The sequence below is a fragment of the Mariniflexile sp. AS56 genome, from assembly GCF_030552475.1.
Classification (GTDB): domain Bacteria; phylum Bacteroidota; class Bacteroidia; order Flavobacteriales; family Flavobacteriaceae; genus Mariniflexile.
In genome coordinates, this window is sequence record NZ_JAUPED010000016.1 from 1 (window position 1) to 57,671 (window position 57,671).

The window sequence follows — 57,671 nt, forward strand, 5'->3', positions numbered from 1 at the left end:
CTTTTTCTCATAATACTGTTTAAAATTAATAATTATTTTACACTTTTAAACAGTTCGGTTATAGGGGAAGCTTACAGAAGAAATAAAGACTTTAGAGAATTTAAAAGGTTTAACAAAAGCTCAAGAGTATGCTTTATATGCATGGTTACTTAGTTTTTATTTTGCAGGAATTCGTATAAGTGATGTATTACAATTAAAGTGGGCAGATTTTTATGACGAGCGTTTACATTACCGTATGGCTAAGAATAACAAATTAGTTTCATTGAAGATCCCTGATAAAGTTACTAAAATTCTCGGTAAATTAGAAAGAGAAGAACATTCTGTTTATTTATTCAAGGAGCTAGAAGGTGTTAATTTAAATGATAAGAAACGCATAAGGACAAGAATAAAAACAGCGACAAGAAACTTCAATAGGAGATTAGAGCTTGTTGCAGAAAAAGCAGGAATAGATAAAAAAATGTCCATGCACATTGCTCGCCATAGTTTTGGAAACATTTCTGGTGATAAAATTCCTATTCAAATGCTTCAAAAACTATATCGGCATTCTTCGGTTACTACAACTATGCTTTATCAAGCTAATTTTATGCGAAGAGATGCTGATGAGGCTCTTGATATGGTTGTTGATTTCTAAGGATATTTAAAAAAAACTTATTGGTTCGAGAGAATGAGGAACTAACCAAAATCTAATTTTTGTAGTGTTAGTAGGGGTAATAAAGGGGGGTGGTTTTGTACGCACCGAATTAAGCACCGCGTGATGAGCTGTTGTACATCACCATCGCTACGTTTTGTTAGTTCTTAGTTTAGTTTTATTTGAGTGGATATTAAAAGAACATGATTAAAACACTTTTTAGTATTATTGATTTAACCAAATAATATGTGTTATTTATTTAGTTTAAATTGTGTTTTTATTTTACCAATAATTTAAATTTTATCGCAATTTTGTATGTTCTTATTAAGAAAATGTATAATTGATGTTATCAAAATATAAATTATTATATTCGATTTTAATTAATAGTATTTTCAATTTTATTGAATCGTGGAGTCAAAAAAACATCTATTTTTAGTTATTATTTGCTTATTTGTAGGAATTGCTTTTGGGCAAAACGGAGGAAGTAATTCTAAACCATTAAAATTTAAGAAGCTTTCTTTAAAAGAAGGTTTGTCTCAAAGTTCTGTACTTTGTGTATCTTTTTGTTCTTCTGTCAATTTTGGGATTCCTCTACCTGGAAAACTGTTCTTTCCATAATCTTGTGATTCTCGTCTCCAGCGGTGCAATACCGAGTAAGGAATATCCAGTTCCTCACAAACTTGCTTGACATGACCTCGGGCATAGCTTAGTTCTACAGCCTTTTGCTTAAATGATGTACTGTAATTTCTGTCTTGTTTCTTCATGATTCAAAGTTAATTTATGTAACTCTAAATCTCGCAATCTAATGTCCAGTCTAATGTAGTAATTCCACTATTCCATTTGCACCTACAAGAGTTAATCAATGGATTAAAAAGAATAGAGCAACAACTTAATTGAATAAAGAAACGTGAAACTACTTACCTATAATACCTTTGTTTCAACTTAAAATCTATACCATATTATGAAAAAAATCATTATTCTTTTAACAATCCTTTTTACAGTTACTTTAACAGCAAACGCACAAGAAGGTTACCCACAGCACGTAGTAAAACATGCTACTAAATATGTAGAATTCGTCGCAAGCAATATTAAGGTCACACCTGAAGAAAAAACAAAACTTTTAGAATTAAAACTAGAACAAAGCAGCACCGCATTCAAGGTAGGCAAAGAACTAAAAGGTAACGATGAAGCTATTGCAGCCAAAAGAACAGAGTCGTGGGATGTATTTCGAAAAAAAGTGATTGAAACTTTCGGTAAAAAAAGAGGTGCAGAACTTAATAAAGCAGGACGACGAGTTAAAAAGTAAACTTTTAGTATTGCTAAAAAATAATAATTACTTTAATCTTTAAAGAATTAGAAATATTCACTTAACAACCTGAATACCATTCTGAACCAATTTAGAGTAAATTATTACATACAAAAGGCAAACATATATCAGGTTGAGTGCAGTCAAAAGTTCTTCTAACCATAAATAATATTAGGGTTTAGACTGCGCTCAACCTGACCTTAAAGTAATATTCTGAATAGCAGTATTTTTTTAACCCATTATTAACTGAACTCAGTAAAACTTACAGCGTTTCAGTATGATAACACCTAAAGTGTACTCCTTATTTTAAATTCATAACAACTAAGATGTCTTTATCCATTACTATAAAGGCTTGTTTGTAAAATAACAATATACGTAGTCTAAGTCCACAAAACGCAATGTCATTATGAAAAAAAAACGTTTATTATCTAGCTTAATAGCTTTGTTTTTTCTGTTTTATACACAGGCTCAGGTTGTTTGGTACGAAAATGAAAGTAACACAAGTTACATTACATTATCGAGTGCAACTAAAGGAACTTTTTCAACAAATGAAGTAAATCCAGAGACAATAGGTTTTAACACCAATTCCGTTAGCTCAAAGTTTATAAGAGACGGACAAGTAAGTCCTTTTATTTATTTTAATTTACCGATCCCCGTTACTGATTTAGCGATGTATTCAATCTCTTTAAAGGCATACACATCAATTACAACAGCTAATTTAACAACCACCAATAAAAGAATTAGAGTCTATTTTAGAAACTCTACCATAGGTGCAAGCAGTGCAATTTATAAACAATTAAATTTTTCTTTAGGGGAAACATGGGAAGATTTTACTTTTATTTTTGACGGAACTTCAATACCAACAGATGTTGCTAGTGCAGGAGGATATGACCAAATTATGATAGGTGTTGCGTCTGGGGACACAACAAGTTTAACATCTACCAATTATTTTGATACTATATCCGGCACAACTTCTCAAGAAACTGAACCTAAAGCGGAATGGCTATCTGGATCGTGGGGCTTTTGGTATCAATTACCTGGTGGTATAAGATTAGACTCGAATCCTGCAGATTATGTTACAGTTGCGCAACAAATGGTTGCCGATTTGCCTTCCATGGGGCACGTAATGCTAAATTTTACACATTCTGCACATGGATATTTCTTTCTTTTAAGAGAAAATCCATATATAGATATTGCAACAGAAATCCATAGTGATATGGTACCAAGTTTGGTAAATGAACAGATCATTCTAGACGTAATTGAAATTTTTAAAAATGCAGGAAAAAAAGTAATTCTATACATTGCTACGGACGGACCATCTGCAAGATCTGGAACTCCAGATAATTCTACATATAAAGCAGCATGGGAAAATTATTACTTAAACACCCCATTATTTACAGGTACTGATGAAGAAAAAGAAGCACAAGCTTATCGTCTTTTGTGTAAAGGTTTTTTTGAAAGATTCAAAGATGCTGGTGTGGACGGCTATTGGTTAGACCATAGTAAAGGTCTTCCTGGAGAACTAGAAGATTTTGTTAAAATGATAACTAAAGTAGATCCTAACGCTGCCTTAGCTACAAATAATACACTTGATGATGGTAAAGTAGATTTAGATCCTGACTATTTTCAAGATGCGTATGGCAATGACTTATATGTAGATACTGATGATGTAAATGAACAAGTAGAGGTAAATGATGACGGCATCAATAAAGATTACAGAATTAAAAGATTTAATGCTTCTGACCCATACATGGATTTTACTGGTGGGCATCCTACGCCTTTGGCTCTTGGAGCTCCTCCAACCTCCTGGGCTTATGAAGAATATACTTTTCCTGATATGGTAGGAAATCCATGGGATACTTATAATGGCACTAAACAAGTAGTAAAACATGCTTTTATTCCTCTACGTAGCAGATGGACTGTATTTACTTCAGACTTTATGTTTAATGATGATGAACAAGCTTATCGAATTGTAAGAACATTAACAGATGCTGGTGCTGCAATTACATGGTCTGCAACTCTTGATGGTAGTTGGTATGATACAGATGGTAATATAATGCAAGAAGAAATGGATTTGTTCAAAGAAATAAATAATAGAATGGTGCAAAATCCTAAGCCAGATTATATTCCTTATTCAAGACCGAAAGGGGCTTATTTGGTTGGAGAATCACTCAGTATTAACAGTGTAGAGAAAACATCAATAACATTATATCCAAATCCTGTAAAAAGTAGTTTTAAAATTTCTAAAGAAATTGAATCTGTCCATGTTTACAACGCATTAGGACAAAAATTGATATCATTCTCAGAAAATAAAACGGAATACGATATTTCAAGATTATCAAAAGGCATCTATTTTGTAGAAACCATATTCGAAAATAAATTAAAATTAACCACACGTATAGTAAAAAAATAAGAATTAATTATGTTTAAAAGCAGTATAGTAATTATTATCAGTAGTTTATTTTTTAATTGTAATGCTCAAAAGCATAATAAAACATTTATTAAAGAAAGACCAGCACCTAACGTAGTACTTTTACTAACAGATGACTTAGGTTGGCAAGACGTAAAATGCTACGACATTGACGAACCATCTCCCTACGAAACACCAAACCTAGATGCATTCGCAAAAAAAGGAGTACAATTTTGGCAAGCGTATTCTCCCGCCCCTACTTGTGCACCTAGTAGATGTGCTATCATGAGTGGAAATCATCCTGCAAGAGCACAAAAAACACATGTTGTTGGTGGTGCACCTCCTACAGTTTATGCCAATAAAAACATACAACGTATTATCGATCCTTGGTACAGTGGACGTATGCCAGAAAACGAAATGACCTTGGCTCGAGTGCTACAGCAAAATGGTTACAAAACGGGTCATTCAGGAAAATGGCACATGGCTATCGATCACTCTGCCTACCCTCAACCAACAGATCAAGGTTTTGACATATCTACAGCAAATCGTGGTGTTACAAGTCCTCAAAGACCTAACAGACTAACGGACTTTGCCACTAATAAAGAATCTGACCCTTACCGATTGGATGAGAATGGTTTTCCTTTTCATCAAAATAATCAAGATGCATTAAACTTTTTAGAAGAAAACAAACAAGATCCATTTTTCTTGTATTATGCTACCTTTTTAGTTCATTCACCCATCCATACGAGAAGTAAGGCTCTTTTAGAAAAATACTGTAAAAAACTAGGAGTTGCTTTTCCAGCAGACCCTAAACATTGGGACTTAGAAGGACAGAACAACCCTTTTTATTGTGCTATGGTAGAGATGTTAGATTATTATGTAGGACAGGTTTTTAATTATTTAGAAACTACTGATGATCCTCGCTGGCCAGGACATAAATTAAGCGAAAACACTTATATTATTTTTACTTCTGACAATGGAGGTATGGAAAGCCATCCTGGAGAAGTTATTACAGATAACTACCCACTAGACAAGGGAAAAATAAACGCAAAAGAAGGAGGCACAAGAGTTCCTTTACTAATTTCAGGTCCTGGAATTAAAAAAGGTGTTCAGTCTGACGTTGCTGTAAACGGACTTGATTTTTATCCAACGATTCTTTCCTTGCTAAATATTGACAAACCAAAAGACAAAAATTTAGATGGAGATGATTTATCAACCCTATTGTTAAAAGACCCAACCAACTCTAAGTTAGTTTTAAATAAAAAAGGAAAAGAAAGAACCACAATGATGTGGCATTTTCCCCATTCTTCTTATCAAAGTACAATCCGTATTGATGATTATAAGTTGATTAGAAATTACGATTATAAAAATAACCCAAACCCAAGAAAAACAGAATTTGAACTTTATAAACTCTATGACACCTCAACAGGGACATCAAAAAGAGTGGATATTGAAGAAGCGAATAACTTAGCAACATCAGACCCTGAAAGAGCCGAACAAATGAATGATAAGCTTACTTCTCTTTTAACAGAAATGAAAGCTAGCTATCCTTCTTACAATCCATATTATAAAAAAGACTTAGAACATAAAGAAACTGTACCTACAGCTATAGTTGCATCTAAAAATAAAAATGAAGTCACTTTCACCTATAAAGAAAATGGTGCAAAGGTGGTAAAAGCCAATTTAATTTATACAACTAATGGTGGACATCACTATGAGGAATGGTTTAAAACTGATGCTAAAATAAACTCTAACTACAGCGTTACAGTTAGTGTACCAAAAGGAACAACGCATTACGTAATTAATTTAATTGACGAACATAACTTTTTAGTGAGTTATCCAGAAATGCCTACCAGAACAGAATTAACAGCTAAAAAAGAGAATTATTCTAAATATGCGATACCTAATAAATAACTTATATAGCAAATCACAATATTTAAATTACTAATACATAGTAAAGATTCCTATATGTTAAACATAAATCATTACCGTATTATTAATATTTATTCAACTTTAAAAATGAACAAACATCTAAAAAACAGTTTTATAACATCAAGATTCTCACTAATATTACTACTTATAAGTATTAGTAATATTTGCTTTTCTCAAAGCAGTTTAACAGCCGTAAATCAAGAATCTTACGACAACTATACTAATTCATATAATTATACCTATTGGAATAACAATTGGAAATCTTCTATTTCAGAAAACAGAAGTTTTACCAATTACACGAGTAGCTATTCATTAAACATAGATTATAAAAACCTTTCTATAAATAGCCTACTGGTTAACGAACATTCTTTATCAAAAAAACAAGGGTTCTCGCAATTAAACTCAGCTATTTTTCCAACTAATTATAAAGGTGATATTAACTATGCTATTCTTCAAAACGGCACTAAGGTTTACGATAAAAGTGACACGCCTTCAAATACAGGAAGGAAAGATAGTCAACTAGCAGAATTTGGAACTTGGAGTAACAGACGATTTGTAAGTACCAATTTTAACGGAAACCAACCTATAGACACGTACCACACAGGGATTGATTTTACCAATTGGCACAATCGTTTTAAAATTACTTTTCACGTAAAACCAACGGCAGATATTACCAATGGTCAACTACAACTATCTATTGATATTCCAGCAGAATACAACCAATACTACAAATCTGGTCAATTGCATGCTTACGCAATTAATAATAAAGGTTTTGTTGTAAAAGGGGGAGTTCTTGCAGAATCTGTAGTTATTAATGGTAATAATATCACCGTAACAACAACACAACAAGACTTACTAACTAATACTGCATATGAAGTAAGTATTGTGTTCTGTGCAATTACAGAAAACATAGCTACTAAATACAAAGAAGCTTTTAGAGATGAACAAGAAATAAGTATTACGGCTTCACAAACATTACCTTCAGCTAAAAAAATATCCAACATCTCATATAGTCAAGATGAAGGTATGCATTATATTGATATTCCTAAATACACTATGGGATATGGTAGTTGTGCAACAACGGATAAATTACAAAGTGTTAATTTAACATTGGAAAATTCATCTTCTAAAGAACAAAGCGTTAAATTATGTTTCAGACAAATTCCCCCAGGTAATATAGTTGGTTTTAATTCGATAATTTGTAACAGCAATGGAGATCCATCAGGTTTGCCTCTTCAGGTTTCTAAAAACTGGCATGATACTACCTCACAATTTTATTCAGGTTCTTGGATTAAAGAATATACCGAAATAATTATTCCTGCAAACACAACAATGAATCTCGTTTACAAAAAAACAGGAGCAAAATGGGGGGAAACTTACACTGCATCTTCTCATCAATTATCAGTCGTTGGAGCAGGTTATCCTAGAGGAGCATGGCTAGAAGCAGCCTTAGGAAGTTTTGGAGAATCTATAACACATTCTCCTGATTATGAATATGGAAATACCATTGGTGCAGATGTTCGTCCTTTTTTAGTGACCAATGAAGCTTATGGAGGTAATTCTGAAAAATGTGGATGGACAGGTAATGTTGGTGGAATTGACATCCTTGTTTACGAAGACGAAACTGGAAGTAGAAATTATCACTCACAAGTAAAAACAGATTTTAAAGCATATTCCCCAAACTTAACCGAAACTTCGATTTCAGCAATATCTGAAGACAAAAAACTAAAGTTTGATTATACATTTCACATAAATAGATCCGATGATTTTACAAGAATTTATTACAAAATAAACGTAGAAGCACTTGAAAACACAGCCTTTAATCGATTTGATATTTTTCAACTAGGAGGTGATTTTTATAACTATTTTAATTCACAAAGTGTTGTTTACGGAAATGATTCTGGTATGATTGGTCAATTTACCCCCACAAATAATGGATCTAATGATTACACTACAAGTGAAATTGCCCTAAATGGAGATAACCCATGGCTATGGGCAGGAGATGGATTGTACAAAGAAGGTGCTAAAAACAAAAAAGAAATTGACACAAATAATGGAATGATTATCAGAAATTATTCAGCAACTTTTGGAGGAATTGAAAACAACACGCCCTACGTAATGGAAAGGTCTAGTTCTAAAGGATATTCAGAAAAAAAAGATATCAATCCTACTTCCTATTGTTTGGTAACACCTCCTCAGGTAACTTCTTTTACTAAAGGAGATAAAATAGCGCTGTTAGTAGAAGTTGTTGTATTCCCTAAACAAGTTGTAGATTATTATGGACCTAATGAAAATTTCTTAAATGCATTAACTACTTATGGAAATTCGTATGAATTGTTATATAGAGAGTCTCTTGGTAACAAAATAAGAGCAACATCATCAACAAATACTATTCACACCTCTTACCCTTTAACTGTTGAAACTTCTAATAACACAGGACTTGTTACCCTTACTGGAGGAAAAGGATATGTTCCTATTGTTTTTTCTGGACTAAGTTCTGTGACAAACCCAGTGCTATGGAAATACTATCGTGGTGAATGGAAAGTTGTAGACCAATCGGTACATGGAAAAGATTTTTGGCAAACAAATTACAATCCCGAAACAAAATTATTTAATTTGGTATACAATGTAAACCAGGACATTAAAAATGATGAAACAGCTCTCATTAAATACTACTTAGGTGAAACGCCTCCATAATCAAGAATTATTATTCAATCTTGGTTTGACGATGATAAATAAACTTCAAATAACGATTTAGAAAAAGCAGAAAAAACAACTTTCAGACTTCTAATAAGAAGAAAATGATTAGTGATATTATTTAATTAGTTAAGCATATTCTAAAGTACTTCTGAATATTATAAGAGACGACTGTAATAGCTAGCTGCAAAAGCTTTTTTATTTTTAAATAAATTGAAATAAGCAATAAAAGAAGTAATTAGAGAAACAAAATAATGTGATTTCTAGCTAGTTTTACCCTCTATTAACATTTAAACTAAATATTTTATGAAAACAAAATTATTTTTAAGCAGTCTATTAACTTTATGTATTGGTTCGTTTACTGCGAGTTCACAAACTTTTGATAAAGTTTGGATGGATTATGGAAACTCAGAATACTATGGGGCTGTAATTAGTATTGCATCTCAAGATGAACCAGGATCTTCTCTGTTTTATGATTACACTTCAGACTCGCCTGCGGTTCCTCTACCTACAGGTGCTGCAAACCAGACAGCATTTAAATATGTGAAAGCTAGTACAGTTGCAACTTCAGAAACTCCAAGCTTTACAGTTCAGCTTAATGGGAATTTAGACGATGCAGAAGTTACTGCTACCATCGATATTAATGTAAAGGTTAGTGTTTATATAGTTGCAGATCCAGATGCTAGTACAGGAGTAGACTTAGCTGGTTTAGTAACTTCTACAGGAGCTGACATGAGGTTTACATTGCAACTAAAAGATTCTGATGGAGTAGCTAGTACAAGAACAAGTGCAAGACCTTTAGGTGCTAAGATTGATTTTAATACGGGGTGGCAAGAGTTAGATTTTAAGGTTCAAATTAGAACTCAAGATGCTACAAATTTAAACCAATATGATCAAGCGACACTTGTTTTAGGTTCTACTACAACAAAGCCTGGTGGAACTCTTAAGTATTACACAGATGGTACTAACTTTTTAGAGGAAGACGTATCTATTTATGTTAGTAGTATAGTATCTGATACTGCCTTAGATGCAACTGTATTATCTACTAATAACGATATTAATAAAACTGAGTCACTTTTGTTTTATCCTAACCCAGCAGAAGGTAAAATATTTTTATCTAATAATGTAGAATCGGTTAAAATTTTTAATACAATAGGTTCTCTAGTTAAAGAGTCTAATGTAAAGCAAATAGATATAAGTAGTTTTTCTAAAGGTGTTTATCTTATTGAGATGGAATCAGAAAATGGTAAAAAAACGGTTAAGCGTTTTGTGAAAAAATAAGAAAGAGTAAATAAGAAATGAGGTTTTGTTTATAATTATAACATAACCTCATTTTTATTATAAAATAAAGTATTATAATGAAAAGAATATATTTAATTAGTTTGGCGTTGTTGTTTTCTTACTCCATAAATGCTCAAAATTGCTCCGAAATATGGTTAGATTATGGAAATGGTATAAAAAACATGGAGTTAGCAGATATATCAAGTCAAGATAAGAAATTGTCTAAAGATGATTTTAGTTTTATATCTGCCACTCCATTAATACCTAAGTTAGAAGGGGTTAATATGCATAAAGCATTTAAGTTTACAAAAAATGCAAAAAGCACATCTGGTTTTCCATCTGTTACTTTTCAATTTAAAAATAATCTAGAAAGCAAGAAAATTGAAGATATTTTACTTGTTAATTTTGAAGTAAAAATATATGTTTCAGTAAATTTAGAGATGGATGGTTTGGATTTAAGTACTGTGCCAAAAGAGCAACGTAAAATTGTTTTTATTATTGATGGAGATGCTGTTAAAAGAAGGTACAAAATATGCCATTTAAAAGATTTTAAACCCGGTTGGCAAACGCTTAAGGGGACTATTAAAGTCGATAAAGAAGATGCATCAAACATAAATGAATATACGCAATTTAAAATTGTTTTTGGAAAGCCACTTGCTGGGCATTCTAATGGTAAAAAATATTATACAGTAACTGAAAACCCTTCGTCTGATTCTGATTACTTAGCAGAAAAGATTGATTTTTATATTGCTTCAATTAAATCTAATATAAAGATTAAATAATTTAAAATTAACATCCCAATTCAACAACTATCTAAGTCTTTGCTTTAGTATAGTAAGATTTTTCTACAAATAAATGATTATGAAAATATTGATAGTTAAACTTGTGTTTTTGTTAGTTGTCATTACCACTACTAAAGTACAAGGGCAAAATTCTTTTTTTAATGTTTTTGATGCTTTTGGCATCACACCAACGGCAACGCAAGGAACAAGTAGTTTATCATTAACTACTGCAGATGAAAACTGGACAGAGTCAGATTGGTTTCCAGGTCAACCTTGGGATGAAGATGATGTTTTTCATACGCAATTGAATCATACATCAGATGATCTTGATTGGTCTATTAGAATAGGTAAAGGAGGACAAATATATTCTTGGATTTTAGAAGGTACAGGGGAGTTAATTCCACCGCAAGCAGGTGCTAGAGGTGAGAGTCCTTGGGTAGATGATGTGGTCCTTCAAACATGGAGAGATAAAATAAATCATGATGATAGTGTATTGATGGATGGTATTCCTTACGCAAATGGATTTGTTCATGGAGCTGGTATGTATGTTCGTACAGATTTTGATCCTGTTATGGATCCCGAAACTCCTTTTTATCATCCATTATTTACTGAAAAATTTGATAAGGGTGATCGAAGTTATAGCTGTGTTAACTGGGGTCCCGTTGTAAAACCAAGTATAAATAGAGGAGATATAATGTTCTACCACAAATATCGTCATATAGGCGATAATGTGTTAGAGATTACCTATTACGGATATAATTTCGGATCTAATACTTATGGAGACATTGCTATGCCTTGGGCTATGATGCGTCTCTCAGTATTTGCAAACTCTATAAAATCTATGCCTGACGGAGTTAGTTTTGAGCAGTTTGAAGGTACTTATCCGACTCGATTTAATATCGCCGATGCAGGAGGTTGGGTAGCTAAAACAACGCTATTAGATGAAAATGGAATGGATAATCCTTCAGCGTTAACCATAAGTACTGTTCATGGTTTGGATAAGCATTATGGAGAAAGTTGGCAACCTAGAAAATCACTATGTAGTATTGGTATCTCTGGGGTTCCTAATTCCACCAGAGATATTACTATTATGACGGCTTTTAACAACGGCACAGACGTTGGGCCAGGTAGGGGCTTTTTTAAACGTATTTATATGGTTTTGGGAGAACGAGATGAAGTTATTCAAAAATCGTATGATTTAGTTGATAAGGTAGAATATGGTATTGTAGACATTAGTAAGGAAGCATCTGAAATGTTGCCACTTTACATTACTAGTGTAGATGATCAAAATATTTTCACGAATTCTATGCCAACGACAGATTCTGAACCGATAGCATACACTTATGCCCTTCCGGTTACAAACTCGGTGCCTTTATTTTTGATAAAAGACAATGATACTGGTAGTTATAATTTGACTACAGATCCCTATGCTATTTGTGGAAGAAAAGAGTTTATACATCCGGATTTTACAGATAGAGATATCTATCAGCCTTATGACGGAAAAACAGAATGGGTGGCTATGTTAGGCTATATAATGCCTGAGAGTGACGAAAATTCACAAGTTGGTACAGACAATATGGTACTCCTTTCAGATGTAATTTGTAACGATTGCTTTATTCCAGGAGAAAAATTCAATTCTAATGAATTATTAATAAGAGATAATAGTGAAATTATAAGCTCTTTTATGATACAAGAAAACGAGACTGGTTTTTGTTCCGTTGATGGGGAGATTAATGATAATCAACCAGGTTACACAGGAGATGGTTTTGCCAATACTGATAATGCAGCTGCGAATGGTATAGATTGGCAAATATCTGGAGATGAAGGTTCTTATACGTTTACATGGAGACATGCAGCTACAACTAATAGAATAGCTAATTTATTAGTAAATGGAGAGCCTATATTAAATAATATAACGCTTAGTTCTACAGGGAATTGGGCGGTTTGGGGAGAAACCTCTGTTACTGTTAATTTATCAGAAGGAATTAAGGATATAAGATTGGAATCCGTGAGTGATACGGGTTTGTGTAATATTGATTACATGAATGTACAAGGTCCAAATGCTACTGCTGCTGCTGCTTCATGTGAGCCTCTTAGTAATAGCAGTATATATTTAGAGGAGGAAAATGCTATTCGGGTATACTCAAATCTATCTTCATCAACATTTACGCTTTCCGAAAACGTAGTTCAAGTAGAGGTGTATAATATGAATGGACAATTGGTTAAGAGTTTTCCTAGGAATGAGAGGAACTTTGAAATTTCTGAACTGTCATCAGGGGTGTATCTTTTAAAAGTTGTTTCAGAAAATGGAGCAAAGGAAATATTGAAAATAATAAAAGTTTAATATTTCACGAAATACAAATCATTTTATTCGATTTAATATTGTTTTAAGTGTTAAGGTGTTGTATATGAGTAGTTACTCAAAAAAAAACACCTAATGAAACCAGTTTTTATATTTCTGAATTTTCAGTAGGTGTTTGTTTTGTTGAAGTAATTCCCAAGAATGAATTAAAAGCAATATTTAAAGTAATTAACATTAATCAAAAGTTATGAAAGTTATGAAAGTTTTACTGGTACTATTTAGTTTTTTTTTATTAACTAATACTTATGCGCAGCCTGCAGGTCCTGGTGATTGGTCTAAAGTTCGTTTATATGGTCATGCATATCGAGCTGAGGATTTTACAGATGAGCAATATGAATTTATTAAAGATAATTACTACATGTTTGGTGTTGCTAAAGGAAATGCTAGTGCCATTTACGGGTTTGGAAATTCAGATGAAGCATTGGCAGTGACAGCAACTAAGATTCGCCAGAACAACCCCAGTGCTAAGATTTTATATTATTGGAGTGCTAATTCAGCTTATGACTTTAACTATTCTAGTATAGATAATATAGTTTCCACTAATCCTAATTGGGTAGAAGAAGATGCTACAGGTGTACTACGTTGGACGTACCCAACTACAGAAGCACAAAATTGGTGGGTAAATACTGCTGATAATGTTGTTGATAATACGGATTTTGATGGCGTGTTTGCAGATGGTCTTTCGGGGGCACAGATACGTAATGTGTTAGATCCTATAAAGGAGAATTTAGATAATATGAATTCTTTTGTGCTTTACAATGGCTATTATGTTAGGCAATGGTTAGAGATATATGCAGACTCAAGTGTTTTAGATAACGCAAATGGAGTTTTTGTAGAAGTGTTTTTTAGAGGTACAGTATTTGCAACAGCTACAGCGGAAGTTTTAATGGATGCATTATTAGAAATCCCCAACGATAAATATATTATTTGTCGAAGCTCTGCTGGAGAATTTGGTTTAACTCACGATTTTTCTTTAGCAGCATATTTAATAGTAGCAAACGACAACACATTTTATTCATGGGGAGGAGATGAAAACTCTTATGTTGCTGATGATACTCTTGCCTATTGGACAGATGATTTTTCAAAAGAAATAGGTGAACCTTTAGGAGTTGCTACTAAAAATGGTTATGTATATACTAGGGTATTCGAGCATTGTTTGGTAGAAATAGATATTGATAATAAAACATCATCAATTATTTGGGGGCAAAACAATAGTCTTAATTCAGATGATTTACTTATAAACGAAAACGAGGTCGGATTTTGTTCTGTTGATGGGGCGATTAATAATAATCAACCAGGTTACACAGGAGATGGTTTTGTTAATACAGATAATGCAGCAGGTAATGGTATCAATTGGCTAATATCAGGAAGTGCAGGTTCTTATACATTTACATGGAGACATGCCTGTCCAAGCGATAGGATAGGGAATTTATTGGTAAATGGAGAGTCTATTTTAAATAATATAACACTTGACGGTACAGGGGATTGGGCAGTTTGGGAAGAAAATACTTCTGTTACTGTTAATCTTCCAGCAGGAATTAAAGATGTAAGATTGGAGTCTGTAAGTACCAATGGTTTAGGTAATATTGACTATATGAAGGCTGAAGGGCCTAATGTTACCGCTGTTTCATGCAATAGTGGCAATATAAATTTTTTCACAATACAAGAAAACGAAACCGGATTCTGTTCTGTTGATGGAGCGATTAATAATAATCAGCCAGATTACACTGGAGATGGTTTTGTTAATACTGATAATGCTACAGGTAATGGAATAAATTGGAAAATATCTGGAGATGCAGGTTTATATACCTTTATATGGAATCATGCTTGTCCAAGTGATAGGCAAGGCGAGTTGTTTGTAAATGGAGTATCTGCTATAGGAGCAATTACATTTAATAAAACAACTGGATGGAATATTTGGGAAGAAAACACTTCTGTGACTGTTAATCTTCCAGCAGGAATTAAAGACATAAGATTGGAATCTATAAGTACCAATGGTTTAGGTAATATTGATTATATGAAAGTTGTAGGAGCTAATACTGAGCCTGTTTTATGTAGTAGTATAACTTCTTTTACAATACAAGAAAACGAGATCGGATTTTGTTCTGTTGATGGGGCGATCAATAATAATCAACCGGGTTACACAGGAGATGGTTTTGCCAATACTGATAATGCATCAGGTAATGGCGTAAATTGGAAAATATTTGGAGATTCGGGTTCGTATACATTTACCTGGAATCATGCCTGTCCAAGTGACAGACAAGGAGAGTTGTTTGTAAACGGGGTATCTGTTTTAGATGCAATTACATTTAATAAAACAACAGAATGGAATATTTGGAAAGAAAATACTTCTGTCACTGTTTATCTTCCAGCCGGGGTTAAAGACATAAGAATAGAGTCTATAAGTACCAATGGTTTAGGTAATATTGATTATATGAAGGTTGAAGGTCTTAATGCAAATGCTGTTTCATGTGGGGTTAGTAGCAAGACAGATATAGCTGTAAGTAAAAATAGTACATCTCTAGAGAATGATAATGCTATTCAAGTATATTCAAATCTATCGGAATCAACATTTACACTTTCAAAAAATGTAACTCTAGTAGAGGTGTATAGTATGAGTGGACAGTTGGTTAAGAGCTTTCCGAGGAATGAGACTAACTTTGATATTTTAGAGCTATCATCTGGAGTTTATGTTTTAAAAATTGTTTCTGAAAATGGACTAACAGAAACGTTTAAAATCATTAAAAAATAATTATCCAATATGAAGACAGTTTAGTGTAAATTGTTTGGTTTTCAATATAGAGTGGTTACGATTATGTAGTCTAAAAACGAGAAACCTTGAAGGGAAATAGAATATGAAAATCCCTGCTTTTAAAAAGTTATTTTGGGTTGACTAGTTTTAGTTAAGTAGAATGTTTGAATAAAATGAATAAATATAAATTATGAAAAACAATTTTTCAAGAAAAATAACCTTTTTAACACTTTTTTTATGTGCTTTTGTTATTGCGATGAATGCACAAACAAAAGTTATAAATGGCATAAAGATTACTGGTGATACCCCTTGGGTAATTACTGATGCAGATTATAAAAGAATGCCAATACAAAAGGCTATAAAAGATGCCGAAAAGGATTGGTATAGAGTTTTTGGTTATCCACCTGTAATTTTTCATAACAATTCAAGCAGTAGCTGGGATGGTCCAGTTATTGTATTTGGATCTTCAAAAAATATTAAAAATTTAACAAATGTTAAGCTTCCTAAAGAGAAAGAGCATTTTCATATTTTTTTAGATAATATAAAATCAAAAAATAAGAACGCTGCCATTTTTGCTGCTGGAGCAGATGATAGAGGAACTATTTATGCTATTTATACTTTTACAGAAAAAGTTTTAGGGATAGATCCTATGTATGTTTTTACAGATAATATTCCAAAAAAGCAATCAGAAATAACAGTAAAGGCAGACTTTGAAATCAAATCTAAAAAGCCAACATTTGAGTATAGAGGTTGGTTTATAAATGATGAAGAGTTACATGACGGTATGCACCGAGATCCTTTAGGAGGAAATGTAATTGCATCAGAGTGGATGGATAAAATTTTGGAAACTTTGTTAAGAACCAAAGGAAATATGATTATTCCTGAATCTGCACAATATCCAGATGCGAATGTGTACGATTTATGTAAAAGAAGAGGGGTCGCTGTAAATCATCACCATGTGACACCTGTTGGTTTAAATATGATGAACTGGCCAAAAAAAGTTCCTTTTTCGTTTATTACAGAAAAAGAAATTTTGTTAGATGCTTGGGAAAAAGCAATAAAAGTACAAGCAGATAAAGAAATTGTTTGGACTATTGGTTTTAGAGGAGAAAGTGATGGTGCTTTTTGGCATAGTGATCCTGCAGCTCCAAAAACGGATGAAGGAAGGGCTAAGGTGATTGCAGAGGCAATGCAAGCACAAACAGATATTATTAGAAAGTACCAGCCAGATGCAACTATAGTAGCTGCACTTTGGAATGAACAAGGAGCATTTTACAATAAAGGGCTGCTAAAAATACCGGATGGAGTAACTAAAATGTTTGCAGATGATGGTCGTGGTTTTATGAGAGATAGTGGTGGAAAATATTTGGAGAAAGGTGATGGTTTGTATTATCATGTAATGATGATGATGTTAACTCAAAACCGAACTACAGAAGGAGTTCCACCTGCACGTTTTTATAAAGAATTAAAACGTTACGTAGATAAAGGAGCTACAAAATATGCGGTAATTAATGTGAGTGGTATTCGTCCAGCAGCACTATCTGTGAATGCAATTAATGACTTTTTATGGGATGCAACACCTGCTCTTAGTAAATCTCCTGAAGCATCTATGAAAGATTATTTAAAGGGGTGGTATGCTAAAGAATTTGGAGAGGAATTAGCTTCAGAGTTAACAGATTTACGATTACACTATTACAATATTCCTTATATGCGAGAAAAAATGCCTTCAGGAGATAGATGGGTAGGAGCTCGAGGTGAGCACTTGTTACAGTATCTAATACAAGCTGCATTGCAACGTTTTGGAGATGGAATTGCCAAAGGTAAAACTATTAATGCAATGATAGAAAGTACAAAAGGTAGAAAAAGAATGAATAATCTGGCTCAGACAAAAGAACCTCTAGCCGAAACAGCAGATTTCTTTCCTAGTTTATGGAAATCAACCTTAAAGATATCCGAAGAAATTCCAGAAGATAGAAAGGATTTTTATCAAGCACATTTTACATATCAAGTAGCAGTTCATATGTATTCTGCAAGAGCATTACAAATTATTTCAGATGCATTGGAAGCTTATGAGAAAAATCTAAGCCCACAAGATTTTGCAAATGAGATGGAGCTTGCTTTGGTAGAAATTGAAAACATAATTGTGGAAGCTCACAAATCCGAATATGGGAAATGGGACACTATGTTTATGCATGTTCGTTTAATGGATATATATAAAACACGTTTGATGTTAAAAGGTGTGATTGCAAAAATACGTAAGCAGCCTTATACTTCTGAATTCAGAGGGTATAGAAATGGATCTTTTTGGAAATCAGCACATGAATACATGGATCATGGTGATGGAGTATTTCCATATTTCTATAAGCATTCTGGTAGAGGCTTAGAGGTGCTTGAGGAAAAATAAAATTGAGTACCAGAGTTGTAACGAATAAATATTTATGGGATAAAAAATGGACTCGACTATGCAAAATTGGAATGGTAAAAGATGATGTTATAGAGATCAAAATGCCTCCCGCTAGGGCTGCAGTAATTAAAATAGCTATTCGTTAAAAGAATATAGAAAATATATTACTATTTAATTTGGACTTGAAAAAAAAAGTTGGATAATTAAAATCATTTTTAAAAAATTATTAATCTCTATTTTTATCTTTGATGTATTCTGCTAATAAAAATAAATTAAAACTAAAAAAACAAGTTTAATGACTATAGCTCTAAAACATATCAAACCAATTTTATTAATTATTTGCATATGCTTTAGTTTATTTGGTTCATCTATTTTAAGCGCTCAAAATTTCGAGAAATTTTCGAATGAAGAAGGGTTTAATCAAAATACGGTAATTACAATAACCAAAGACCGTTATGGTTTATTATGGTTTGGTACACCTAATGGCCTTATAAAATATGACGGATATGATTTTACAACCTATACCACGCAAAGCAAAAGCGACGGGAGCATATCAAGTAATTACATTACACATTTATATAATGATCCTTCTGGTTTATTATGGATAGGTACCAAACAAGGAATAAATGTATATGTGCCCTGGCATGAAAAATTTCATACCATACCTATAGATTCTAAATTAAACATTAGCCATATTAGCTCTGGTCCTAATGGAGCAATTTGGTTCTCGGGCGAAAATAAATTATATGCTTGCAATATTGAAGATGTTATTGATGGCGTTTTTAAAGTATCAAATATTTCTTTAGATGCTTACACCAACATAGCTACTATAAAACAATTCAGTTTTACGGATAACAACGCACTGCTCTTAGCTACTTCTAAAGGTCTTAAAGAAGCTTTTTTCAGTAAGGAATCAACAGGTATTAATTCAAGAATTGAAAAAATAATTGATTTTGAAAATTTTCATAATTACAATATTTCTACAATAAAAAACATAAAAGACATGCTTTGGATAGGGACCTTTGATGGTTTATTCAAAACAAGTTTTAAAAATAGTCGCATACAAATTATTCGTAAATATGATATTGGTGATATCAAATCCCCTATAAGAATAAATACTATTTTTGAAGATAACAATGGTATTGTTTGGGTTGGAACAGAAAAACATGGTCTTTTAAAATATCTAGAAAAAGAAGACAGGTTTTTAAACTACCTATATACTTCAAAAAATAAAAATGGACTGAGCAGTAATATTATCAATGCCCTTTATCAAGACAATTATGATGTTTTATGGATTGGAACAGGGCAAGGAGGTATTAATAAATTGGACATTGCTCAAAAGCAATTTATTAACTATTCAAAAAACCCATATGACAAACACTCCATCTCAGATAATTTAATAAATTCCATTTTGGAAGATAGTAAAGGTAAATTATGGATCTCCACATATAATAAAGAATTATTTAGAAGTACCGAAATAATCAATGATAAAACCGTAAACAACATTAAGTTTGAAAATGTATTAAATCAAAATAGTTTAAAAGAAGACTCTGATATAATAACAAATATATATGAAGACAAAGCAGGATATATCTGGTTTGCTACAGATTCAAATATAATGGTTTACAATCCTTTTAAAAACAATTTTAAACATGTTGATTTTAAACATAACGGAAAAATAATTCCTAAACAATTATACCATATTATCCACCAAATAGATGAGAACCATTTACTTTTTGCAGGTACTCAAATTACAATAGTAGAAAATCCATGGACTAGCATAAAAAATAAAACACATCCTGAATTAGAAGTTAAAAACATTGTAGATTTTGATAATAAAATTGTATTTCAGACCCTAATAATAGACAAACATAAAAAACTATGGTTCGGCACCAATAAAGGTTTGCTGTATGGAACTTTTGATGGAGAAAAAATCAATATTGAGAATCAAATTTCTGATGAAGGAAATAACAGATTGAAATTAAGCTACTCATCTGTTTTCTCACTCTATGAAGATCCAAAAGGTCATATTTGGGTTGGTACATTTGGTGGTGGATTAAATAAAATAACTTTAGATGATACTGGTACGCCAATTAAAATAGATTATTTCAGAAAAAACGATGTTTTACCAGATGATGCCATTTATGGTATTTTACCAGAAAACGACACCAACCTATGGCTTAGTACAGATATGGGATTAGTTAAATTTAATACTGAGACTACTAAAACAAATGTTTACGATGTAAGAGACGATGGTTTAGCTCAAAACAATTTTAGAAAAGGTGCATATTTTAAAGGTTCATCTGGCTATTTTTATTTTGGAGGATTAAATGGTTTAACACTTTTTAAACCTAAAAATATTCAATTAAACACCACGCCTCCAAAAATAATAATCACGGCTTTACTTGTAAATAATAAAGTAATAAAAATTGGTGAGAAGCTTGATGATAATGTTGTTCTAAATAAGTCCATTTCAGAAACAAAAAGCATTTCTATAAGCCAAAACGAACACATTATTGCTTTTCAATTAGTAGCAGAACATACCTCTACCCCATCGAAAAATAAATTAGCCTACAGGCTAAAGGGGTTTTACGATACTTGGATTGAAGATCCAAACGGAAAAACTACAGCAACCTATACGAATCTTTCTGCAGGCGATTATGTGTTTCAAGTAAAAGCCTCAAACGGAGATGGTGTTTGGAGCGAAGAAATAAAGAGCTTAGCTGTTGTAATTTTACCACCATGGTATCAAACCTGGTGGAGTTATTTCCTTTTTATTTTACTAACCATTTTAATAGGTCTTGGTATTATTATTTATTTTGTTCAACATGAAAAGCTAAAACAGCGCTTAAAATATGAACAACTCGACAAAGAACGATTAGATACTATAAACCAAGGGAAATTTAGATATTTTACCAATATTTCACATGAATTTAGAACACCGCTTACATTAATTTCTGGACCGTTAGAGTATATAATTTCCATTAATAAAGATTCCGAAAAAACTAAATATTTAGCCATCATTCAAAAGAATACCAAACGACTACTTAGTTTAGTAGATCAATTAATAACCTTTAGAAAAGCAGAGCAAGGTTATTTAGACTTAAATTTTAGTCAGAATACTTTAGGAGGTTTTATATACCCAACTACAGAAGCATTTGAAAATTATGCTACGGAAAAAAACATAAATTTCTTTTACAAAGTTAATTCGCCTAATGAACAAATTGTAATAGATACAGAAAAAGTAGAACGAATCCTTTTCAATTTACTATCCAACGCCTTTAAAAATACACCTGCCAACGGAAACATTAGTATCGAATCTGATATCATATATAAAAACGGAATAAAAATGATACAAATAGATGTTATTGACAATGGAAAAGGGATACCTGCAGAAGATTTGGATAATATTTTCGAAAGATTTTACCAATTAGGAAACAATGAAAATAACGTAAGTGGTGGTGGAATTGGTCTTGCATTTTGTAAATCGCTTATCAATTTACTTGAAGGAGATATTTCTGTAAAAAGTGAACCTTTTAAAGAAACCAGGTTTACAGTTTTAATACCTACTGGTAGCATTAAAGATTATAATAATATTGAAGTAAACACCAATACAAAATCATTTATTAAAGATTGGGTACCATTATCAACCGAATATAAAAATGAAACTTTAAATGATGAATTAAAGGAACACCATTTATTAATTGTTGAAGACGAAGAAGATGTACAAAACTTTTTAACCAGTACACTTTCGAAAACATATTCTATTACCTTAGCAAATAACGGATTAGAAGGCCTGGAAAAAATAAAATTATGCGAACCAACCCTAGTAATTAGTGATGTCATGATGCCAGAAATGGACGGGTTTGCTTTTTGCGAAAAAATTAAATCAAACCCTGAAACCTGCCATATTCCTATATTACTACTCACGGCACTAGGTACTAACGAAGATATTATTAAAGGTTTAGAATTTGGAGCAGACGAATACCTAAGCAAGCCTTTCTCAATAAAAGTTTTAAAATTACGTATAAAAAAACTGATCGAAAATCATATTAGAATAAAAGAACATTTCAAAAAGAACAGTTCAATTCCGAAAAAAGGAATCGAATTATCTACTCGAGATAAAGCATTTTTAAGTGATATTATTGAAGTTATAGAGGAAAATATTTCAGACACTAATTTTGGTGTTGTAGAATTATCAGCAAAAATGAATTTAAGTACTTCTCATTTTTATAAACGACTAAAACAACTTACAGGTCAAATTCCCAATGCTTATTTACGAAACTTTAGACTACAAAGGGCCGCAGAATTATTAAATAAAAATGATGGCGACAATATTATTGAAGTGATGTATCAAATAGGTATTAGCTCTAAGTCATATTTTTCTACCTCGTTTAAAAAATTGCATGGAGTCTCACCTTCTGAATACTCAAAAAAATCCTAATTAATTCACAATCCTTTTAAAATTATTTAAAAGTAGTTTTTTTTTAGAGTATTTATTGTCTCTCTTCCAAAAACGGGGAATTTTGTTCTCAAAGAAACGACTAACCAATTTGCATTTGTTTATAAGTTTCCTGTTTTTCTTGTTCACTTATTACTTCCATTTTGTCCTAAATAACAAGATGAATTCAAATTTACCTTACATCTCTTTTTAAATGAATTACTCTTATTAATTTATTCTTTTTTTAGATAAAATAAAAATTGCAGAGGTAAAATAAAGAATTAGAAAATTTCGAATTCTATTTTGGCTACCAAAAACAAATATTAGGTAATAAAAGCATAAAAATTTAGAAAATCGGTTTTTTGAGCAACAAAAAAAGTGATTTAAGAAATACATTTTTAGGATTTGACACTAAATTTGGCATACAAACTAAAAAGTGTTTTATAAATCAAGATGGAATTATAAAACCTAACTATTAACTAAACTAAAATTATGAAAAAATTATTAAGTGCATTTATGTTGTTTAACTCAATGCTGTTATTGGGTCAAATGCAGAATGTTTCTGGGCTTGTTGTAGATAAAAATGAAAACCCTCTTCCTGGTGCTACAATAATTGTAAAAGGAAGTAAAGTTGGTGGTGTCACCGATTTTGATGGAAACTTTACGATCAAAGTTTCAGAACCAGTAGATGATAAATTATTAATAGTTTCTTATATTGGATATAAAGAACAACTTGTTTCTTTATTGCGTAATAGGAATCTTAAAATTATCATGTTAGAAGATACCGAGGACTTAGATGAGATAGTGGTTATTGGATATGGTACCGTTAAAAAAAGTGATTTAACTGGAGCTGTTGTATCCATAAAAGCTAAAGACATTACCAAAGTAGGAGCCGTATCTTTAGATCAGGCATTGGCTGGTAGAGCAGCAGGTGTATTGGTAACACAAACCTCTGGTGTTCCTGGTGCTGGGGCAAGTATTAGAATTAGAGGTATTACTTCTACGAATGGTTCAGAACCTTTGTATGTTGTAGATGGTATCCCTTTTGATAACGAGCAAATAGAGGGCTTAAATGATGAAAGTCAATCAGCGAGTATGAGTCCTTTGTCAACAATTAACCCGTCTGATATAGAGTCTATTGAGGTTTTAAAAGATGCTTCTTCTACGGCTATTTACGGATCAAGAGGGGCAAACGGAGTTATTTTAATTACTACAAAAACAGGAAAGTCAGGGAAAGGAAAAGTGCAAATTAGCTCTGATACTGGTTTGGCACAGATAAGAAAATATTATGATGTACTTGATGCTAATGAGTACACTATAGTTAGGAACGAGGCGTATACAAATGATGGTGATCCAAATCGTGTTTCTCAAGATGATTTAGAAAGTGCTCTTGCAGGAGAGTTGCCTACAACAAATTGGCAAGATGAAATCTTTAGAACAGGTCAAAGTACAAATTTTAATGTAGGTATAAGTGGAGGTAGTGAGGCTACTACATATAATTTTTCTACTAATATTTCCAATATTGATGGAATACTTAAAGGAACAGATTTTAATCGTATCGCAAGTCGTTTGAATTTAGATACAAAGGTGAATGATAAATTGTCCTTTGGAACAAGAATTAATTACACAAATGTAACGTCAAATCAAAAAAGTACATCAACGAATACAGAAGGTGCATACGGAACAAATAGTGTTATTAGTAGAGCGCTTAGAACCGCACCAACTGTTGCTTCTGATGCTGTTTTTGAGTTTGATGATGTCGATGGGACTAATGGTGACTTGACTTTATATTCTCCATTAGAAGCTTTAGAAGGTAATATATATAATAACATTGTGAATGAATTTAGAGGAAGTGTGTTCTTGAAATACGAACTAAATAAAAAGATGTACTTTAGGTCAGATGTATCCTATTATACTAGATATGTTGGACAAACATTTTATCAGTTAAAATCTCTTTCTACAAGAAGCGGTACTCAAGATGGTAGAAGTGGATGGGCAAAAACCCAGGATAGTAGGTCTACGGGACTTGTAAATCAAAATACTTTTAATTATAATTTTGATTTTGGGAAGAAACACAAATTCACAACAATGATTGGTCAGTCTATCAATACGAGTCAGAGTTTTTCTGTTAGAACGTCGAATTTTGGTTTTGCCAATGATATTTTAGGTATCTATGACCCAGGATCTGCAACATATCAAGATGATGATGTTATTAGTGCTGTTGATTCTAACTTGCTTTCATTCTTTGGTAGGTTAAATTATAATTATAACAGTAAGTTACTTTTTACATTTACGGCTAGAGCGGATGCTTCTTCAAGATTTGCAGAAAATAATAAATGGGGGTTTTTCCCAGCAGCAGCTGCGGCATACAATCTTCATAAAGAGAATTTTATCAAAAACACGAATGTAATATCCAATTTAAAATTAAGATTAAGTTACGGATATTCTGGAAATCAATCTGTAGCACCATATCAATCATTGTCTATTCTAGGAACAGATCAACATATCTTTGGAGATGGTAGTGGAGGTGAAGCTGCAACTGCAATTGTTGCTCCTTCACAATTACCAAATGCTGATTTAAAATGGGAATATACAAAGCAGTTAGATTTTGGAATAGATTTTGGATTGTATGAAAATAAAATTACAGGTACTGTAGAATACTATAATAAATCAACAGAAGATTTACTCTTTAATGGTATAGCGATTCCTTCGCATTCTGGTTTTACTTCATACACTAAAAATTATGGATCACTTGAAACTAATGGATTTGAGTTTTCTATGAATGCTCATATTATTAGCAAACCAAAATTTAGTTGGACTTTAGGAGGAAATGTAAGTTTTGGAAAAACAATAGTTAAAGATTTGGCAGAAGATTATGTTCAAGCTGGTTTACAATGGGGTATTGTTACAGACACTCAAAGATTAATTATAGGCGAAGAATTTGGTGCTTTCTACGGATATAAAACTGCTGGAATAGCTCAGTTTGATGATTTTCAAGAATTTCAAGGACTTTCAGAACAGGAGCGCATAGATACATATAATGCAAATCCAACAGCCAACTATACATTGGCTGAAGAAGTAGCAGGAAAAGCACCTAGAAGTACTACACAGCTAAACCCAGGGGCACAATTATATGAGGATATTGATGGAAATGGAATTATAAACGGGGAGGATCAACAAGTAATTGGTAGAGCACAACCTGATGTGGTTTTTGGAATAAATAATTCATTCTCATTTGGAAATATTGACCTTAGCTTCTTCATAGATGGACAAGTAGGTAATGAGATTGCTAACATGATGTCTTTACAGACCTTAGCTTTTAGTGGTAACCAGCAATCGAGTATAGTTAAGGAGGCTTGGACAGCTACAGATCCAAGCTCAGTTTATCCAAGATTAAATAGCGAAAATAATGGACAATATGTTTTTAGTGATAGGTTTATTGAAAATGGTTCATTTATTAGGTTGCAAAATATAACCTTAGGTTATAATTTCCCTAGAAAGGTAACACAAAGTTTAGGACTGAATAATCTGAGATTATACACTTCAGCATCAAATTTATTTGTACTTACTAAGTATTCTGGATATAATCCTGATGTTTCGCTTTCAGGAACCAGAGTTATAAGTCTTGGTCATGATAATGCGGCCTATCCTGTTCCTTCTTTAATAAGAATTGGAGTTAATGTACAATTTTAAAAAAAAAAAACTAAAAAATGAAAAGTATATATAAAATTTTATTGACGATTTCTTTATCATCGGTAGTTTCTTGTGAAGGATTTTTAGAAGAAAATCCTCCAACATTTATTTCTACTGCTAACTTTTATCAAGATGAGAGCCAGGCTAGATCTGGATTAGATGCTGCCTACAACTCATTGGATAATCACAGTTCTGTAACATCTGCTTATGGGTTTTCATGGCCTATGTTAGATTTGGGGACAGATGATGTTTCTTCTAAGCTGAATGAAAATAATGAAAGTCCTGATTTTCTATCTCATAATATATCGTCTACCCTCCGTTTTATAAATTTAAGACAACAATATGCAATATGGTGGCAAGGAATTTCTAGAGCAAATTATGCAATGGAAAATATTCCTAACGTACCAGATATGGATGATGCGACCAAGAATAGTATGGTTGGTGAGGCTAGAGCATTAAGAGCGCTTTATTATTTGCATTTGGTTAAAACATTTGGAGATGTACCGTTAATGTTGAATTATGTATCTACGGAAGCTCAAATAAATGTAGATAGAGCACCGGTAGATGATGTGTACGATGAGATAATTATTCCAGATCTTAAGTTTGCAGAAGAACACTGCGAAGATGCACTTCATTTTGGAAGAGTTACTAAATGGACTGCAAAAATAATTTTGGCTGATGTGTATCTAACGAGAGCAGGTTGGAGAAGAACATCTCAAGGTGAATTTGTACAAGGAGATCCTGTTAATTGGGCATTAGCTCGAGATAAGGCATTAGAAATTATTGAGAATTCTCCTCATTCTTTAAATACAGTACCAGAGGTTGATGGACTTCATGTGACGCCATCTTATGGAGTAGCATGGAACAATCCTTTTACTAGTGAATCGATGATGGAAGTAGCAACTTTAGCTGAAGATGGTTTAGGATCTCGATTAAGTAAAGGATGTGCAGCCTCTAATAGTGGTGTTAGTTATTGGGGACTTTTTAGTGCTCAACCATTATTAGATGAAGGAAATTCGTCTACAGTTTCTCAAATGAGGTTTCCTGGTAAGCCAGGTACAGCTGGGAATTATATACCAACTCCAAATCTTTACAGAGCTTTTGAAGATGGAGATATTAGAGGAGAATGGAGTTTAATGACTAGGTATAAAACAGCTGATGGTACTGAGTATGTAATAGCACCAGTATTTAGAAAATATGTAGATATAGATTATTATTTAGGATTACCAGAGACATCGCAGTTTAGAACCAATTCTAACTTTATATTATATAGATATGCAGATGCACTTTTGATCTATGCAGAGGCAGCAAATGAAGCAGAAGGATCACCAAGTGATTTGGCATATGGTGCAGTAAACCAGATAAGAAGAAGGGCTTTTGAAGTTACAGATGATTCTAGAGACTTTTCAGGTCTTTCACAAGAAGAATTTAGAACTGCAGTATGGCTAGAAAGAAGACGTGAGTTTAATGGAGAAGTTAAGAGACGTTTTGATTTAATTAGAACCAATCGTTTGTTTACTGCTACAGATCCTTCTGTACCTAATCAAATGGATAGATTTTGGAGTGAAGAGGAAGATTCTGCAACAGAATATACAAACATGCATATTTTATATGGTAGTGCGCCTTTTCCTGATAGAGAATGGTTATTGCCTATTCCTCAGGTTGATATAACTTTGACAGGTTGGGAACAAAACGAAGGTTATTAAAAATGAAACAACCAAGAGCAGTGGCTTATTTAACCGATTCGCCCCTTCTCTTGCTTAAAAGAAATAATATTAATAAAAAATGAATATATTTAATAAAAGTAATTTATCCCTTGTAGTCTTTTGTCTATTAATCGCTTTTTCTAGTAGAGCTCAAGTCAAAACAGAAAGTATGGATAAAATGTGGGGGGAATCTAATGTTTCACCGGACGCTTTAAAAAGCGGAAAAGGTAAATTCTTTGATGAAAGTAATTTCGGAATGTTCATTCATTGGGGTTTATTCTCAAATCTCGGAGGTGTTTGGAACAATAAAACTTATTATGGTATTGGCGAATGGATTATGAATCCAAGAATGGCGGGAATACCTGTTGAAGATTACAAGCAAATTGCAAATGACTTTAATCCAACTGGTTTTGATGCAAAAAAAATAGCACAATTAGCCAAAGATGCTGGAATGAAATACATTGTAATTACTAGTAAGCATCACGAAGGTTTTGCTATGTTCGACTCTAAAGTAAGCGATTTTAACATTGTAGACGCTACCCCTTTTGGACGAGACCCAATGCACGAGTTAGCAGATGCTTGTCATGAAATAGGTTTAGGTTTCGGGTTTTATTACTCGCACAACCAAGATTGGACAGCTCCTGGAGGTAAAGGAGGTCCTAAGACAGATGAAAATGGAAAAGAAGCTATTTTTAAAGATTACTTCTATAATAAATGCAAACCTCAGGTAAAAGAGATTTGTACAAATTATGGTGATATAGATTTTGTATGGTTTGATACACCTGGAGATATGCCAAAGGAATATGTAGAAGAATTAGCTGCTATGGTTAGAGAATTACAACCAAAAGTCATGATGTGTAGTCGCGTTGGCTATGGTTTGGGCGATTATGCCAGTGTTGGCGATATGGAAGTTCCAACAAAACGTATTGAAGGTTTATGGGAAACATGCGATACTAATAATGATTCATGGTCTTATGCTTGGTACGATAATAATTTTAAAAGTCCAAAAGTCATTTTAAGTAGATTATTGGAAACAGTAGCACGTGGTGGTTCTTATTTGTTTAATGTAGGTCCAAACGAATTAGGAATTGTTCCAGAAATTGGCGCTGAATTTTTAAGAGAAACAGGAAAATGGCTAAAAAGATATCCTCAAGTGGTTTATGATGCCGGCTATTCTCCATGGGATTATAAATTACCTTGGGGAGATGTTACAACAAAAGGTAACAAGATGTATTTAGCAGTTTCAGAATGGCCTACTGATGGTAAATTGTATTTACCTGGTTTAAAAACTAAAATCAAATCTGCTAAAATTCTAAATCCTGAAGGAAGAGATCAAAAAATTAAATTTAAACAAGGAAAAGACAATTGGGTTACTTTTAATGTTCCCTTTAAAGCTCCGGATCATTTAATTTCCATTATAGAAGTTGAAGTTAATATCAAAAAGGGAGAAGACATAATTGCTGAAGACACAGCTTTAGGAATCTATCCAAATACAAGAACAGAATTAATTACTGAGTTTGGAACTGTTAGCAATGCTACACAAGCAAACAAAAAATGGATGGAGAAGTTCGGTGAATGGAAACACGTCAACCAAGTTGGAAATTGGGAAGAAAATGGTCAAATATCTTGGAGTATCGACGTAAAAAAAGCTGGATATTACTATTTAGATTTAGATTATAGGGGTGCTGATCGTTTGGTTTGGAAAACAACAACAGATGAAGGTATTATAGTACAAAACCAACAAGCCGCTACCGAAAAGTATGTGTTTTACAATATGGGTATTTTAGAATTTAAAACCCCCGGAAAACACACCATAACAACAACTTTAGTAGAAGGAGATAGAAAAACAGCCAGTTTAAAATCAATAGCTTTAAGACCTATAAATGATTAATTAGGATATGAAGCGCGTCACTTTAAAAGTTATTTTTAATGCTTTAATCCTGTTTATCTGTTTTCAATCAAGAGGACAATCAAATAAAGCTTTTCCCAAATTCAGTTGGGATAAAGTACCTGTGGCATTTCATTTTGGAAAACAGGGAGCTTTAACTAACGATGAAGCAAAATTTATTGCATCGCATTCAAATTATGTCGTTTTAGAAAAAGGACATGGTTTACCAGATTCTAAAAACACCGAAACTGGCATTAAAGTAGACGCAAAAAAATTAAAAGAATTGAATTCCAATATGAAAGTCATTTTCTATTGGAATGCTTTTCTAGATATCTCAACATACGAAGCACATCATGTATATAAAAGTCATCCAGAATGGTGGTTAAAAACAAAGGAGGGGGAACTTGATTTAAAAAAGGGAAAAACAAAACGCTATGATTTGTCCAACCCAGAAGTTCGTAAATGGTGGGTAGAAACAGTAAAAAACGAAATTTCGAACGGCTCTACCGATGGGGTTTTTATGGATGCTTTTATTCAAGTAGGAAGTCCAGCAAATATTGAACTATGGGGCCAAGAGAAATACGATAGGATTCAAGAAGGGTTAAAAAAATTAATAGCCGAGACCAGAGCTGCTCTTGGAAATAACAATCTAATAGTTTACAACGGTATTCGAAGTAACCCAAGAAGAAATGTTGGAAATAACTTTCCAGATTATACCGACGCCGTAATGATTGAACATTTTGGCATTATTAACAGTAGCTCCAAAGAAAGCATGCTACAAGACATCCAAGAAATGGAGAAAGCCGGAAAAACTGGAAAAATAGTAATTTTTAAAGGGTGGCCTGGATATACTTGGCTAGAAAAAGATTTTATGGCAAAACCTCTTAAAGAAAAACAAGAAATTTCTAGAAAAAATATAACATTTCCTTTGGCTTCATTTTTAGCAGGCGCACAAGAAAACTCTTATCTCATATATAATTGGGGCTATCGCTTTAAACATGGTGCAACAGATTGGTATCCTGAATTTGATAAACCACTGGGCAAACCATTAAACAATATGAAAGTGAATGGTTGGGAGTTAACTCGTGATTTTGAACATGCCTCTATTTGGGTTGACTTAGAAAACAAAATTGCCAAAATCGATTGGAAATAACCAATGAACTCCTTCTACATGGATTGAAACTTCAAATAATGAAGATGGAAATCTCTAGTCATAACTATCAAAAAAAGAATACATTAAGTTCTGTGCATGAATTAAAATTTTTGAATCCATTCTTTTACCTAGAGTACAAAATCTTTGAAACTGAAAATTTCTTGATTTAGAGTCGTAATGTCTTGACGGAAACCTCCATTAAATTTTAAACTCATCATTTTAATATCATATATTATGGTTTGTTTTTTTCTAAAAAGTTAATAAAGTAAAGAGCATCCGGCTTTTTCTATTTCCTTATTCTATTGTTTTATTAATTTATAGCTAGAAAAATCTTAAAAAAAATAATATTACTATCAATACTATAGAGCTGTTTTATATTTTTATTTACAATAATTGATTTGAGAAACAAATAAATCTAAATGAGTAATTGGTTCGTTTATGATTTTAATAATTTCGCTGAAAACCATTTTATTATGAAAGGCATTAAACTTATTACATGTTTATTTTTAACTACTTTACTTTTGCAAAGTTGTAAAACTGATACTAGCAATAAACCTATTGAAAACAAAGAAACCCAACCTAATATTATTTTCATATTTGCCGATGATTGGGGCTATGGTGATTTAGGAATTCACGGAAGCTCATTTTGTAAAACGCCTAATCTGGATAAAATGGCAGCTGAAGGAATTGATTTTCAAAATTTCTCAGTAGTCAATCCTGTTTGTTCGCCTAGTAGAGTTGGAGTCATGACAGGTCAGTTCCCTGCGAGACATAGTGTACATGGTCATTTTGCTACAGTTGAGTCTCATATAAAACGAAATATGCCAGATTGGTTAAGTACAGAAGCCCCCTTGTTACCACGAATGCTTAAAAAATCTGGGTATGTAACTGCTCATTATGGAAAGTGGCATTTGTCAAACACGCCTGTAACAGATGCTCCATCTCCCTTAGAATATGGATATGATGAATATGGGGCTTTTAACTTGCCAAATAGATTGCATCAAATGCAAGTGGATTCTACATTGTATAAAACCATAGATTTTATAAAGAAAAATAAAGACAAGCCTTTCTTTGTAAATGCATGGATTCATGCAACACACACGCCTCATTATCCAAAGAAAGAATATATGGATAAGTTTTCAGATTTTGATGAACAACAACAGGTGTATGCCGCAGTAATAGCTGAATACGATGATCGTATTGGGCAATTGTTTAAAACATTAAAAGATTTAGGAATAGATGATAATACTCTTGTACTTTTTTCTTCTGATAATGGTCCAGAATTTACAGGAACTACAAAAACACAAGAAGATGATTCAACTGGAGGTGGTCTAGGATCGTATTATTCAGTTGGAGAAACGGCAGGTCTTAAAGGACAAAAGCGTTCGTTGTTTGCTGGCGGTGTTCGTATTCCTTTTATCGTGAGGTGGCCAGGTTCAGTACCTGCTGGAGTTCATGATAAAACAACACAATTATCCACGGTAGATTTGTTACCTACTTTTTTAGAATTAGCAGGAGGTAAATTGCCTGAAGGATATGAACCAGATGGTGTTAGTATTGTAGAGGCTTTAAAAGGTAAAGCGGTTAAACGAGAAAAACCAATTTTTTGGGACTGGAAGTTCTCAAATAATAGACCAGAATTCTGGCCTTCAGCATGTATTCAAGAAGATAACTGGAAGCTTTTAACCAATTCAAAATTAGGCAAAACTGAATTATATAATATCAATACAGATTGGTCGGAAAAAACAGATGTAGCAGATAAATACCCAGAAAAAACTTCAGATTTATTAAATAAAATTAAAGCGTTTGAACATACTTTACCTACAGCACCTCTAAGTAATACTTTTTCTAAAGAAAGAGAACTATTAACTAAACAATTAGGAAACTAAGTATGAAAAATCAATTATTAAAAGTTACTGTAATAGCACTATGTTTAATCTGTTTTGGAAGCTGTAAAAACAATAATGAGTACAATATTCTAGATTTTGGAGCAATTAATGATACTACAATTGTAAATACAGTAGCAGTTCAAAAAGCTATTGATAAATGTGCTGAGAATGGTGGAAAAGTAATCTTTCCTTCTGGAAAATATGTTATAGGTACAATTAATTTAAAAAGTAATGTTGAATTACATATTCAAAAAGGAGCAGAACTTTTGGGGAGTTTGTCTTTAAAAGACTATTCCACAAAAAATAAAGGAGCTATAGAGGCACCAGCATTTAATAAGAGCTTATTGTATGCGGAGAATGCTCATAACATCAAAATAACAGGACAAGGACTTATTAACGGTAGAGGTACTAAAGGTAATTTCCCTGTAAAAGTAGCAGATAGCTTAGGAGAGAGACCCATGTTAATGCGTTTTATAAATTGCAATAATATAGAATTTAGAGATGTCTCATTTTTAAATAGTGCTTCTTGGTGTGTTCATATGGTTTCTTGTGAAAATATTACAGTAAAAAAAGTTACAATCGATAGTAGAGTTAACATAAATAACGATGGTTTTGATTTAGATGGATGCACAAATGTTTTAATTGAAGATTGTGACATCAAGACAGGAGACGATGCTATTTGTCCAAAAAGCACCACAACTAAAATCACAGAAAATATGGTTGTTAAAAACTGCAGGGTAGAAAGCCATACAGCAGCTTTTAAGTGCGGAACATCATCAAGAGGAGGGTTTAGGAATATTAAAGTTTCTGATTGTGATTTTTCCAATACACGAATGGGAGCTATAAAACTTTTACAAGTAGATGGTGGTATTCTAGAAGATATTACAATAGAAAACATTACTATGAATAATGTAGAGGGGCCCCTTTTTATTAGGCTTGGGAATAGAGGTAGAATTTATGATAAGCCAACAGAGCAAATTTATAATTTGAAAGATGGAGGAAGTGAAGGAGCACCTACGGGTTCCATAAAAAATATTACCATCCGAAATATAAAAGCTACAGTGGTTAGTACTATTCAAAAACGTTGTGGCATTATGATTACTGGTATTCCAGGGCATTATGTGGAAAATGTTTTGTTAGAAAATATTACTATTTCTTATCCTGGTGAGGGTACTGAAGAAGATGCAAAAAGAGATGTTCCTGAAGATATTGCGAGATATCCAGAGCAATTTTTCTTTGGAGTATTGCCTTCTTGGGGTGCATATATTCGTCATGCAAAAAACATTGAATTTAAAAATGTAATCATGACTACGCGTAATAGCGATGCTAGAGAAAAAATTGAGCTAGTTGATGTTGTAGGTTTTACGAATAATGCATCTTCAAATATTATCAATTAAATAAGTTAAGATGATTTTTAAAAATGTCATTATCGCATTATTATTTATAATGCCATGTATTTTAATTTCCCAAAATCAAGAAAATGATACTTTTATTACTCTAAATGAAGCTAGAAATGTACCTCAGAATTTCCATGAGCTGTGGAGTCACTATGATCCAAGAAAAGAACCTTTAGATACAGAGATTCTTAAAGAGTGGGAAGAAAATGGATTCATCTTTAAAGTTCTAAGATATAGGGTTGGAGTTTTTAAAGGCAAAAAAGCTATGGTGGCCGCTATTTATGGCTATCCAAAAAACGCAAGTAACCTACCTGGTTTAGTGCAAATACATGGCGGAGGACAGTATGCCGATTATAGAGCTGTACTAACAAATGCTAAGCGCGGTTATGCTACCATTTCTATTTCATGGGCGGGTAGAATAAACGCACCAGAATATAAAGTAACACCAAAGGAAGTAAAGCTTTTTTGGGCTGGTAAAACAAAAGATGCTAATTACAAAATAACCACAGACTGGGGAAAATTAGATGGATATCATGCTCCAACTAGATACAGCTCTAAGGGAGGTTACGGAGGGTCTTTAGCCCCAGAGGATTGGTCTTTAGATTCTGTGGATTCCCCAAAAAACAGTCGTTGGTTTTTAGCTGCTTTGGCAGGAAGAAGGGCTTTAACATTTTTAGAAAATCAACCACAAGTAAATGCAAATAAGTTAGGTGTGTATGGGCACTCAATGGGAGGTAAGCTTACAGTATTAACAGCAACAGATTCAAGAGTAAAAGTAGCAGTCCCTTCTTGTGGAGGAATAAGTGATAATGACAATGATATATATAAGGATTTATATAAAAATACGATTGGAGATAATTCTTATTTAAAAGAAATAAAATGTCCTATATTATTTTTGAGTCCTTCAAATGATTTCCACGGACATTTAAAAGATATCCCTAATGCAACAAGCTTAATAAATACCGATGATTGGAGAGTTGTAAGTTCTGCGCATATGAATCATAAGGATTTAGGAGAATATGAGGTGTCAGGTTTGCTTTGGATGGATCAATATCTAAAAGGAAGTTCAGAGTTGCCTAAAACACCTGAAAGTAAAATAAAATTAAATACTAAAAATAAAATCCCTCTTATTGAGGTGTTACCAGATAATTCCAAACCAATTATCGAAGTTGATATTTATTATACATTTCAAGGAGAAATTTCAAGAGCTACTAAAAGTGAAGAAAGAGAAAATAGAATAAAGAGGTATTGGAACTATGCTAATACGGTAAAAGCAGGAGACAAATGGAAAGCTGAATTACCTTTAATTCGCATAGACAAGCCCGTTTGGGTCTATGCAAATATAAAATATAGGTTGGGCAAGCCTCAGCAAGGTGCGGGCTATTATTATAATATATACAAAACGGATAAATTTAATATATCTACACCTATCCAAGTAATTTCTCCTGAAGATTTAAAAAAATCCAAAACTGTTGTCACTGATAAACCTTCATTAATTATTGAAGACTTTAAAGGTAATTGGGAAAAAGAGTGGTTTTACGATAAAAAAAATATTTGGGGAAGAAGTACTCATAAACCTTATAGTACGAAATATAAAGCACCTAAAAAAGCGAGATTGGGAATTGAGCTAATTAGTAAAGAAGCGAATAAAATGGTCATTCTCTTAGATGATTTTGCCTCAGAATTAATTCTTATTGGAGGTTCAGAACCTCAAAAATTGATACTATCACCCAAAGACTTTAAAAATATAAAAGGAGAATCTTTAAAAGATTTTACTCTTGTAAAAGAACTTTCATTGTTACCTAAAAAAGTAATAAAAGGAAAAAAGAATACTAGTTCAAAAACGGTGAAACTTGGAGGGGAATGGAATGGAAAAAAACCTATTTTCAAAAAAATGTATTGGGTTAAATAGTACTGTTAAATTGAGATGTATAAAAAAAATGAAAAATTCAAGAAAAGTTACCTTTATTACAGTTTTTTATGTGTTTGTGCCATCACGATGAATGCACAAACGGAAGTTATTGGTCTTAAGTAAATTAATGTTCATTTTTTTGCTTATTAAAAAAAGAACTTGAAAATTATATAGGTCTGTTTTCTCCAGCTGCCGTAAGCAGAACCTAAATTACTATAGAGAGCGTTGCGCTCGTACTCGATTTTTGAGGGTTTTGTTTTTTTAATTGGTTAAAAGGGGAATGTCCTTATAATTAATGTATAATTTTTACGAATAACATAGTTGTTGTAAAAACAACTATGTAGGATAGAAATACATATTAAGCTAAGTTATAAAATATAGGTGTAGGCTTTTCTTTTTAGAAAACAGAACCATTAAATAATTTGAATTATATATAATCATGAACTAGCTGTTTAGTCATTCAGCTAATTGTCTAGTTTTTTGCAAGTCTGGTATTTGTGGTTACAAGTATCTTATAGATGTTGAATAATTTATTATGAATAGAATTAAAAATTGATAAAAATGATGTTAAATATTACAATAGGTATTTTGGTAGGGCTAATAATAACTATACTTTTATTAAAATATAGTTCGAATGATTTTACTAAATAAGAATTCGTAATATATCATTTCAAGGTTTAGTAGGACTATTTTAGTGTTTATAAATATATATCCATGTTTTTAATTTTAGAAAAGGCCATTAAAACCCTTATTTGATAAGAATTTTTAGTGTTTATCTAGTATTGATTTATTTTTTTTTAGATGAGATATTGTTATTCTAAGGTATGAGAATTAAAATTTATTACAGCTTGACAGCTACTACATATTAAAAATAAAGTAATTGAATAAATTTGATTTGTTTTCATTTGCACCTTTATTTACCCATTTATTAAATGAGAAATTAATTTATACAGGGTTAACAATTTATTACACTTTGGTGAATTTTTTGTAGTTAGGTTTTTTTAACTGACTGATTTTTTAGAGGTAAAATACATTTAACATATTTTATAGTATATTGACTTGTAGTATCTCATTCTAGCACATTCCCCTCCATTCCGTAAAAACTCCATTTTAGAAAAAGCGCTTCTCTAAAAAAATCTTGGACCCAATCCCAAAGTTTTAGTATCTGCATTTTAATAGGAATCCCGAATACCAGTAAATTTTTGATTCAAATTAACATTTTGCTTCTTAAAAAACTTTGAAATAGAGTCCGCCAAATATGGAAAATGTATTTGCATTTTGTTCCACTTCCTATGATTTTGTATTTCACAAAGAATTTAGACTCACATCCCGAGCGAACACCGCTATACCTTTTTTTGACAGCAAAATAACAACATTCAGCTTTGAATGCCAGCATAATCAGGCTCACTTCGACTGCGCTCAGCGCAGGCTACTCTCGCACTTTTTATATGTCTTCACAAAGCTGAATATTGAAAGCGTCTAAGCAACAAAAAGAAGGTAACAGTGACGGCTCTATGGGAAGTAAATTTAAAATGAATCTTATGAAATCTTACAAAATCAATAACAAAGCCTTAGCTGAAGCTGTCCTGGAATTATTAAAGAAAGGCCAAAAAAGTTTGAGAATAAAAAAAACATATTCTATTGATGATGCTAGATTGATTCATGGATATGATTCGAAACGCTATGGTGTTGTAACTCCAAATGAAAAATTAGCTATTAAATAATTGGCCGAAAATGAAGGGGGTTTTATTAGATCCTGTTATTCTGGAAGAGCTTTTTACGCAATGTTAGATGATATAAAAAGTCAGAAAATATAAAAAGGAGCTAATATTTTATTTTCACATACTGGCGTTTTACCGTTTACCAGGTGATTTTTGTTATTCTAAGGAATTAATATAATCGTTATATCAATTTAATAGATTTGGATTTAAATTGGTGCTAATTGTATTAGGGAGCGAAAAAAGAGCCAAATGTTTTAGCAAAATAAAAAAAAGCCAAGAATAAAATTCTTGACTTTCCCTGGTTTTACTTGTAGCGAGAATGGGGCACGATCCCCCGACCTCCGGGTTATGAACTAAACATATAAATTCAACAGTCCCTGTTTATAGGGCTTCCCAGATGCTTATTTTTCAAATCGTGTTCCAAAACGTGTTCGGTTTTGAGTCCACTATTGTTATTAAATTTTGATAGTTTAAATGTATGAAAATTGATTGATAAGTTATCGGTCTAAAATAAATTTAATTAAAGTTTTTTTAAATTAATTTAACTGCATAGAACCTGATGCTAATGTATAATAATATGTTTTTTTTATAAATACGGTAAACCGTAACAAACAGGTTTTATAATCAAGTATTTTTGTTTTAATAAAACAAATTACATTATATTTATAGTAATAAGGCTACAGTCAATGTTTTATATATAGTAAATCCCTTACTAAAAATTAATAGCAAAAAAATAACCCATGCATTCACATGAATGTATTAACTATTAATTTTTAATAATTACATTATGCTAAAAAAGTACATTTCCCTCGTATTATTTTTTTTATTTTTTGTGAACAATGTTACATCACAAACTATAACAATTCCAGACCCTAATTTTGAACAAGCTCTAATTGATTTAGGAATTGATTCAGATGGAATAATAAATCAAACCCTGCTATATAGTGATGCTCAGCCAGTGGTTAGTTTGGATTTATCAAACAGAAACATAAGTGATTTAACAGGTATTAGTTATTTTTTTAATTTAACTTCTTTAAATTGTTCCAATAATAATATTACTAGTTTTTATTATACGGGGTCACTTACAAATCTCAGAAGCTTAAGTCTTAGCGGAAATGAAATCACAACATTAACACTTTACGATAATAGCAAGCTTAACTCTGTTGATGTAAGTAATAATCCAAATCTCACCTATTTAAATGCTAAGGTAAGTAGAATATGGGGAGGGCTTGTTTTAAATGCAAGTAATAATCCTAATCTAATTACTTTATCATGCGTCGGAAGCGCCTTAAAAGAAATTAATATAAACCAAAATACTTCATTAGAAGATTTAATATTAAGTCAAAATGATTTGACTAGTATTGATTTGAGTACAAACGTTAATCTAAAAAATTTAGATTTATCATTCAATAAGTTTACCACGTTTGAAATCCATAATACACAACTTACCAGCTTAAAGATTGATGGAAATAATTTAGTGAACCTGGATTGTTCTAATAATCAAATTACGAGTTTAGAAGTAAATCGAAATACGATAGTTTCTTTAAATTGTTCAAATAATAAATTTAGTTCTTTCAATGATTATCCATCTAACACTCTTACTTCTCTGGATTTAAGTTATAATGATATTACTGATTTAACAATAAACGTTAATGGACTTTCTGCTTTAAATATTGCTTATAATCCTTTAGTCTCTTTACAAATTGAGAATACAAATCTTTCAAGTTTTGATATTAGTACTAATACTAAGTTAGTCACCTTAAATTTATTTAGTTGCCCGATTACCAGTGTTAATTTAACCCAAAATACAGATTTGGTAACTCTTGCTATTTATAATACTTTATTAAAATCTATAGATGCTAGTCAAAATACTAAGCTTGTTCGTTTATATACAGGCAATAATAATGAACTAACATCTTTAGATTTAAGAAATGGTAACAACTCTTTGATGACTGCTACATATATTACTACCCACCCACTATTAACCTGTGTTTTTGTAGATAATGCTATTTTGGCAAATACACGTCAAGCCCCCTATACTAATTGGGAAAAAGATATAAGTGCCGTTTATAGACAAGAGTCCTGCGATTTTAATATAGTTATTTCAATAGATAAAACAACTCTCCTAGAGAATGGGGAACAAGCAATAATAACTGCCACCCTAAATGAAGTTAATCCAACCGAAGATGTTACCATAAACCTTGTGGCATCTGGTACTGCATCCATTACAAACTATACTTTAAGTTCAAATACTATAATTATACCTTCAGGGGAACTTACGGGCACAGCAACCATAACAGCAAATGAAGAAGATATGGATTCTGATAAAACGGTAATTATTGATATTGATTCTGTTGAAAAAGCCGATGAATTAACAGAACAACAATTAACAATCACTATAACCCACATTAATAATGCTCCAACGGATATTGCTTTATCGAACCTAATAATAGATGAAAATTCTATAATAGGAACAGAAATAGGAATATTTACTTCGACAGATGTTGATAGTGAAGACGACTATACTTACACTTTGGTTTCAGGAGATGGAGATAATGATAACAGCAGTTTTACTATAACAGACGATAAACTATTAAGTGGTAAAGTGTTTGATTTTGAAACAAAGAATAGTTACTCAATCAGAGTTCAAACTGATGATGGGAATGGAGGTACATTTAGTAAATCATTCACTGTTTCTATTACTGATCTTAATACCCTGTTTATTGAAGATTCCAATGCATCTATAAGATTTAAAAATGATATTGTTTTAAAACTAGAGAGTAGTGAAACTATTAAAGGCTTTCAGTTTGATATAACGTTTCCAGGTGGATTCGTTTTTAACCCATTAGACATAACAAATATAGGTTTACCAGGAAACTATCAGGTTTCAAGTTCTAATGTTGGAGGTAATACGTTTAGAGTGATTGGTTTTTCTTTAACAAATGAAACAATTGCAGCTGGTACTATATCTATAATTAAATTTCCAACATTCATTAATGAAGGAACGCCTACTGGTGAATACCCGATACCTGTATTTAATGTAACCTTATCTGATGTTAATAATGTTGATATTGCAACTTTGTCACCAACAGATGGAATAGTAACTGTTTATAGTCACCCTAGAGGTGATGCCAATGGAGATAACATTGTAAATATTTTAGATATTTTGGGTGTGATTGATTATATTTTTGGTAATCCTCCTTCTGTTTTTAATTTTGAATTGGTAGATATTAATTCTGATGACAGCATTAATATACTAGATGTATTAGCAATTCAAGACATAATATTAAACCCAATAGCAAAGAAAATTGACAATGGCACTAAGGTAAATACCGCCAAAAAATTAGCTGGAAATAATTATTTAAATATTATTAACGATATGTTCTCTCCAAACACATCTGAAATCATAGAAATAAACTTGGAAAATGATGATATTGTTAAAGGTGTTCAGTTTGATTTTGTTTTACCAGAAGGCTTTACGCTTAATGCAGCAGATATAGTTGGAAGTTCAAGACTCAATGGATTCAATATTAGTGCTCAAGAAACTAGTGCAAATACTTATAAAGTGCTTATTTTTTCTTTTTCCTCCGCAACGATAGCACCAGGAACAGGAGCTATTTTAAAACTACCAGTATTTATAGAACCTGAAGTAAGTATTGGGGTTTATCCAATTGAACCTACGGATGTCATTATTTCAGATACAAATAATACAGACAAATCCACTCAGGCGCCTAATGTTGGTAAAATAACAATAAATACATTAAGTTTAAATGATGCAGAAGATCAAGATAATATTTTAACATTATATCCCAACCCTGCAATGGAAACGCTTTATGTTAAAACAAACAGAAAAAGTCGTTATTCTATCATTGACGTATATGGAAAACTTGTTATAACAGGTAAACTAGAACAAGGCGAGAATAAATTGGATTTAAAGAATTACCAGACTGGTATTTACTTCCTTCAAATTAAGAATGAATTAGGTTTTGTAACTAAAAAAGTAATTAAAGAATAACAATAAATATTTTAGGATTGCCGCTTATACATGGAGAAATACTCTGGCAGCATTCTATTTAGATATTGTTCAATCCTCATGTTTCTAATAGAAAAGCAGGAATAACTAAAAACGGTTTAGATTACTCTAAACCGTTTTTTTTTATTTTGAATTGTAGAGGGAGGTGGGGCACGGTCCTCCAAGTTCCGATACATGAACTAAAATTAAAAATTTAACAGTCACTGTTTAAAGAGGGGCTAATTGCTTAGACTTCAAATCTATTTACAAAATGTGTTCGATTCTATTTCCACTTATTGATAATGATTTTAAGTTTTCAATTTAAGACGAATGATTTATCTCCATGACACATAAATTATATTATATAACCAGGCTAATTTGATGATGTTAATATGCCAAGGTAGTAAATCAAGTAAAATATCATATCCAGATGATTGTACCGTTAATTGATAAGCACCTTCTTGTTTTTGTAACAAGCCATCTCTTATTAAAAAAGTGTTTCTTAATTCTTCTGTACTGGTTTGCTCTAACTTGTTCCAATTATTGAGTATAACGGTAAGCAGCTCTTCTGCGATTTCTTTTTCTTCATTATATAATTTAATATAATAAGGAACTGGCTCATGAATTTCCATTCCGCATAAAACTTTAGGTATTGCTAAATAACTTTCTTCTATTGTCTCATCGTTACTTTCTGTAGCCAGATAATGTAGTAGGTAAACGGCTCGATATTTTAAATCATCATACTTAAATTTACCTTCTATATTTAAGTATTGTAATTTGTTAAATAATTGATTTAAAAATGGATGTGTAATTATAAGTCCAGTATTGAGCACATACCATTTGGATAAATTTACTTCCATAGTTACCTTTTTATAAGTTTATATTTGGGTTGATTTTGTCATAATTATAGTAAAATCATTGTCTAAATAACCGTCTTTTAAAATAACATTATTACATATTTCCTTACATTGTTCAAAAACATGATCTTTATTATGTGCTACAATTAATTGACCAGATTCAAAAAAATCTTCATTCAGCATATTAAAAATAAGCGCTTTGTTCGCTGAATTATAAAACTTTTCTATACAATTTATATAATAATTCGGGTCGTGAGATCTGTATGACAAGGCTCCACAAGCAACAACAATATCAACTTTTGGTAATTGACAATGTGTGAAATCTGTATTATAAAACCAAGTATTAGTCTTTTCTTTAAAGCGTTCTTTTGCAAAGTGAATAAATGATTCATGCAAGTCAATTCCTATATAATGAAAAATAGAATAATGCAGCTCTAAAAATAAATTAAAATCGCCATCACCACAACCTAAATCTAAAACGGAAGCATTATCAAAATTAAACAATGAAGTAATCACCTGAAACCTGATTTGTTGAACTTTTTTACTTGTCCAACCCATCATTTTTGAGCGTGCTAGGTTTTTACATTTAAGACGAACGGAATGGTATTGTTTTATATATTGTTTTTCAATTAAAGTCATTCTTTCATCAAAGTTGTGCAATAATAAACTAAGTTTTATGCATTGGAAATCACTAAACCTTCGTGAGCAATTTCTATAGTTTCTATAGCAACTTCATTACCGTCCGATCTTAAATCAGTACCCGTAACTTTGGTTGGCCATGCATTTTGTAAAACCCAAGTCATTGTAGAGTTACCACCTTGATCTAATAATTTTATAGTTACATTGACTCGTTTAACAGTATTCATTTTGATGGTAGTATACCAGTCGAAAAATTGATTGTCTTTGATTAAGACACCCTTCTTAAGGGTTATATTTCCAAATTTCGCCAAACCAGGCATTCCTTGATTTGAAAAAACAGGGCTTCCTTGTTGTCTATATTCAATAATTTGTGCTTCTACATCTAATCCTGAAACCTCCTGAAATGATGCTTCTTTCATTCCTCCTCCTAAATCTACCAAAAAGTAAAATTTAGAAATTCGCGATAATTTTTTACTTAGTTTTGACCCGTCGTCTGCCATGAGTATATTTTCTATAGGTTACTATTTGTTTTTTGTCTCTGCTATTGAAAGTCACCAACAATAAATTCTATACGATGTGAAATTGCTTCTTTTACTTTAAATGTTGTATCAAATCGAATTTAGATTTGTGTTTGCTAATGGTTCTAAAACCAGATAGTTAAAAATAGATAAAATAGTTTGAATTCCAATAATTCAGATAAAATAGTGTGCTATAAGTTTAATGAAATTGTATTAGTATCTGGTGGTTTTATTATGCCGTTACGGAATACCGTAAGGAATAAGAATATTGGAGATTTACTTTTGTTTTATAGCCGGAATAAACCGGTTTTTAATGTTTATAAAATAAACTTAGCATGAATAAAAAGTATTTGATTTTTACAATCTTAATTGTGGCTCTTGTGACATCTTGTTCTGGCGATGATGAAAAAGAAAAGGAGACCGATGTCTCACTTATTGGAACATGGACAGGTCTTTCAAGCTCTTTTAATGGAAATAACTCAGGAGCTCCTGACAATAGTATTGTGAAATTTACATCTAACAAACGAACTGAATTTATCTACGAAGGATATGGAAATCAGGGGCAGGACATTTCTGAATTGGGAAGTTGGGACAAAAACGGAACGATATTAACTATTACTTGGGATGACGCTGATGCGAGTTCTGAAACCTATATTTTGTCCATTACAGAATTGACTGTAAATTCATTAAAATGGGAAACTAATATAAGTGGTGAAGGAAGTTTAAAAGAAACATTTAAAAGATAAATTGTTTAAGTATAGTGTTTATAGTTAGCTAATACGAGTTAATACATTGTGTTTAGCCAACCAAAGCATAATACACAGTACTTAAAGCCCAAAACCTTACGGAATCCCGTAAGGTTTTGGGCTTTAAGTGGTTTAAATTTGTGTAAGTTCCATTTTAATATAAAAAATATGAGAAATATTTTATTAGTTATCTTTTTATTGAATATCACCGCGATTTGTGCCCAAGATGTAAAATGCGACGATTTACAATCCTTTATAATTAAAAATGGTTACTACAAAGCATCGCTGTCAAGTATAAGTTTAGATTCGGAGTGGTTATACGAGGTAAAAGCATATACCTATAAATCTAAAATATATGTGGTAGCGAAAATAAAACCCAAGAAATATAGCTATCAAACCAAATCCTATGTTTTTTGCGGAATTCCTAATCAGAATTGGTCCAGTTTTCAACATAGTGGCTATGGCGATTCTAGCTCTTATGGTGAACGCTTTCATAAATATATAATGGACTATGTCTGTGATTGTAGGTAATGATTAAAAAGCTGTTTTAATCATGAGTTTTCACACAATATTTTATACGGAATATGTATTTTTACCTGAATGATATTTTATTGAAAATAAATTAATGACGAAATCCAAACTAACTCTATCACAACTAGAACAATACCTATCTAAAGCAGCATGGATTCTTAAAGGCCCCGTTGATTCATCAGACTTTAAAGTATATATTTTTCCACTACTATTTTTTAAAAGATTATCCGATGTCTATGATGAAGAGTATGCTTTAGCATTGGAGGAATCTGAAGGTGATGTAGAATACGCATCCTTACCAGAATTTCACAGGTTCGAAATTCCAGAAGGCTGCCATTGGAAAGACGTTAGAGAAACGACTACAAACGTTGGACTAGCTATTGAGAAAGCACTTCGAGGCATTGAGCAAGCCAATCAAGAATCACTCTATGGTATTTTTGGAGATGCACAATGGAGTAATAAAAACAAATTATCAGATCGTTTATTAATTGATTTAATAGAGCACTTTTCTCAATATAGTTTATCTAATTCTTTAGTTGAGCCCGATATTCTTGGTAATGCTTACGAGTATTTAATCAAGCACTTTGCAGATTTAACCAATAAAAAAGCAGGTGAGTTTTACACACCCCGTTCTGTTGTGCATTTATTAGGTATGATATTAGATCCACACGAAGGAGAAACTATTTATGATCCAGCTTGTGGAACAGGTGGAATGTTATTAGAGTGTGTAGACCATCTAAGAGAAAACAACGAAGACTATCGCACACTAAAACTATTTGGTCAAGAAAAAAACCTAACGTCTAGTTCTATTGCTAGAATGAACATGTTTTTACATGGAATTGAAGATTTTCAAATTTCGCGAGGAGATACTTTACGACAACCTGCATTTTTTGCAGCAGATGGTTTAAAAACCTTCGATTGTGTGATTGCAAATCCACCATTTTCATTAAAAGAATGGGGTGCGGAAAATTGGGCTAACGATCCTTTTGGTAGAAACATTGCAGGTGTTCCTCCAAAAGGGAATGGCGATATGGCTTGGGTCCAACACATGATAAAATCTATGAATAGCACGGGGCGTATGACGGTTGTTTTGCCTCATGGCGCTTTATTCAGAAAAGGAGCAGAGGGTAAAATTCGTCAAAAATTATTAGAAGACGATTTGTTAGAAGCTGTCATTGGTTTAGGCCCAAATATCTTTTATGGTACCCAGTTAGCCGCCTGTGTCATGGTTTTTAAACAAAACAAAGTAGCGTCTAAAAAAAATAAAGTATTGTTTATAGATGGCTCTGATCAAGTTCGAGTTGGTAGAGCTCAAAACTATTTAGAGACCGAACATATTAACCAACTGTTTGAATGGTATAATGGGTATAGCGATGTTGATAATTATGTGAAAGTGGCCTCAATAAAAGATATTAAAGAAAACGATTTCAACTTAAACATTCCTTTATATGTTGAAAAAATTATTGAAGATAATTTGCCAAGTGTTGAAGATGCATTGTCAGATTTAAAAGTGGCTTGGGAAGCAAGCCAAAAAGCAGAAGAAAAGTTTAAAACGATATTAAACGAGTTTATATAGAATGGAATTAAGACAGATATTAGATGGTGTTGAGTCTTTAGAGATGGTAATGCCAGAATTTCAAAGGGAATATGTATGGCCAATTGAAGATGCTAAACAATTATTAATTTCTATGTTTAAAGGGTATCCAACTGGTTGTCTTTTATTTTGGGAAACCGAGACACCACCAGAAATAAAAAATAAGGCTGTAGATACTAATAAACTAGGACTAACAAAAGTCATTCTGGATGGGCAACAGCGGTTAACTACTTTGTATATGTTAATTAGAGGAGAAATACCACCATATTATACCATAGAAGATATTTTACAAGACCCAAGACATTTATATTTTAATGTGCTTTCTGGGGATTTTCAATACTATCAAAAGAAGCTTATGGAAAATAATCCTTTATGGCATTCTGTAACCAAATGTTTTGATGAAAATGACGTGGATAGTTTTGATATTGCTGAAAAACACAATGCAATCAATGAAGATGTCGATTTTAAAGAAACAGCAAAGGCTATTGGTAAGAATTTAACCAAGTTGCGTGCTATTGAAAAAATGACATACCCTATTCTAACAGTTCCTAAAACTGCAAATATAGATGGAGCAATTGATGTTTTTGATAAAGTCAATTCTAAAGGAACAAAATTAACGGATGCGGAACTTGTCTTAACTCATGTTACAGGTGGTTGGCCACAAGCACGCCGTATTATGAAAAAGAAAATGTTAGAAATGAAAGATAATGGATTTGATTTCAGTCTTGATTTTTTAACACGTTGCATGGTAGTTGCTTTAACTAAGTCTGCGCTTTATAAAAAGAACTCTAAGTTAAAGTATGATAAATTTACTAAGGAAGATTACAAAGGAGCATGGTCTAAAGTAGAAAAAGCCTTAGATTATTTAATACCGATTTTAAAGCAAGATGGCTTAATATCATCAACAAATGATTTAAGTACAAATAATGCTTTAGTACCTATAATTGCTTATTTGGTTGAAAATGACAATAGATTCACGGGAAATTTAAAATACCAATTTTTATATTGGATGTTTTTAGCGTTGATTTGGTCTAGATATAGTGGTCAAACAGATGCTCGATTAGATAAGGATATTTATATCATAAATAATGAGGAAGATATTATAGCTAATCTTGTTCAAGAAATTGAAGATAGTCGTGGCCGTTTAGAAGTTAAAGAAGCAGATATGGAAGGTCGTACTGCAGGACATCCTATCTATAAAATGCTTTACATCGTTACTAAAGCCAATAAAGCTGTAGACTGGTCTAATGGCGGCGCAATTTATGGTACAATTGGCGATTATTATTCTATCCAAAGTCATCATATTTTCCCGCAAGCCTTTTTATATAGAAATGGTTATCAAGGCGATAATCATATCGATAAAAAGAAAGTAAATGAGATTGCCAATAGAGCTTTTATTACTAGAGATACTAATTATTCCATAAGTGACAAAGCTCCTGAAATATATTTATCAAAAGTAAAGGATGAATATCCAAACGCATTAGAAAAGCAATTTATTCCAGAAGATCCTAAATTGTGGTTGGCAGAAAACTATGACGCTTTTCTAAAAGAAAGAAGAGAAAAAATAGCTTCTGAAATTAATAACTTCTTGAAGTCATTAAAAAATCATCAGGCCGATTCTGATGCCATTATAGTTGACAAGCCAAGTAAAAGCTGGAGCGATTTTCTAAACAAAGGGGAAGATAATTTCACGGAATTTAAATCGTCATTGAGGTACTGTTTAAGAGAGGAAAAGCCTATGAACTATATTGAACATAGTATCCTTAAAACCATCAACGCATTTTTAAACTCAGAAGGCGGAACATTAATTATAGGTGCAGATGATGAAGGAAATGTATTAGGTTTGGATAATGATTATAATTCTTTCAGCAAAAAAGGGAAGGATGGTTTTTTATTACATTTTGATAATATGGTGATTAACGCTTTAGGCAAGGAACAACAGGCCGACATTAATATAAAATTTGAACAAGTTGAAAATAAAGACTTTGCAGTTGTTGAGGTTAGTTCAAGCATCAAACCTGTGTTTTTAAGTGCTAATGGAAAGAAAGAATTTTTTGTAAGACACGCCGCATCGTCACAAGCCTATGACATTAGTGAAGCTTATGAGTATATTAACAAACATTGGAACTAAATGACCCAACAAAACCTAGAAAAATACCTTTGGGGAGCAGCAACCGCATTGCGTGGTACCATAGATGCAGGAGATTACAAACAATACATATTTCCGTTATTGTTTTTTAAACGTATTTGCGATGTGTACGATGAAGAATTTGCCAAAGCATTGGAAGAAAGCGATGGTGATTTAGAATACGCTGCCTTTGCCGAAAACCACCATTTTATAGTCCCAGAAAACGCCCATTGGAACACCGTACGCGAAACCACCGTAAATGTTGGTATTGCTATACAAGATGCCATGCGCGCTATTGAAAAAGCAAACCCAGAAACGCTTTACGGTATTTTTGGTGATGCATCTTGGACCAATAAAAACAGGTTGAGTGATGAAACGCTTACCAATCTTATAGAACATTACTCACAACACAAACTTAATTTAGAAAACGTACCAGACGACCAATTAGGTAATGCTTACGAATATTTAATTAAAGAGTTTGCAGACGATTCTGGCCATACCGCAGCAGAGTTTTACACCAACAGAACGGTTGTAAAACTAATGACCATGATTATGGACCCACAACCAGGAGAATCTGTGTACGACCCAACCTGTGGCTCTGGTGGTTTACTATTAAACTGCGCGTTGCATTTACGTGATGAAGGCAAAGAATACAGAACCCTAAAATTATACGGACAAGAAATAAACCTCATTACTTCTGCCATAGCACGTATGAATATGTTTATGCATGGTATAGAAGAGTTTAGCATTGTTCGTGGCGACACACTTGCACAACCTGCCTTTTTAGAAAACGACACACTAAAAACATTTAACGTCATACTAGCAAACCCACCATACTCTATAAAAGCGTGGGACCAAAAAGCATTTACTAACGATCCTTTTGGACGTAATCTTTGGGGAACACCACCTCAAGGTTGTGCAGATTATGCATTTCAACAACACATACAAAAAAGTTTAGATACAAAAAATGGACGCTCTATTTCATTATGGCCTCATGGCATTTTATTTAGAGATTCTGAAGCCCAAATGCGTAGTAAAATGATTGAAGAAGATTTGGTCGAATGTGTCATTGGTTTAGGGCCAAATTTGTTTTACAATTCTCCAATGGAAGCTTGTTTGTTAATTACTAAAACCAACAAGAGTAAAGAGAAACAAGGAAAGGTTTTAATAATAAATGCCTTAAAAGAAGTAAAACAAGAAAAAAACATTGCTTTTTTAGAGCAAAAACATATTGATACTATTTTTAATGCTTACAAAGACTTTAAGAATATTGATGACTTTGCTAAAATTGTTTCTATTGAAGAAATATTGGAAAATAAAGGAAGCCTAAATATTGCACAATTTTTAAGTAATGTAGATACCAGTAATCCTGTTTTATCTGTAAATGAAGCTTTATCTAATTGGAAAGGACAATCTAAAACCTTAGAAAAAAGTATGAATGAATTATTTGAAATCTTGAATTAAATGGAAACAATGACACAAAAAATAGATTTAAATAATTTAGATAAATCCGATTGGGAAGCATTTAAGTTTGAAGAAATTGCTGAAAAAATATCGGAAACAGTAAATCCAAATACAACCGATTTAGAAATTTATGTTGGTTTAGAGCATATTGACGCAGACGATATTCACATTAGAAGATTTGGAACACCTAACGACGTTAAAGGTGGTAAATTAAGATGTTATCCTGGTGATGTTATATTTGGGAAACGTCGCGCATACCAACGTAAAGCTGCTATTGTAAATTTTGAAGGTATTTGTTCGGCCCACGCATTTGTTTTTAGAGCAAATCCTGAAATAATAGACCCAAATTTATTTCCTTTCTTTTTGCATTCCGACCAATTTATGCACAGAATGGTTGATATTTCTGTAGGTGGTTTATCCCCAACCATAAACTGGGGAGATTTAAGGCAGCAGGAGTTTCTCCTCCCACCAAAAGACCAACAAGCCAAACTTGCTGAATTACTTTGGGCTATGGATGAAGTTATTGAGAGGGAAAATGAGGTTTTAATCAGATTGAATGTCAATTATGCTTCAGAAAAAAAAGATATATACGAATCACAAGAAAATAAGAAAATAGTTTTAGGAGAAAAAATTAATATTTTATCTGGATTTGCATTTAAATCTAAATTATTTAATACAAGTAATGAAGGGATGCCTTTAATTAGAATTAGAGATATAGCAGAATCGAAAATAGAAACATACTATTCTGGTGAATTTGATGAAAAGTATTTAATAAAAAGAGGAGATTTAATTGTAGGGATGGATGGTGATTTTATTATGAATATTTGGGATAATGAGGATGCTTTATTAAATCAAAGAGTTTTAAAAATCAGATTAAATGAGAATGAAAATTCGCTATTATTTAGTTACCTCAACCACTTCTTGCAAAAAGAATTAGATAAAATACATCTTGGAATTGGAGCTACGACAGTAAAGCATTTGGCGGTAAGTGATGTTCGAAAAATAAAGCTTCCAATCCCCAAAAATAATGTAAAAACTGTTATTGAAAAGTTAGATCTATTTAATACAAATATTAAAAATATCGAATACAAAATCTCAAGTTCCAAAGCCTTACAAAAGAGTTTAATTAATCAGGTATTTTAGGGTATGGGTTACAGAATATTTTTTTCATTTCAATCAGACAGCCCAAAAGAATTAAATTATGTCTTTATTCGAGATGCAATAAAAAAGGCCATGTCGAAGATTTCTGATTATGACATTGAGGAACCACTTAGAATTGGCTTCCGTGAAAAAGGAGGAAATCCTCCGCTACTCGAAGCAATGCTCGATCAGTCTCGCGAATCAGACATAGTGATTTCTGATGTCACTTTCACATCTTCCAAGATATGGCAAACTCCGCCAACTGGATTTACAGAAGATGAAGGTCATTATTTTATAGAAATCCCGAAAAATGTCAATTTGAAACCAGCTCCAAATCCGAATGTTTTACTTGAAACTGGTTATTCATGGGCATTAAAAGATTTTGAAAGAACAATCCTTGTAATGAACGAGGCATTCGGTCATCCCAAAAACTTCCCAGTAGACATGGAAGGACTTAGATACCCTATATCTTATAATTTATCGGATACAAAAAGCACAGATTTCAAAAAAATATTTAATAATCTAGTAGAATCCATCAAACAAGCAATAAGTGATGCAATAAAATCAAGTATAAGGCATCAAATCAACGAGTTAAGGCCTTTGATTACACATGAAACTTGGAAAAAGGACCATCCATTTCCATATTGCAAAGGACAGTATGCAAATAGTCTTATCTTAGATATAATAAATTTAATTAAAAACTATAGAAACCCAATAAGAGTGATTGGTTCAGATTGTATTGGCAAAACAAGATTATTAATAGAATCACTTTATTATGATAGCAATAAAGATAAATTGGCTAACATCTCTATATATTATGATTTGTCATCTCCACTTTCTAATAGTGCTATTTTTACTCAACTAAATATTATTAAGGAAAAGCGGCAATTCATAATTTTAGTTTTTAACAATTGTCCATTAGATGAACATAAAAAATTGGAAAAGTTTTTCCGAGGTTCCATGGTAAAATTTATAAGTATAGATTCTAGTGATGATATTGAGAAGGACGTAGCAGATATTAAAATTTCCGATGATCTGTTACATGAAAATTTCCGAAATATCACTAAAACGCATTTTCCATCAATGGATTATTCTACAATTATGGATTCTACAAATGGAGATTTAGATCAATTTATATTATCAATTAGTTCGGGTGCTGATTCTAAAGAAATTGTCAAGTCGTTTAATGAATTGCTACCAATTATTATTGGTACTGAGAATATGAGAAGAGGAGCAATTCCATTATTAACATCTGTCAAGCTATTTAAAATGGTGGGTGTTTCAGGTCAAAGAAAGAACCAAATCCAATTTATAAATAGTTTTTTTATTAAGGAAGAAATTGACGAAACTGAAATTTTAATCGAAAACCTTATTTCAAAAAATTTATTACGTCAACAAGGTGATTTTATTTTAGATAATGGTTTAGATGTTACATTAATTAATGATTGGATTAATTCTCAAGATGACATAGATATATCATTATTAATAAAAAAAGTATCTGAGAATAATATGTGGGCATCTTTTAAAGATCACTTTTTTAAACTAATGGAACAAAAAGATTATTTGAATCAAATACAAGAAGAGGCAGGCATATTGCAAGATGATGACTTTATCAATTCACAAGTTGGTAAAGATTTTTTAAACATACTTGCAGATAAGCATCGAAAATTAGTTTTGGAAGTTTTAAAAAGAAAAATAATAGGATAGTATGTTTAATTTTGATGATATATTTAACTCTGACTGGAGAACGATTAATACTCTAGAAAAGCTGTCTCATTTTGAGGAAACTGCCAAAGAAAGTATTGAGCTTTTATATTCTCTTGCTCTAAAAAAAGAAGCAAATTCAAAGGATGCTGCTTTGTCATTTATAACCATGTTTCAAGTACATTTTGCAGAGACTTGTTTAAGCCTCACTGATCGCACGCAAATAATTGAAAAATTAGAGAAAGAAAATGGATTGTCGGAATTATTAGTTAACGCTTATAGTCGGAGTCTTAAAGCACAGGGATTTAGTGGGAATATAAGAACTGAAGACGAAACGTATAAAAAAAATCAATATAAACCTATAAATGAGGAAATAATTGAATATTGGCGCTTTTCACTAACCAAACTCATTGATACTTATATAAATAATCCTAATGGATTGAGAAATTCTGCTAGAGACGCCATTAAACTCAGACTTCAGGAACAATTAGCTCATGGTGTTTCAAAAGATATTTTAGAATCATTAGAATTAATTATTAAATCAGAAGATGGGCTTAAAGACGATATTCGTGGAAAATTGTTAGAAGTAAAAATGGAGAGATTTGGATTGAGAAACGATGTTAAGGGATTAGTAGTAAATCTATTAGAAAGGAATGAACCTAAATCGTTAGAAGCAGACTTATCTGCAGTGGTTGTTAATGCACCTTGGTTAAGAGAAAGGAAAGAAGAAGGAGGTTATCGCGATTTGGCTTTGGACAAAGTTGAAGACTTAGTTCAAAAGATTATTGAAAAGAAAATCAATTGGATTGAGCATATAGAAATCCTTCTAAAAGGCAATCAAAATCACACATTCTATTTTGCAGAAAAAATGAGTCAAATCTATCCTGATAAAGAGGAAATTCTAAAATATATGATTTTGGCTTACAAAAACATTGATGTGAAAGAACAATCTTCAGTATTTGCATTGGGACTGATTAAAGGATCGGATAATGATGATTTTACTAGAATATTAATCGATGCCTGTCTAACTGATGAAAGACATGCTTTACATGGTATTAGGGCAACCACCGCTTTAAAGGAAATAAAATTTGAAGACTTAAAAAAAATACTATCCATAATTGAAAAACACACAGAATTTTTATATCAAATAGAATATATTAATCTGAGTAACTTAACTAGTGATGAAATTATATCATTTATTGAAAGAGTTAAAGTTATAGATCACGCTTTCTCACTTCAGTTAATCTGGGAATATTTAAGACAAACTAAATTTTCTAAATATGGAGAATTAAATTCTTGGTTAAATGAACTTTTATGGGTAGATGATATCCTATCTTTTCGCTCATCCATTAATACGAGTTTACATATAGAGCTTTTAATTAAGAGGTCGATTGATAATGATCCTTCAGAGGAAAAGATTAAGTTTTTACTTGATAAAATAATTTTGGAGTACAAAAAGTTTCCAGTTAATGATAGTCTAATTGATGTTCTACTATTTTTCCTTTTGGAGGAATATTTTGAGATCTCTTGGCATTATTTAGGTCATTTGATTGCCAAGGATAAAAAATCCACCTTTTCTCAAATGTTGTATTTTTTACAAAAATATAAATTCGATACTAAAAATCTTGTCTCTTGGTCGGAAAAAGATTCTGATTACCCTGCAATTGCCATGAAATTTATGAGATTGCACAGTATGACCGATGAAGGTAAATTAGAATGGGATCCTATTACATTTGATTTTTTAGTTAAAAATTCGAATAATTCTGAAGTTTTTGAAACTTTATACAGACGGTTTTCATCATTTACCATTGTTGGGACAGCAACAGCTGAAAAACTACTTAATGAACGAAAAAATCTTCTAAAGCAACTTATAGGTAAAGGTAATGATGATTTTGACCCATTGACAAATAATCTTATTGAAAGACTAGAAAGTAGCATTAAATATGAAAGAAATTTTGGTGAGAATTACGAATTAGGAATGTAAATTATGGGATTCAACGAACTAAACAGTGTAGAAAACTACATCATAAAACAACTTACAGGTGTTAATCTTAACACTTATGAGATTTCAGAAGATAAAGCTTTGTATAATGGCTTTTGGGAATATAAATCTGCCAAAGAATTACAACGCTCGGTAAACGAAGTGTTATTGGAATCCGATTTAAAAAACGCATTAATTCTTTTAAACCCAGAAATTAATCAAAACCCAAATTTCGCAGACGAAGTAATCCATCAATTACGTGCTATTTTAATCTCAGTGCATCAGGTAGGCTTGGTTCGTGCGAATGAAGAATTTTTTAAATGGTTACAAGGTGATAAAACCATGCCTTTTGGAGAAAACAACAGGCACGTGCCTGTTCGTTTGATAGATTTTGACGAGTTAAAAAACAATAGTTTTATTGCTACCACACAGTTTCGTATTCATCATAGAGAAACTAAAATCCCTGATGTGGTATTGTTTATAAATGGTATTCCTGTGGTTATTGGGGAAGCTAAAACACCTATTCGCCCTGCTATAAGTTGGTTAGATGGCGCACATGAAGTCCATGATATTTACGAAAACACGGTATCACAATTATTCGTGCCTAATATTTTATCCTTCGCCACAGAAGGCAAAGAATTGTATTATGGTGGTGTAAGAACACCGTTAGAATTTTGGGCACCTTGGCGTTTAGAGAATGACGAAGATGCTATTGCAAAACGATTAGGGCTTGGTGATGTTGGTAAAGAATTATCGGACTTATTGCATCCAAAACGCTTATTAGATATATTGCAGAATTTTTCATTATTCACCACTAATAAAAAGAAGCAACGCAATAAGGTTATTCCAAGATTTCAACAATACGAAGGTGCTAATAAAATAGTAGAACGTGTTAAAGAAGGCAAAATTAAAAAAGGGTTAATCTGGCATTTTCAAGGTTCAGGTAAATCATTATTAATGGTTTTTGCAGCTCAAAAACTACGACGGGAAAAAGACTTAAAAAGTCCAACCGTTATTGTTCTAGTAGATAGAACGGATTTAGATACACAAATTACAGGGACCTTTAATGCCTCCGATATATCTAATGTTGAAACAACGGATAATATCAGTCAGCTTCAAAAACTATTAGAAAACGATACGAGAAAGATCATTATTTCTATGATTCATAAGTTCAGGGATGCCAAACCGAATATGAATACCAGAGATAACATTATTGTGTTGGTAGATGAAGCGCATAGAACGCAAGAAGGTGATTTAGGTCGACAAATGCGTGCCGCTTTACCGAATGCCTTTTTATTCGGTTTAACAGGAACACCTGTAAATAAAGCCGATAAAAATACGTTTTGGGCCTTTGGAGCTGAAGAAGATCAAGGAGGTTACATGTCAAGATATACATTCCATGATTCCATAAGGGATAATGCAACATTACCACTTCATTTTGAACCGCGATTAGTAGATGTTCATGTAGATAAAGAAACTATTGATAAAGCTTTTGAAGAGTTTAAAGAAAGTGCAGCACTTACTGATGAAGAAGCCGATGCCTTAAATAAGAAGTCCGCTAAAATGGCGGCCTTTTTAAAGTCACCTGAGCGCGTTGCTAAAATTGTAGAGGATGTTGCTATTCATTTTAAAGAAAAAGTACAACCTCATGGTTTTAAAGCAATGATTGTAACCCCAGACAGATACGCTTGTGTGCAATATAAAGAAGAATTAGACAAGTATTTTCCTGAAGAAGCGAGTCGTGTGGTGTTTTCAACGTCGGCGAATGATGATTTTGATTTCAAACAAAAATGGGGGATTGATAAAAGTCAGCAAGAGAAAATAGTTGATGAGTTTAATGATGGACTATCAGATTTACAATTCATCATTGTGACGGCAAAATTGCTAACTGGTTTTGATGCACCTATTTTACAAACCATGTATTTAGATAAATCTATAAAAGACCATACACTTTTGCAGGCCATTTGTAGAACGAATAGGTTGTTCCCCAACAAATTTTTTGG

Annotated in this window: 32 protein-coding genes and 1 pseudogene (1 of these 33 running past the window's edge); 29 read left to right on the forward strand and 4 right to left on the reverse strand. The window is 32.1% G+C overall.

Annotated features, from left to right (window positions below; all coding sequences use genetic code 11):
* The first annotated feature begins 82 nt into the window (after positions 1-82).
* Positions 83-631, forward strand: coding sequence for a tyrosine-type recombinase/integrase (locus Q5N74_RS15905; protein ID WP_304390036.1), 549 nt, complete (start codon positions 83-85; stop codon positions 629-631).
* Positions 632-1,185: 554 nt separating this feature from the next.
* On the opposite strand, the pseudogene Q5N74_RS15910 reads toward Q5N74_RS15905, so the two are convergent.
* A pseudogene (locus Q5N74_RS15910) lies at positions 1,186-1,392 on the reverse strand (transposase); the annotation flags it as partial.
* A gap of 197 nt (positions 1,393-1,589) precedes the next feature.
* On the opposite strand from Q5N74_RS15910, the gene Q5N74_RS15915 reads away from it, so the two are divergent.
* The 19 genes from Q5N74_RS15915 to Q5N74_RS16005 all read left to right on the forward strand — a co-directional run bounded on the left by Q5N74_RS15915 (position 1,590) and on the right by Q5N74_RS16005 (position 42,369).
* Positions 1,590-1,934 carry a hypothetical protein gene (locus Q5N74_RS15915; protein WP_304389989.1) on the forward strand — a complete coding sequence of 115 codons (345 nt, stop codon included), beginning with the start codon at positions 1,590-1,592 and terminating at the stop codon, positions 1,932-1,934.
* A gap of 406 nt (positions 1,935-2,340) precedes the next feature.
* Positions 2,341-4,347, forward strand: coding sequence for a T9SS type A sorting domain-containing protein (locus Q5N74_RS15920; RefSeq protein ID WP_304389990.1), 2,007 nt, complete (start codon positions 2,341-2,343; stop codon positions 4,345-4,347).
* A gap of 9 nt (positions 4,348-4,356) precedes the next feature.
* Positions 4,357-6,258: a sulfatase gene (locus Q5N74_RS15925; protein ID WP_304389991.1), complete on the forward strand. Its 1,902-nt coding sequence runs from the start codon at positions 4,357-4,359 to the stop codon at positions 6,256-6,258.
* A 105-nt stretch (positions 6,259-6,363) separates the two neighbouring features.
* Complete coding sequence (locus Q5N74_RS15930; protein WP_304389992.1) at positions 6,364-8,973, forward strand: hypothetical protein; 2,610 nt, start codon at positions 6,364-6,366, stop codon at positions 8,971-8,973.
* A 306-nt stretch (positions 8,974-9,279) separates the two neighbouring features.
* The gene (locus tag Q5N74_RS15935) at positions 9,280-10,254 is read left to right on the forward strand and encodes a T9SS type A sorting domain-containing protein (protein WP_304389993.1); all 975 of its coding nucleotides are present in this window, start codon (positions 9,280-9,282) and stop codon (positions 10,252-10,254) included.
* Positions 10,255-10,331: 77 nt separating this feature from the next.
* Positions 10,332-11,036, forward strand: a complete 705-nt coding sequence (locus Q5N74_RS15940) for a hypothetical protein (RefSeq protein WP_158977235.1) — start codon at positions 10,332-10,334, stop codon at positions 11,034-11,036.
* Positions 11,037-11,115: 79 nt separating this feature from the next.
* Positions 11,116-13,380, forward strand: a complete 2,265-nt coding sequence (locus tag Q5N74_RS15945) for a T9SS type A sorting domain-containing protein (protein ID WP_304389994.1) — start codon at positions 11,116-11,118, stop codon at positions 13,378-13,380.
* Positions 13,381-13,594: 214 nt separating this feature from the next.
* The gene (locus Q5N74_RS15950; protein ID WP_304389995.1) at positions 13,595-16,150 is read left to right on the forward strand and encodes a putative glycoside hydrolase; all 2,556 of its coding nucleotides are present in this window, start codon (positions 13,595-13,597) and stop codon (positions 16,148-16,150) included.
* Between the two features lie 190 nt (positions 16,151-16,340).
* Positions 16,341-18,554: a glycosyl hydrolase 115 family protein gene (locus Q5N74_RS15955; RefSeq protein WP_304389996.1), complete on the forward strand. Its 2,214-nt coding sequence runs from the start codon at positions 16,341-16,343 to the stop codon at positions 18,552-18,554.
* A 295-nt stretch (positions 18,555-18,849) separates the two neighbouring features.
* A complete protein-coding gene (locus Q5N74_RS15960) occupies positions 18,850-22,998 on the forward strand; it encodes a hybrid sensor histidine kinase/response regulator transcription factor (protein ID WP_304389997.1) in 4,149 nt (1,382 codons plus the stop codon).
* 489 nt (positions 22,999-23,487) lie between these two features.
* Complete coding sequence (locus Q5N74_RS15965) at positions 23,488-26,688, forward strand: TonB-dependent receptor (protein WP_304389998.1); 3,201 nt, start codon at positions 23,488-23,490, stop codon at positions 26,686-26,688.
* Between the two features lie 17 nt (positions 26,689-26,705).
* Positions 26,706-28,394, forward strand: a complete 1,689-nt coding sequence (locus tag Q5N74_RS15970; RefSeq protein ID WP_158977253.1) for a RagB/SusD family nutrient uptake outer membrane protein — start codon at positions 26,706-26,708, stop codon at positions 28,392-28,394.
* Positions 28,395-28,563: 169 nt separating this feature from the next.
* The gene (locus tag Q5N74_RS15975; RefSeq protein WP_304389999.1) at positions 28,564-30,285 is read left to right on the forward strand and encodes an alpha-L-fucosidase; all 1,722 of its coding nucleotides are present in this window, start codon (positions 28,564-28,566) and stop codon (positions 30,283-30,285) included.
* Between the two features lie 7 nt (positions 30,286-30,292).
* Complete coding sequence (locus tag Q5N74_RS15980) at positions 30,293-31,435, forward strand: putative glycoside hydrolase (RefSeq protein ID WP_304390000.1); 1,143 nt, start codon at positions 30,293-30,295, stop codon at positions 31,433-31,435.
* Between the two features lie 419 nt (positions 31,436-31,854).
* Positions 31,855-33,324, forward strand: coding sequence for a sulfatase-like hydrolase/transferase (locus Q5N74_RS15985; protein WP_304390001.1), 1,470 nt, complete (start codon positions 31,855-31,857; stop codon positions 33,322-33,324).
* A 2-nt stretch (positions 33,325-33,326) separates the two neighbouring features.
* Positions 33,327-34,721, forward strand: a complete 1,395-nt coding sequence (locus Q5N74_RS15990; RefSeq protein ID WP_159020729.1) for a glycoside hydrolase family 28 protein — start codon at positions 33,327-33,329, stop codon at positions 34,719-34,721.
* A 10-nt stretch (positions 34,722-34,731) separates the two neighbouring features.
* Entirely contained in the window at positions 34,732-36,633 is a 1,902-nt protein-coding gene (locus tag Q5N74_RS15995) for a S9 family peptidase (protein WP_304390002.1), read from the forward strand.
* A 1,541-nt stretch (positions 36,634-38,174) separates the two neighbouring features.
* Positions 38,175-38,357: a hypothetical protein gene (locus tag Q5N74_RS16000; protein WP_304390003.1), complete on the forward strand. Its 183-nt coding sequence runs from the start codon at positions 38,175-38,177 to the stop codon at positions 38,355-38,357.
* 784 nt (positions 38,358-39,141) lie between these two features.
* On the forward strand, positions 39,142-42,369 hold the full coding sequence (locus Q5N74_RS16005) for a leucine-rich repeat domain-containing protein (RefSeq protein WP_304390004.1): 3,228 nt from the start codon (positions 39,142-39,144) through the stop codon (positions 42,367-42,369).
* A gap of 332 nt (positions 42,370-42,701) precedes the next feature.
* On the opposite strand, the gene Q5N74_RS16010 is transcribed toward Q5N74_RS16005, so the two are convergent.
* The 3 genes from Q5N74_RS16010 to Q5N74_RS16020 are packed head-to-tail and all read right to left on the reverse strand — an operon-like array spanning position 42,702 to position 44,362.
* Positions 42,702-43,226, reverse strand: coding sequence for a contractile injection system tape measure protein (locus tag Q5N74_RS16010; RefSeq protein ID WP_304390005.1), 525 nt, complete (start codon positions 43,224-43,226; stop codon positions 42,702-42,704).
* Positions 43,227-43,244: 18 nt separating this feature from the next.
* Positions 43,245-43,862 carry a class I SAM-dependent methyltransferase gene (locus Q5N74_RS16015; protein ID WP_304390006.1) on the reverse strand — a complete coding sequence of 206 codons (618 nt, stop codon included), beginning with the start codon at positions 43,860-43,862 and terminating at the stop codon, positions 43,245-43,247.
* A gap of 35 nt (positions 43,863-43,897) precedes the next feature.
* Entirely contained in the window at positions 43,898-44,362 is a 465-nt protein-coding gene (locus Q5N74_RS16020; protein ID WP_304390007.1) for a phage tail protein, read from the reverse strand.
* A gap of 353 nt (positions 44,363-44,715) precedes the next feature.
* On the opposite strand from Q5N74_RS16020, the gene Q5N74_RS16025 reads away from it, so the two are divergent.
* The 9 genes from Q5N74_RS16025 to Q5N74_RS16065 form a co-directional block, all read left to right on the forward strand.
* Entirely contained in the window at positions 44,716-45,126 is a 411-nt protein-coding gene (locus Q5N74_RS16025) for a hypothetical protein (protein ID WP_304390008.1), read from the forward strand.
* Positions 45,127-45,294: 168 nt separating this feature from the next.
* Positions 45,295-45,657, forward strand: a complete 363-nt coding sequence (locus Q5N74_RS16030; protein WP_304390009.1) for a hypothetical protein — start codon at positions 45,295-45,297, stop codon at positions 45,655-45,657.
* Between the two features lie 94 nt (positions 45,658-45,751).
* Complete coding sequence (locus Q5N74_RS16035; protein WP_304390010.1) at positions 45,752-47,233, forward strand: class I SAM-dependent DNA methyltransferase; 1,482 nt, start codon at positions 45,752-45,754, stop codon at positions 47,231-47,233.
* 1 nt (position 47,234) lies between these two features.
* The gene (locus Q5N74_RS16040) at positions 47,235-49,382 is read left to right on the forward strand and encodes a DUF262 domain-containing protein (protein ID WP_304390011.1); all 2,148 of its coding nucleotides are present in this window, start codon (positions 47,235-47,237) and stop codon (positions 49,380-49,382) included.
* Entirely contained in the window at positions 49,383-50,843 is a 1,461-nt protein-coding gene (locus Q5N74_RS16045; protein WP_304390012.1) for a class I SAM-dependent DNA methyltransferase, read from the forward strand.
* Between the two features lie 9 nt (positions 50,844-50,852).
* The gene (locus Q5N74_RS16050) at positions 50,853-51,986 is read left to right on the forward strand and encodes a restriction endonuclease subunit S (RefSeq protein WP_304390013.1); all 1,134 of its coding nucleotides are present in this window, start codon (positions 50,853-50,855) and stop codon (positions 51,984-51,986) included.
* Between the two features lie 3 nt (positions 51,987-51,989).
* A complete protein-coding gene (locus Q5N74_RS16055) occupies positions 51,990-53,690 on the forward strand; it encodes a hypothetical protein (protein WP_304390014.1) in 1,701 nt (566 codons plus the stop codon).
* Position 53,691: 1 nt separating this feature from the next.
* On the forward strand, positions 53,692-55,671 hold the full coding sequence (locus Q5N74_RS16060) for a hypothetical protein (protein ID WP_304390015.1): 1,980 nt from the start codon (positions 53,692-53,694) through the stop codon (positions 55,669-55,671).
* A gap of 3 nt (positions 55,672-55,674) precedes the next feature.
* A protein-coding gene (locus tag Q5N74_RS16065) for a type I restriction endonuclease subunit R (RefSeq protein WP_304390016.1) crosses the window boundary here: on the forward strand, positions 55,675-57,671 show its 5' portion. 970 nt of this gene lie beyond the right edge of the window; only the first 1,997 of its 2,967 coding nucleotides appear in the window; its start codon is at positions 55,675-55,677; its stop codon lies beyond the right edge, outside the window.

What these genes read in the sequence shown, in the direction of transcription:
- Q5N74_RS15915 (WP_304389989.1), top strand. Translation starts at nt 1,590, where the DNA reads ATGAAAAAAATCATTATTCTTTTAACAATCCTTTTTACAGTTACTTTA.
- Q5N74_RS15920 (WP_304389990.1), top strand. Translation starts at nt 2,341, where the DNA reads ATGAAAAAAAAACGTTTATTATCTAGCTTAATAGCTTTGTTTTTTCTG.
- Q5N74_RS15925 (WP_304389991.1), top strand. Translation starts at nt 4,357, where the DNA reads ATGTTTAAAAGCAGTATAGTAATTATTATCAGTAGTTTATTTTTTAAT.
- Q5N74_RS15930 (WP_304389992.1), top strand. Translation starts at nt 6,364, where the DNA reads ATGAACAAACATCTAAAAAACAGTTTTATAACATCAAGATTCTCACTA.
- Q5N74_RS15935 (WP_304389993.1), top strand. Translation starts at nt 9,280, where the DNA reads ATGAAAACAAAATTATTTTTAAGCAGTCTATTAACTTTATGTATTGGT.
- Q5N74_RS15940 (WP_158977235.1), top strand. Translation starts at nt 10,332, where the DNA reads ATGAAAAGAATATATTTAATTAGTTTGGCGTTGTTGTTTTCTTACTCC.
- Q5N74_RS15945 (WP_304389994.1), top strand. Translation starts at nt 11,116, where the DNA reads ATGAAAATATTGATAGTTAAACTTGTGTTTTTGTTAGTTGTCATTACC.
- Q5N74_RS15950 (WP_304389995.1), top strand. Translation starts at nt 13,595, where the DNA reads ATGAAAGTTTTACTGGTACTATTTAGTTTTTTTTTATTAACTAATACT.
- Q5N74_RS15955 (WP_304389996.1), top strand. Translation starts at nt 16,341, where the DNA reads ATGAAAAACAATTTTTCAAGAAAAATAACCTTTTTAACACTTTTTTTA.
- Q5N74_RS15960 (WP_304389997.1), top strand. Translation starts at nt 18,850, where the DNA reads ATGACTATAGCTCTAAAACATATCAAACCAATTTTATTAATTATTTGC.
- Q5N74_RS15965 (WP_304389998.1), top strand. Translation starts at nt 23,488, where the DNA reads ATGAAAAAATTATTAAGTGCATTTATGTTGTTTAACTCAATGCTGTTA.
- Q5N74_RS15970 (WP_158977253.1), top strand. Translation starts at nt 26,706, where the DNA reads ATGAAAAGTATATATAAAATTTTATTGACGATTTCTTTATCATCGGTA.
- Q5N74_RS15975 (WP_304389999.1), top strand. Translation starts at nt 28,564, where the DNA reads ATGGATAAAATGTGGGGGGAATCTAATGTTTCACCGGACGCTTTAAAA.
- Q5N74_RS15980 (WP_304390000.1), top strand. Translation starts at nt 30,293, where the DNA reads ATGAAGCGCGTCACTTTAAAAGTTATTTTTAATGCTTTAATCCTGTTT.
- Q5N74_RS15985 (WP_304390001.1), top strand. Translation starts at nt 31,855, where the DNA reads ATGAGTAATTGGTTCGTTTATGATTTTAATAATTTCGCTGAAAACCAT.
- Q5N74_RS15990 (WP_159020729.1), top strand. Translation starts at nt 33,327, where the DNA reads ATGAAAAATCAATTATTAAAAGTTACTGTAATAGCACTATGTTTAATC.
- Q5N74_RS15995 (WP_304390002.1), top strand. Translation starts at nt 34,732, where the DNA reads ATGATTTTTAAAAATGTCATTATCGCATTATTATTTATAATGCCATGT.
- Q5N74_RS16000 (WP_304390003.1), top strand. Translation starts at nt 38,175, where the DNA reads ATGAAATCTTACAAAATCAATAACAAAGCCTTAGCTGAAGCTGTCCTG.
- Q5N74_RS16005 (WP_304390004.1), top strand. Translation starts at nt 39,142, where the DNA reads ATGCTAAAAAAGTACATTTCCCTCGTATTATTTTTTTTATTTTTTGTG.
- Q5N74_RS16010 (WP_304390005.1), bottom strand. Translation starts at nt 43,226, where the DNA reads ATGGAAGTAAATTTATCCAAATGGTATGTGCTCAATACTGGACTTATA.
- Q5N74_RS16015 (WP_304390006.1), bottom strand. Translation starts at nt 43,862, where the DNA reads ATGACTTTAATTGAAAAACAATATATAAAACAATACCATTCCGTTCGT.
- Q5N74_RS16020 (WP_304390007.1), bottom strand. Translation starts at nt 44,362, where the DNA reads ATGGCAGACGACGGGTCAAAACTAAGTAAAAAATTATCGCGAATTTCT.
- Q5N74_RS16025 (WP_304390008.1), top strand. Translation starts at nt 44,716, where the DNA reads ATGAATAAAAAGTATTTGATTTTTACAATCTTAATTGTGGCTCTTGTG.
- Q5N74_RS16030 (WP_304390009.1), top strand. Translation starts at nt 45,295, where the DNA reads ATGAGAAATATTTTATTAGTTATCTTTTTATTGAATATCACCGCGATT.
- Q5N74_RS16035 (WP_304390010.1), top strand. Translation starts at nt 45,752, where the DNA reads ATGACGAAATCCAAACTAACTCTATCACAACTAGAACAATACCTATCT.
- Q5N74_RS16040 (WP_304390011.1), top strand. Translation starts at nt 47,235, where the DNA reads ATGGAATTAAGACAGATATTAGATGGTGTTGAGTCTTTAGAGATGGTA.
- Q5N74_RS16045 (WP_304390012.1), top strand. Translation starts at nt 49,383, where the DNA reads ATGACCCAACAAAACCTAGAAAAATACCTTTGGGGAGCAGCAACCGCA.
- Q5N74_RS16050 (WP_304390013.1), top strand. Translation starts at nt 50,853, where the DNA reads ATGACACAAAAAATAGATTTAAATAATTTAGATAAATCCGATTGGGAA.
- Q5N74_RS16055 (WP_304390014.1), top strand. Translation starts at nt 51,990, where the DNA reads ATGGGTTACAGAATATTTTTTTCATTTCAATCAGACAGCCCAAAAGAA.
- Q5N74_RS16060 (WP_304390015.1), top strand. Translation starts at nt 53,692, where the DNA reads ATGTTTAATTTTGATGATATATTTAACTCTGACTGGAGAACGATTAAT.